Consider the following 57,671-nt stretch of genomic DNA (forward strand, 5'->3'; position numbering starts at 1 on the left):
TCCTGACCAACGCGATCCGCTGGGCGGCGCGCTAGGCGCTCAGCATTCGACGACGTTGACCGCCAGGCCGCCCAGGCTGGTTTCCTTATATTGCGACTTCATGTCCTCGCCGGTCTGGCGCATCGTCTCGATCACCTGATCCAGGCTGACGATGTGCCGCCCGTCGCCGTGGAGCGCCAGATAGGCGGCGTTGATCGCCTTGATCGCCCCCATGGTGTTGCGCTCGATACAGGGGATCTGGACCAGCCCGCCGATCGGGTCGCAGGTCAGGCCCAGATTATGCTCCATGCCGATCTCGGCGGCATTTTCGACCTGCGCCGGATTGCCGCCCAGTGCCGCCGCCAGCCCCGCCGCAGCCATCGAACAGGCCACGCCGACCTCACCCTGACAGCCCATTTCCGCCGCCGAAATGGACGCCCGCTTCTTGTAGAGCATTCCCACCGCCGCCGCCGTCAGCAACAGCGTGCGCACCCCGTCGCGCGTCGCGCCGTGAACGAAGGTTTCGTAATAGCGCAGCACCGCCGGGATCACCCCCGCCGCGCCGTTGGTGGGGGCGGTGACGACACGGCCGCCCGCCGCATTCTCCTCGTTCACCGCCAGCGCCCAGAGGCTGACCCATTCGAACACCAGGCTGGGATCGGATCGCGGCCCCCGTTCGAGCAACTTCTGCTTGATCGCCTGGGCACGACGCTGAACCTTCAGGCCGCCGGGCAATATGCCCGATGCGGCACAGCCCCGCTCGATCGCGCCGCACATCGCATCTCGCACCCGATCGAGAAACGCGTCCGTCTCAGCGTCCGCGCGCCACGCCGCCTCGTTCGTGCGGACGATCTGGGCGATAGACAGGCCGGTTTCCACCGTGCGCTCCAGCAGTTCCGCGCCCGAGGCGAAGGGATGCGCCAGCCGCCGGTTGGACCGCATCGGCTCGGCGCCCTCCATTCGGATCGCCCCGCCACCGATCGAATAGAAACGCCGCACCACCGCGCTGCCGTCAGCCAGAAAGGCGGTGAAGACCATGCCGTTGGGGTGCGCGGGCAGGAAACCCGGGCGGAACAGCAGGTCGGTCTCATAGTCGAAGGCCATGGGATGCCGCCCATCCAGCGCAATCTCCCCCGACCGCGCGATATCCGCCAACAGGCCTTCGATCGCATCGGGGTCGACCGTCTCCGGCGTTTCCCCCGCCAGCCCGAGCAGGACCGCCCGGTCGCTATGATGTCCCCGCCCGGTCAGCGAGAGCGAGCCGAACAGTTCCGCCTGTACGCGGTGCGGGATCAGGCCGGTGTCGAGCATCTCGGCGGCAAAGGCCTTGGCCGCGCGCATCGGTCCCACGGTATGCGAGCTGGACGGGCCGATACCGATGGTGAACAACTCGGTCACGCTGACGGCGGCAACGCTGTCTTCGCCACGCGGCAAGGCGATCACGGGGGTGGCGGACAGGGTCAAGATCGTTCCAATTGTTACGGCTTTACCCGTTGACTAGCCCAACTCCCTGCGGCTGGCCAGCCACGCCTTTGCAATCTCCCAATTCTGCGACGACAGCTGATCCAGCAATTCGGGGGACAGCGGTCGACGGAACCGGCACCGGGCGGAAAAATCGGATGCGGACACGACCCGCGCCATGACCCCACCGGTATCCGGCAGATACAGACGGATGACCGATCCCAGGACAAGCGGAATATAGGTCTGAAGCTGAACGCCTTCGCGCGATAGCTGCAACACCTTGCACAGCGCCCTTGCGAGGCCGTCGGTCGCGGGCTCCGCCGCCGTTGCCGTCGCGTCCATCGAACGACGACGGCGTCTGAAGGTGACGGTCTCGAACTCGGCGGCGAACATCCGGTAAAGGCTATGGATTGCTGGTTAAGGAAGGGTTTAGGATGGCCCTTCCGACCCTTTGCGGCACGCATGAAAAAACCCGGCGCCTCCAGAGGAGGCACCGGGTCCTTTCCGCATTCGCTCCAAAGAGCGACGCGATTACTTGCGGAGCGTGAGACCGCCGCCGAAACGCTTGTTGAAGCGCGCGACCTGACCGCCGGTGTCCAGCAGCGAGCCACGGCCGCCGGTCCACGCCGGATGCGCCAGCGGATCGATGTCCAGTTGCATCGTGTCGCCTTCCTTGCCCCAGGTGGAGCGGGTTTCGAACACGGTGCCGTCGGTCATCTGCACCTTGATCATGTGATAGTCGGGATGCGTATCGGTCTTCATGATATTGCTCCGGAAATGGCTGGTTCCGACCAGCCTGAAAGCGGGAAGCGCGGCCCATAGCGGACCGCGCTCCCTTAGTCAAAGTACGAACCCGTTAGAGCGCGCCGTCAGGCGGCCTTGGGCGGATCGGCGATCATCGCGGTGAAGTTCGCCTCGGCGACGGTCATACCGTCGATCTTGGCGACACCGGCGAACTTGCAGACGCTCGACCGCTTCTGGACGAATTCGACCTCCAGATGGAGCAGGACGCCGGGTTCCACGGGCTTGCGGAACTTGGCGCCGTCGATCGCCATGAAATAGACGAGCTTGCCCGAACCGGCGAGGCCCAGGCTCTCCACCGCCAGGACACCGGCGGCCTGCGCCAGCGCCTCGACGATCAGGACGCCCGGCATGATCGGACGACCGGGAAAATGCCCCTGGAAGAAGCCTTCGTTGATCGTCACCGCCTTCACCGCACGGATCGACGTGTCGAGGACCAGTTCCTCGACACGATCGACCAGCAGCATCGGATAGCGGTGCGGCAGGGCCGCCATGACCCGCCCGATATCGAGCGGGCCCATGGTGGTCTTCTCCGTCTCGCTCACGGACGGATTACCGGCCGCTGTTCTGACGACGCGCGGGCGCCGGAGCGGCGGCGGCCGGAGCGGTGGCGGCGGGGGCCGCACCCTGCTGCTGACCCTGCTGGCCGGGCTGCCAGTTGGCGGGCGGCGTGATGCTGACGGTCGGGACCAGCTTGTCCAGCTCGGCGGTCACTGCCGAGGTGATGTCCGCGGTCGGCTGCATGAACAGTACGGCCTGCGGGCTGACCAGCAGGCTGACATTCTTGGCGCGGACGGCATTCTGCACCGCTTCGCCGAGGCGCGCCTGGATCTGCTCCACCGCATAGGTCTGCGCACGGACGGCGGGCTGGGTCAGGCGCGCCAGTTCCTGCTCGGCGGTCTGCTGCTTGGTCTGGATCGCCTGTGCCTGGGTGCGCAGCGCCGCTTCGTTGGCATTGGGGGCCGAACGTGCGGTCTGGAACGCCTGGACCAGCGGCTCCAGCTCACGGCTGAGCGCGGTGCGGCGGGTTTCGGCCTGATCGAGCTGCGCCTTGTAGGTCGTCTCGATCTGCTGGCGGGCGGCCGTCCAGGCACGCGAACCGGCGATCGCACCCTGCGGGTCGGCGACGGCGACGCCGTTCACCTGGGCCTGGGCGGTGGTCGCAACGGTCGCCGCCGGAGCGACGAGGGCCGCCGCGAGGAAAAGCTTCGTCATGGTCTTCATCAGAACTGCGTCCCTACGTTGAAAGTAATAAGCTTGGGGTCATCCCCGGGTTGCGTGATCAGGGCCTTGGCCAAATCGATGCGCAGCGGTCCGAACGGCGAGTTCCAGTTCACGCCGATACCGATCGACACGCGCGGCTTCCACGTGCCGCCGTAGAATTCCTCGACGGCATAGCTCGTGTTCTGAAGCGCGATGTTGGTCGTGGTGCCCGAGCATGCGCCGCCCGCGGTCGACGAATAGCCGGTGGCGCAGGTGGTTTGCAAATTGGCGATGCTGGCATCGGCGGTGCTGGGCACCTGATAAATCTGCCGCCCCTGCCCGTCGACCAGGGGCGCGGGGGCCAGCGTCGGCGAACCGTCCTTGTTGAACAGCGGATTGCCGTTGGCGTCACGCGCCTGCGGGAAGTTGAGCGACGGCAGCGGACGGGTAACGCCCCACAGGCTGCCCGCCTGGACATAGATGCTGGGACGCAGGCCCATCTCACGGGCGCCCGAACCCAGCGGCAGTTCCAGCTCGGCGCGGGCGAGGTAATAAGCCCGGCCGCCCAGCGAGTCGTCGACGATCTGATCCCGATCGGTCTGCTTCGACTGGCTGCCATCCGCAGCGACGACATAGGGCACGCGCAGCACGCGCGGACCGACGCCGCGAATGTCGAAGCCGCGGAACTGCGGCTCGCCCAGATAGAAGCGGTCGACGATGCGGACCGGATCGATACCAGGCCCACGGCTGCCTTCCAGCGAGTGAATATAACCGCCCTCGCCGAGCAGCGAGAAGACGAAGCCCTTGCCCAGACCCATGAACTTCGCGCCCTCGGCCCGGGTGCGGATATATTTCACGTCGCCGCCCAGACCGGCAAAGTCCTGGCTGAACGAGAAACGATGTCCGGCGGTCGGACGCAGGCGGCTGTTCAGGCTGTCATAGATCAGCGAATAGCCGACCGACGAGGTCCAGCGATTGCCGATCGAGTCGCAGAGATAGCGGCCCGCCGTCTGATAGTTGCAGGTGCCGTCGGCGTTGAAGAAGGACGAATCCAGACCGACCTCGTCATAGGTCAGGCCGTAACGCCCGGACAGCGACCAATATTCGGTCAGCGGCACGCCCGCACGCACCTGGAACCCGGTCGACACCTGGCTGTAGGTCGTCTGGCGCGTCGTGCCCAGATAGTTGAACGAGTTGAAATCGCGGCGGAAAACGTCGACGCCCAGCGCGATATTCTTGTCGAACACATAAGGCTCGGTAAAGCCCAGCTCGATCGACTTGGAATAGGCCGAATAGTTGACGCCCGCGCGCAATTCCTGGCCCTTGCCGCGGAAATTGCGCTGGGTGATGTTTGCCTGGATGATGAAGCGTTCCAGCGAGGAATAACCCGCCGACAACTGGAGCGAGCCGGTCGACTGTTCCTCGACATTGGTTTCCAGGACGATGCGGTCCGGCGTCGAACCCGGATTCTGCTTGATCTCCAGCTTTTCCTGGAAATAGCCGAGCGAGTTGATGCGGTCCTGGCTGCGGCGGACCTGGAAGCTGTTGAAGGCGTCGCCCTCGGCCACGCGGATTTCGCGGCGGACGACCTTGTCCTGCGTCTGCGTGTTGCCGTTGATGTCGATCCGCTCGACATAGGTGCGCTTGGCTTCGGCGATGTTGAAGGTGATCGACATGGTCAGCGCTTCCTTGTCGCGCTGGAAATTCGGTTCCACGTCGGTAAAGGCATAGCCGAACAGGCCCGCCGTCTGGCTGAGGCTGTCGATCGAGTCCTCGATCAGCTTGGCATTGTACCAGTCGCCCTTCTTCATGGGCAGCGACTGGGCGAGCTTGTCATTGTCGAAGTCGCGGATCTGGCTGTCGACCTTGACGTCGCCGAACTTATAGCGCGGCCCTTCCTCCACCACATAGGTGATGATGAAGTCCTTCTTGTCCGGCGTCAGCTCGGCCACCGCGCTGGTCACGCGAAAATCGGCATAGCCGTTGCTGAGATAGAAGGCGCGCAGCTTCTGCTGGTCGGCGGCCAGGCGATCCTGGTCGTAGCTGGTGGCCGAGGATAGGAAGCGGAACCAACGCGACTGCTTGGTGTACATCGCACCGCGCAGCTCGTCGTCGGAGAATTTCTCGTTGCCGATGATGTTGATCTGGCGGACCTTGGACTTGGGGCCCTCGCTGATCTCGAACACCACGTCGACGCGGTTCTGGTCGAGATTGACCATCTTCGGTTCGACCACCGCGCCGAACCGGCCCTGGCGGCGATAGAGTTCGACGATGCGCGCCACGTCCTGGCGAACCGCGGTCCGGGTGAAGATCTGACGCGGAGACAGCTTGATCTCCTTCTTGATCTTGTCTTCCTTCAGGCGCTTGTTGCCCTCCAGAATGACCCGGTTGATGATCGGGTTCTCGCGCACGCGCAGGACGATATCGCCGGATTCGACGCCGGAGATCGAGAAGTCGGCGAACAGCTCCGACGCCTGAAGGTCCTTCAGTGCCTGGTCGAGCGTTTCGGGGGTATAGGGAATGCCGACCCGCAGCTTGGTGTAGGACAACACCGTCTCGGGCTCGATACGCTGGGCCCCTTCGACGCGCAGCGTCTTGATCGTCCGCACCGGTGCGGGCGCGACCGCCGGAGCCGGGGCGGCGGCGGTGCCGGGCGCGGCCGGTGCGGTCTGCGCCCAGACGGGGACGCCGGACAGCATGGTGCCCGCCAGCAATATGGCGCCCGCGCGCACTGTCTTCATACCCGTCATTGCTGTCACCAAACCCACCCCAGAAAAGTCGAACCGACCCCTGTCGTAACCGCGCCCTGCCCCATCGTCGTCAACCGATCAAGCCAGCGATATTCCGCCAAAGCCCCAAATTGCCAAGATCGTTGAATGTAACGAATAGCATCAGGGCCAGAATGGCGATCAAACCGCCGCGAAATGCCCATTCCTGAGCCGCAGGCTCCAGGGGGCGTCGCCGCACCGCTTCGATCGCATAGAAGAGAAGATGCCCGCCATCCAGCATCGGCACTGGCAACAAATTGATGAACCCGAGATTGATGGACACCAGCGCCACGAAGAAAACAAAGGCGTCGACGCCCAGCGACATCTGTTCGCCGGATACCTTGGCGATGGAGACCGGGCCGCCCAGTTCCTTGACCGAGCGGCGGCCGGAAATCACCTGGCCCAGCGTTTCGACCATCATCCGAACGATCTCACCGGTGCGCTGGACCGCGACGACAGGCGCGCGCAGCAGGCCGACCGGACGGAGATCGACCTCGCCCGAGCCGCGAAGCCCCAGGCGTCCGATGCGATACACATTGCCGAATCGGTCGCGCTGCTGCTCGGTGCCGATGACGGCGTCCGTGGTGAAGCGGCGCCCGCCGCGCTCGGCGGTGATCGTCACCCGCTCGCCCGCGCGGATCTGCACATAGCGGGCGATATCGGCGAAATCGGTCACGTTGCGGTCGCCGATCGCCGTCACCCGGTCCCCTGCGCGCAGGGTCGTCGTCGCCGCCGCGCTGCCGGGCATGACCTGACCGACCACCGGGGGGATCACCACTTCGCCATAGGCATAGGCGAAACCGGCAAGGATCAGGATCGCGGCGAAGAAGTTGATCGCCGGGCCCGCCGCGACGATGATCGCGCGCTGCCACACGGGCTTCGCCTGAAAGGTCCGGGCGCGTTCCTCCGGCGGGAGCGAGAGCCAGGCGGCATCGGCCTGGCTGGCTGGGTTCATGTCACCGGCGAACTTGACGTAACCGCCCAGCGGCAGCCAGCCGACCTTCCACCGCGTGTCGCGCCTGTCGGTGAAACCGAAAATCTCCCGGCCGAAACCGATCGAGAACGTCTCCGCCTTCACCCCGAACCAGCGACCGGCGAGGTAATGGCCCATCTCGTGCACGAACACGAGCGGACCGAGAGCGAGAACGAAGGCCAGGATGGTCAACAACAGGCCGGGAGTTTCGATCAAACGACGCAATCCTCAACACGCTCGGCCGCCAGCACCCGCGTTTCCGCATCGATCGCGATCACCGCATCGAGCGTTTCCGGCGGGGCCGGGTCGTAGCGATGGAGAACATGTTCGACGATTGCGGCAATTTCGAGGAAGCCGATGCGTCGCGCGAGAAAAGCCGCGACCGCGATCTCGTTCGCGGCGTTCAGAATGGCCGGTGCCGCTCCCCCCGCCTCCAGCGCGGCACGGGCGAGCCGCAGCGCGGGAAAGCGCACCGGATCGGGTGCGGCGAAGTCCATCCGCCCCAGCGCGACCAGATCGAGCGGCGCCATCGGTGTCGGCATCCGGTCCGGCCAGGCCAGGCAATGCGCGATGGGCACGCGCATGTCGGAAGGGCCAAGCTGCGCCAGCATCGATCCGTCGACGTAATCGACCGCCGAATGGATGACCGATTGCGGATGGAGCACGATCTCGATCCGGTCGGCGGGGATGGGAAAGAGGCGCGCCGCCTCGATCAGTTCCAGCCCTTTGTTCATCATCGTCGCCGAATCGACCGAAATCTTGGCACCCATCGACCAGTTGGGATGCGCCACCGCCTGTTCGGGGGTGACATGGGCCATCTCTTCGGTGGTCGATTCACGGAACGGACCGCCGCTGGCGGTCAGGACGATCCGCCGCACCCGCTCCGGCCGGGCGAAGTCGAAACATTGATAGATGGCGTTATGCTCGCTGTCGGCGGGCAGCAGCGTCGCCCCCGCCCTGGCCGCCGCCGCCAGCACGACCTCGCCCGCCGACACCAGAGGCTCCTTGTTGGCAAGCACGACGGTGCCGCCATTGGTGATCGCCGCCATGGCGGGCTCCAGACCCGCGCAGCCGACGATCGCGCCCATGGTCCAGTCGGCGTGCAGCGCCGCCGCCTCGATCAGCGCCGCGCGACCGCCCGCCACGCGCGTCGCGGTGCCCGCCAGCGCCTCGCGCAAATCGGGGAGGCAGCGTTCGTCGGCGACCACCGCCAATTCCGCCTCGGTCCGCTTCGCCGCCGCCGCCAGCTTGGCGACGTCGCCATTGGCGGTCAGCGCGCGGACACGGTAGCGGTCGGGCTCGCGCTCGATCAGGTCAAGGGTGGAGGTGCCGACCGAGCCGGTCGCTCCCAAGATCGTCACGCTGCGCATCAGAACAGGTCCGGCAGGAAGATCAGGAACGCCGCCACCGGCGCGACGGGCACGATGCCGTCCAGCCGGTCCATCACACCGCCATGGCCCGGCAGGACATTGCCGCTGTCCTTCACGCCCGCCCGACGCTTCAGCCAGCTTTCGAACAAGTCGCCCATCTGCGCCAGCACCGCCAGGAACGGCGTCGCGATCACCAACGGCAGGGGCAGGTCATGGCCCCAGCGCATCAGCATGGCCAGCAGCGTCGCCGCCGCGACACCTCCGATCAGGCCGGACCAGGTCTTGGCCGGACTGATCGTGGGAGCCAGCTTCGGCCCGCCGAATTGCCGCCCGACGAAGAAAGCGCCGCTATCGCAAGCCCAGACGATCGCCATCGCCCAGAGCGACAGCGCCAGCCCGTCTTGATGCAGACGGATCGCCAGCAGCGAAAAGACCGGCAGACCGACATAGAGCGCGCCCGCGCCATAATCGGGGCGACGCGAAATGATGGTCAGGAAGAAGAAGACACCCGCGATCAGCCCCAGCGCGAAGAAGCCCGGCCCCGCCGCCAGTCCCGGCGCCATGATGGCGAGCGGCACCGACAACGCGAATTGCGCCAACCGCTTGCGCGAAGGATCGACTTTCAACAGGTCCGACCACTCGGCCATCATGAACAGCCCGACCACGACCGCCAGCAGCCAGAAGGCCAGGCCGCCCAGCGCCAGGCACAGGCTGGCCACCGCGATCATCACGATACTGGCGAGCACCCGCTTGGTCAGATTCGACATGCTCTTGACCGGGGCCGCTTCGGGCGCCCGGGTCGTCGGGATTTCGGGGTCGGTCACAGGCCGCCGAAACGCCTGTGCCGTCGGCCGAACTCTGCCACCGCATCCGCCAGCGCCGCTTCGTCGAAATCGGGCCAGAGCGTGTCGACGAACAGCAATTCGGCATAGGCGGCCTGCCACAGCAGGAAGTTGGACAGACGCTGCTCGCCCGAGGTGCGGATCACCAGGTCGAGCGGCGGCAGGCCGTTGGTCTGCAACTCGCCCTCGATCGCCTCCGGCGTGATCGCGTCCGCCGTCATCTCGCCGGCGGCGACCTTCGATGCCAGCCGCCGGGTCGCCTCGACCAGCTCGGCCTGCGCGCCGTAATTCAGCGCGATGGCCAGGATGGGACCGGTATTGGCGGACGTCCGCGCGATCGCATCGTCGATCATCGCGACCAGATCGGCGGGAAACCGGCGATAGTCGCCGATCACCCGCAGCCGGACATTGTCCGACACCAGCTCGGCGAGATCCTTGCGCAGGAAGATGCGGAGCAGACCCATCAGGTCGCTGATCTCGGTCTCGGGCCGCCGCCAATTCTCCGAGGAGAAGGCATAGAGCGTCAGCGCCTCGATCCCCAGCGCACGCGCGGCACGGGAGATTCGGCGCACCGCCTCCACCCCGGCCTTGTGACCGGCGAAACGGGGCAGCAGACGGCGCTTGGCCCAGCGGCCATTGCCGTCCATGATGATCGCGACGTGACGCGGGACCGCACCCGTATCGGGCACGGCCACCAGCGACCCCAGAGCCGTCTGGGCCGAGGCGGCCGGAGGACTCACTTGCCCAGGATTTCCTTTTCCTTGGCCGCCGCCGCCGCATCCAGCTCGGCGATGGTGGCGTCGGTCAGCTTCTGAACTTCGGTTTCGTGGCGCTTGCGCTCGTCCTCGCCGAACACGCCCTTCTTCTCGTCGGTCTTCAGGCTATCCATGCCGTCGCGACGGACATTGCGGACCGCGATACGCGCGCTCTCGGCATATTTGTTCGCCAGCTTGGCCAGTTCCTTGCGGCGCTCCTCGGTCAGGTCGGGGATCGGCAGGCGCAGCGTCTGGCCGTCATTGATCGGGTTGAGGCCCAGCCCGGCCGAACGGATCGCCTTTTCGACCGAGGACACGTTCGACTTGTCCCACACCTGCACCGACAACATGCGCGGTTCCGGCGCGGAAACGGTCGCGACCTGGTTCAACGGCATGTGGCTGCCATAGACCTCGACGGTGACCGGATCGAGCAGAGCCGTCGACGCACGGCCGGTACGCAGGCCGTTCAGGTCGTGCTTCAGCGACTCGACCGCGCCCTGCATACGGCGCTCGAGGTCGGACTTGTCATAGGCTGCCATGAATTACGCTCCTTGGTTCTGGACGATCGTCGACACGCCTTCGCCGGCGAGCACGGCACCGAAATTGCCATGTTCGCGGATATTGAAGACGACGATCGGAATATTGTTGTCACGGCACAGCGCGATGGCCGAGGCGTCCATGACCTTCAGGTCGTCGGACAGGACCTTGGAATAGCTGACCGTGTCATAGCGGGTGGCGGTCGGCACCTTCTTGGGGTCGGCGTCGTACACGCCATCGACGCTGGTGCCCTTGAACAGCGCGTCGCACTTCATCTCCGCGGCACGCAGCGCGGCGCCGCTGTCGGTGGTGAAGAAGGGCGAACCCACGCCCGCCGCGAAGATCACCACGCGGCCCTTTTCCAGATGCCGCTCGGCGCGGCGACGGATGAAGGGCTCGCAGACGCTCGCCATCGGGATCGCCGACTGAACCCGCGTGTCGACGCCGATCTGCTCGAGCGCGTTCTGCACCGCCAGCGCGTTCATCACCGTCGCCAACATGCCCATATAGTCGGCGGTCGCCCGCTCGAACCCCTTGGCCGCCGCCGACAGGCCACGGAAGATGTTGCCGCCACCGACCACGATGCACAGCTCATAACCCTGGGCCCGCACATCGGCGATCTCCTGCGCCACGCGCGCGGTGATCTCGGGCGAGATGGCCAGCCCGCCCTCACCCATCAGGACCTCGCCCGAGAGTTTCAGCAGGATTCGTTTAAAGCGCGGGGTCGTCATCGTTTCTCGGATCTTGGTGATGAAAGTGGCGCGGACCTTAGGCGGCGACCGGGCTACGGGCAACCACGCAGCGGCAGGTTGCGGGGATTTTCGTGGGACATGCGTCGGATATCCACCACCCACAGACCACGTCCGGCTTGGCGAATATAGAGAGGAAAGCCTTATTCCCCCAACCGCCGTTCAGGCTGAGCGAAGTCGAAGCCCATGGAGATGCGTTCACCCCTTGCCCTTCGACTTCGCTCAGGGCGAACGGAGTTTGGACGGGCCACCCCACACGCAAAGGGAGCGGCCACCATGCGGCAACCGCTCCCCTATCACCTTGACCGTCCCGTCAAAGGACAGCGCAGGAATTACGCCTTCTGCGGAACGCCCGAAGCCGCAGCCACCTCGGCCGCGAAGTCCGACGCTTCCTTCTCGATGCCCTCGCCCAGCTGGAAGCGGACATAGTCCACCAGCTTGATCTCGGCACCGGCGTCCTTGCCGGCCTTCGCCACGACGTCGCTGATCTTGGTCTTGCCGTCGATCACGAACAGCTGGCTGACCAGCGCGTGCTCCTTGCGGTACTTGGCGATCGAGCCTTCGACCATCTTGGCGATGATGTCGGCGGGCTTGCCCGATTCGGCGGCCTTCTCGGTCGCGATCGCGCGCTCACGCTCGATCTCGGCCTCGTCCAGGTCTTCCTCGTTCAGCGCCTTGGGGAAGGCGGCGGCGATGTGCATCGCGAGCTGACGGCCGAGTGACTGGAGCGTCTCATCGGCGGCTTCCGACTCCAGTGCGACCAGCACGCCGATCTTGCCCATGCCCGGCGCCTGCTGGTTGTGGACATAGGACACGACCGCGCCCTTCGACACTTCGAGGCGCTTGGCGCGACGCAGCGACTGGTTCTCACCGATGGTGGCGACGTTGTTGGTCAGCACTTCGGCGACAGTGCCGCCCTGCGGCATCGCCTGGTTCTTCAGCGCCTCGATATCGTCGCCGGACTTCAGCGCGATCGCGGTCACGTCGCGGACGAACGCCTGGAACTGGTCGTTCTTGGCGACGAAGTCGGTTTCCGAGTTCACTTCGACGGCGGCGCCGACGGTGCCGTTGGTGGCGACGCCGACCAGGCCTTCAGCGGCGGTACGGCTCGACTTCTTCTGCGCGGCCGCGAGGCCCTTCGTGCGCAGCCAGTCCAGCGCGGCGTCCATGTCGCCATTCGCCTCGGCCAGCGCCTTCTTGCAGTCCATCATGCCCGCGCCGCTCTTTTCGCGCAGGTCCTTGACCATCGCTGCGGTGATATCGGCCATTGTCTCAATCCTCTGTCTGAAAAGGGGGATGCGGGTAGGGCCGCCCCATCGGAGGCGGCCCTTAGCACGGCTTGCATGTCAAGCCGATGTCACCGACCGAAGGGTTGCCCCGTCCGGTCGACGATCGCCCCGCCCGCACCGCGGGGCATGTTCCACGCGATTATGCGTCGATCTGGCGCTCGGCCTCGACGGCCTGCTCGGCGACTTCGGTCGGCGCGACGGTCAGCGCTTCCTCGACGGGCGGCTCGGCCATCGCACCGAAGTCGGTGCCGCTGCGGCGCTGCTGCTCGTTATTGCCACGGGTCGCGGCGATCGCCACGGCCTCGCAGTACAGGCGGATCGCGCGGCTGGCGTCGTCATTCGCCGGAACCGGGAAGGCGATGCCGTCGGGCGAGACGTTCGAATCGAGAATCGCGACCACGGGGATGCCCAGCGTGTTGGCTTCCTTGATCGCCAGCTCTTCCTTGTTGGCATCGATCACGAACATGACGTCGGGCACGCCGCCCATGTCGCGGATGCCGCCCAGCGACAGTTCGAGCTTGTCGCGCTCGCGGGTCAGGTTCAGCACTTCCTTCTTGGTCAGGCCGTGCGTGTCGCCCGAAAGCTGCTCTTCGAGAGTCTTGAGGCGCTTGATCGAGTTCGAGATCGTCTTCCAGTTGGTGAGCATGCCGCCCAGCCAGCGATGGTTGACGAAGTGCTGGCCCGCACGGCGAGCGGCCTCGGCGACCGGCTCCTGCGCCTGGCGCTTGGTGCCGACGAACAGGACCTTGCCACCGCCCGCGACGGTCGAGCTGATGAACTCCAGAGCGCGCGCGAAGAGCGGCACGGTCTGCGACAGGTCGAGGATGTGGACGCCGTTGCGGTCGCCGAAGATGTAGGGCTTCATCTTCGGGTTCCAGCGGTGGGTCTGGTGGCCGAAGTGCGCGCCGGTTTCGACCAGCTGCTGCATGGTGACGACGGGTGCCGCCATAAGATAATTCCTTCCGGTTAGTCCTCTGGGAAGCGGATGACGCGGCGGGCGAAGCCCATGCGCACCGAAATATGATGCTTCCCATGCGGTGTTGAGGGGCGCGCCCTTAGCCCAGCCGAAACGCGATAGCAAGCGCCATACGCCGTTCGCATTTGTTCCAACGCCGCTTGACACAGGAACAACAGCGGAACATAAAGAGGCCGCAAGGGAGAACAGACCTTGATTGCGGTGAATCGCTATCGAAACATCGCGAAATTGGCACCGTTCGACCTGCTGTCACGAGGGCAGCGACGGAACTGATCAAAATTTTCAATGGTTACGATCCGGTTAATAGGCCGGACCGTAGCGGACGGCAGGAGGCGGGCATCATGATGATCGTGGTGAGTGTTCTGGTTTTCATGGGCGCGCTGATCGCCGCTATTGGTACCATTGTCATGATGATCGCGCCACAATGGCGTCGCATCCTTCATCTGGCCACCGGCCATGTCGAACCGGCCTTCACGCCGCTCGCGACCCTGGTCGTCGCCGAGCGTCGTATTGCGGTCAGGCGCTGGGCGGCGAGTTCGCCGGTCCCTTCGTCGCTGGCACGCCGCCGCGCTGCCGCTTGAGCCGGGCATAGGCCAGCATCGTGAAGGGTATGCTGATCAGATAGGCGAGGCACAGCGCGGTCAGGGCATGCCACGGTGCTGAGATCAACGCGACGCCGACGAGTACGATGATCGCCAGCGCCTCGAACCGGACATGGCGGCGCAGGCGGAACGAGGTCCAGGATAAGGTCGCCAGGCTCGACACCATGAGCAGTGCCACGAAAGCGACCCAGGGCGCCACGAGATAGGGTGAGGCGAAAATAGGCTCGCCCGTCCAGAACCACAGATAGAGCGGCAACATGGCCAGCCCGGCCCCGGCGGGAGCCGGGACACCGGTGAAGAAGCCCGCCGTCTTGCGTGGCTGGTCGGTCACATCGAGTTGCGAGTTGAACCGCGCCAGTCGCAGCGCGCAGAATACCGCCTGAAGCACCGCGCAAATCCAACCGATCCGCGGCAGATGCTCCAGCGACCAGAGATAGAGGATCAGTGCGGGCGCCACGCCGAAGGAAATGGCGTCGGACAGGGAATCGAGTTCCGCCCCGAACCGGCTTTCCCCGCGCAGCAACCGGGCGATGCGACCATCCAGCCCGTCGAGCACGGCGGCGACCATGATCATCGTCACCGCCGCTTCCCAGGAGCCGGCGATGGCGAACTTCACGCCGGTCAGACCGGAAACCAGCGCCAGCGCCGTCACCGCATTGGGCGCGATCGCGCGCAATGGAAGCCCTCTGGGGGGCAGGCCGTCGGTCGAGGCGCGACGCGCGAAGCGGGGGGAAATGGCCATGCCGCTAAAGGCTTATTGGGCGATGCCGCTCATCGGCTTGCCGCCGACACGGCCCAGCACCGTTTCCCCGGCGACCGAGCGCTGACCCAGGCAAACCTGCGGCGTGACGTCGTCGGGCAGATAGACGTCGACCCGGCTGCCGAAGCGGATCAGGCCGACCCGCTGGCCGGCCGCGACCATGTCCCCAGGCTTCACGAAGCCGACGATGCGCCGCGCGACCAGCCCTGCAATCTGGGTGAAGCCGATCTTGCGACCGTCGCGCCCTTCGACCACGAAATGCTGGCGCTCATTCTCGTCCGACGCCTTGTCGAGATCGGCGTTGAGGAACTTGCCGGAGATATAGACGACCTGACGGATCACGCCCGCCACGGGCGTCCGATTGATATGCACGTCGAACACCGACATGAAGATCGACACGCGCACCAGCGGCGCCTCGCCCAGTTCGCCGACCAGCTCACGCGGGATCGGCACGCGCTGGATCATCGTGACCAGGCCATCGGCGGGCGCGACGATCAGGTCGTCGCCCTGGGGCGTGGTGCGGATCGGATCGCGGAAAAAGGCCGCGATCCAGATGCACAGGCCGACAAAGGGCCAGAACAGCACCTTGGTGACCAGCGTCGCGAGCAGGGTCAGGCCCGCCCCGATCAGCACATATTTGCGCCCTTCGGGATGGACGGCGGGAAAGCGCCACTTGACGGTGGTGGTCGCGATGGGAGGCTTTTCGAGCGAAGGCATTAGGCCTGTCTACCGGTCCGCCGGCCATCGCACAATGATTTCGGTTCACCCCGGCTCCGCCAGCCCGCGCCACAGGTGGTTGATCCGCCGCGCCCCCTCCCCTAGACGCATGCCCAAACCTGCCAATCTGAAGGATGCGCATATGGCGAAGATCAAGGTGAACACGCCCGTCGTGGAGATCGACGGCGACGAAATGACCCGGATCATCTGGGAATGGATTCGCGAACGCCTGATCAAGCCGTATCTCGACATCGAGCTGGCCTATTTCGACCTGTCGGTCCAGAATCGCGACGCCACCAGCGACCAGATCACGATCGACAGCGCCCATGCGACCCAGAAGTACGGCGTCGCGATCAAGTGCGCGACGATCACCCCCGATGAGCAGCGCGTCGAGGAATTCGGCCTGAAGAAGATGTGGAAGTCGCCCAACGGCACGATCCGCAACATCCTGGGCGGCGTGGTGTTCCGCGAGCCGATCGTCATCAAGAACGTCCCCCGCCTCGTTCCGGGCTGGACGCACCCGATCGTCGTCGGCCGCCATGCCTTCGGTGACCAGTATAAGGCGACCGACTTCAAGGTTCCCGGCAAGGGCAAGCTGACCCTGAAGTGGGAAGGCGAGAATGGCGAGTCGATCGAGGAGGAGGTGTTCGACTTCCCCAGCGCCGGTGTTGCCATGGGCATGTACAATCTCGACGACTCGATCCGCGACTTCGCGCGCGCCTCGATGAACTATGGCCTGAATCGCGGCTGGCCGGTGTACCTGTCAACCAAGAACACGATCCTGAAGGCCTATGACGGCCGCTTCAAGGACATCTTCCAGGACGTGTTCGACGCCGAGTTCGCCGAGCAGTTCAAGGCGGCGGGCATCGAATATCAGCATCGCCTGATCGACGACATGGTCGCCTCGGCCCTCAAGTGGCACGGCGAGTTCGTCTGGGCCTGCAAGAATTATGACGGCGACGTCCAGTCGGACACGGTAGCGCAGGGCTTCGGCTCGCTGGGCCTGATGACCTCGGTGCTGATGACCCCGGACGGCAAGACGATCGAGGCGGAAGCGGCGCATGGCACCGTGACCCGTCACTATCGCCAGCACCAGCAGGGCAAGGCGACCTCGACCAACCCGATCGCCTCGATCTTCGCCTGGACGGGCGGCCTGAAGTATCGCGGGAAGTTCGACAACACGCCGGACGTGGTGCGCTTCGCCGAGACGCTGGAAAAGGTCTGTATCCAGACCGTCGAGAACGGCCAGATGACCAAGGATCTCGCCATCCTGATCGGCCCGGACCAGCCCTGGATGACCACCGAGCAGTTCTTCGAGGCGATCCGCGTCAACCTCGAAACCGCGATGGCCGATTGGCAGTAAGGTCCGTTTCGGTCCGGTCACCGATAGGCGACCGATCGCGACGCGCGCAATCTGGACCCGGGGGGCATGCCTCCCGGGTCTTTTTGCGTATCGCTCGATCGGGAGACATCGAATGGATCTGGGAAGTTACAGCTGGCTGACAACCATCGGCACACTGCCGCGCATGGTGTCGGAAACGCTGAAAATCTGGGGCACGGAGGAAGTGCTAGGCGACACAAACAATCCCGAAATTCTGAAATGGGCTCAGGAAGTCGGCGGCGACGTCGGCAAATCCTACAAGGCCGATTCCACCCCTTGGTGTGGCCTGACTATGGCGCTCGTGGCGCGCCGCGCGGGCAAGACGCCGCCCGCCGAGCCCCTATGGGCACTTAATTGGCGCAAATTTGGAGAACCCAGCGGCCAGCCCGACCTTGGCGATATCGTCACCCTCACGCGCAACGGCGGCGGCCATGTCGGACTCTATGTGGGTGAGGACGAAAGCCGCTATCATATACTGGGCGGCAATCAGGGGGACAAAGTATGTATACGTCCCTACGCCAAGGAGCGCTTCGTCGAGGCCCGCAAACCGCTCTATATGACCCCGCCTGCGACAGCGGTTCCCATATTGCTGCACGGCGATGGACAGCGGCCAGCCAATATGGTGGCAACCTTCTAGCGGCGATCGACGTTCACGCTGACTTTGACGCCTATCTGGAGCCGCCCTCGCGCTCCAGATAGGCTATCACATCGGCCCGTGCGAGCGGATCGGGCAATCCCGCGAAGGTCATCCTCGTGCCCGGTGCGAAGCGCTGCGGCGAGGTCAGCCAGCGATCCATCGTCGCCCGGTCCCAATGGCCGCCCGCCCGCATCAAGGCGGCGGTATAGCCGAAGCGATCGCTGCCCCCCGCCACCGGCTTGCCCATGATGGCGTGCAGGTTCGGCCCGGCGCGATCCAGTTCGCCCTTGCCGATCGTGTGGCAGGCCAGGCATTGCCCGAAGGTCCGCGCCCCCGCATCGGCATCCGCGACCCGCATCAGCGTCTCCAGCGACGGATGGGGCCCGGCCTTCTTCAACCGCTCCGCCCGGCCATCGTCCCCGCACCCCGCCAGGAACAGCAGTGACAGCAAAGGCCCGGACAGCGAGAGGCGATAATCGATCATCGCCGCCCCCCTATCCCCGCGGCAGCCGCACCGTCAGTGGACCGATCGTCCCATCCCCGTTACGCGCCATTAACGACCTGACAAGGGCGTCCAAGCCGGGTTAGTGTGTCGCCATGGCATTACGGCTCGACAATCAAGGCTTCTCCGATGCGCTGGTCATCCTGGGCTCTGCCGGGATCGTCATTCCGGCCTTTGCCCGTTTTCGGGTCAGCCCGGTCATCGGGTTCATTCTGGTCGGATTGCTGGTCGGCCCGGCGGGGCTGGGTTCGCTCGTCCCGCATGCGCCATGGCTTTATTATCTGACCATTTCCAGCCCCGAGTCGATCGAACCCTTTGCCGAGTTCGGCATCATATTATTGTTGTTTTCCATCGGTCTGGAGCTGTCTTTTCGCAGGCTTTGGGCAATGCGGCGACTGGTGTTCGGGACCGGCGCGGCGGAGTTGCTCGGCTCGGCCGCATTGATCGGCATCGCGCTGCATCTGATCGGACAGAGTTGGGCCGGGGCGATCGGGCTGGGGCTGGCATTGACCCTGTCCTCGACCGCGCTGGTGCTGCCGCTTGTCGGGACGACCAGCCCGGTCGGGCGGGGCGCCTTCGCGATGCTGTTGTTCGAGGATCTGGCGCTGGTCCCGATCATCTTCGCGCTGGGGGCGATGGCGCCGACCGCGACCGATGAGGGCTGGGTCGGCATCGCGGGCGTCGCCTTGCGCGGTGGCCTGACGGTGGTCGCCATGTATGTGGGCGGCAGGATCGTCCTGCCCCGCCTGTTCGCCCAGGCGGCACGGACCAAGAGCCCGGAATTGTTCCTCGCCGCCTCGCTGCTGGTCGTCATCGTCGCCAGCGTGGCGACCACGGCGGCGGGCCTGTCGCCGATCGTCGGGGCGCTGCTTGCCGGATTGTTGATCGCCGAGACCGAATATCACTCGGAGGTCGAGGTGATGACCGCGCCGTTCAAGGGGCTGGCGCTGGGCGTGTTCCTGATCACGGTTGGCATGAGCCTGGACCTGCGGCTGATAGCGAAGAACTGGGACATGTTGTTGCTGGCGGTGGTCGGCGTGGTCGCGGTGAAGGCGATCGTCACCTATCTGCTGCTGCGCGTCGCCCATGCCCGGCGCGGGGTGGCGGCGGAGACCGGGTTGCTCATGGGCAGCCCGTCCGAGACCACGCTGATCGTGCTGGGCACCGCCGCGCAGGCGCAGTTGATCCTGCCCTCGACCGCCAGTTTCTGGCAGACCGTGACCGCGATCGGCCTGACCATCACGCCGCTGCTCGCCAAGACGGGGCGGGTCATCTCCCGCCGGATCGAGGCGCGGAGCACCGACGGGCCGCCCGCGCCAGAGCCGGAGGCGGATGGCGGGCGCACCGTCATCATCGGCTTCGGGCGCGTCGGCAAGATGATCGCCGACATGCTGACCGTGCATGGCCAGGCCTATGTCGCGGTCGAGGCGGATATCGATTCGGTCAGCGAGGCGCGGCGGGCCGGCTATCCGGTGCTGTTCGGCGATGTTTCGCGCGCGGAACTGGTCGACCGGCTGAACCTGCCCGCCGCGCGCGCGCTGATCCTGACGATGGACGATCCGGTGCTGACCGTGCGGCTGGCACGGCGCATCCGCGAGGCCGCGCCAGACCTGCCGATCATCGCGCGTGCAAGGGATATGGCGCATGCGACCGAGCTATACCGTGCGGGCGTCAGCGAGGCAGTGCCCGAGACGCTGGAAAGCTCGCTGCAATTGTCGGAGGCGGTGCTGGTCGATCTGGGCGTCGCGATGGGGCCGGTGATCGCCTCGATCCACGAGAAGCGCGATGAACTGCGTCAGGTGATCCGGCGCGAGGCGCAGTTGCAGCGGGAGCCGCGAATCCGGCGGCTGCGGCGGTTGGGGGAGCAGGCCTAACATATTCCTCCCCAAGCTATGCTTGGGGAGGGGGACCATCGCGAAGCGATGGTGGAGGGGCTTTTGCCCCTCGCCCCTCCACCCCGCCCTTCGGGCGCGGTCCCCCTCCCCATCTGACGATGGGGAGGAATTGGATTAGCCGAGCCGCCCTAGCGCAGCGTGCAACCGCGCCGCTTCGGCCATCTTGTCGGCATGGTCCGCACGCGCCTTTTCCACCGCTTCCGGTTTTGCGCGCTCAACGAAGCTCGCGTTGCTCAAACGCCCGCCCAGCGCGTCACGCTCCTTCTCCACCGCCGCGATCGCCTTCGTCAGGCGCTGGCGTTCGGCGTCGAGGTCGATCACGCCCTCCAGCGGCAGGACGAAGGTCGCCTCGTCCACCACCACCTGGGCCGCACCGCCCGAGGCTTCGCCCTCGGCCGCATCGACACGGGCGAGCCTCGCCAGTGCAGAGGCCTGGCGAACCAGTCGCGCCTGCGTATCGGCATGGGCATCGCGGACGTGCATCGGCAGGCGCGCGCCCGGCGGTACGTTCAGCTCGGTCCGCGCGGCGCGGATTTCGCTGACCAGACGGATCAACCAGTCGATCTCACGCTCCGCCTCGGGGTCGAGCGCGCGGGCGTCGGCCATCGGCCACTGGGCCACGATCAGGTCGTGATCGCGCGCGCCCATGGCGTGCCACAGTTCCTCGGTGATGAAGGGCATGAACGGGTGCAGCAGGACCAAGATCTGGTCGAGCACCCAGCCCGCCACCGCGCGGGTTTCGTCGCCGCCTTCTTCGCCGCCCTGCAACACCGGCTTGATGAGTTCGAGATACCAGTCGCAGAAGCGGCTCCAGACGAACTGGTAGATCGCATTGGCGGCACCGTCGAACCGGTAATCGGCCAGCGCCAGATCGACCGCCTGCACGGTCTTCACCGTCTCGGCGATGATCCACTTGTTGACCGCGAGCGTCGCGTTCGGAGCCTCCAGCGTCGCCGAAGCGCCGATGCCGTTCGCCTGGGCGAAGCGCGCGGCGTTCCACAGCTTGGTCGCGAAGTTGCGATAGCCTTCGACGCGGCGCTCATCCATCTTGATGTCGCGGCCCTGGCTCTCCATCGCCGCCATGAAGAAGCGCAGCGCGTCGGCGCCGTACTGGTCGATCAGGCCGAGCGGATCGACCGTATTGCCCTTCGACTTCGACATTTTCGAGCCGTCGGCGGCGCGGACAAGACCGTGGAGATACAGCGTCTTGAAGGGCACATCTTCCATGAAGTGCATGCCCTGCATCATCATCCGCGCATCCCAGAAGAACAGGATGTCGAAGCCGGAGATCAGCACATCGTTCGGGTAACGCCCCGCCAGCGTCTTGTCGCCATTGTCCGGCCAGCCCAGCGTCGCGAAGGGCCAAAGCGCCGAGGAAAACCAGGTATCGAGCACGTCCGGGTCGCGGGTCAGGATCACGCCCTCGCCCGCTTGTCCTTGCGCCTGTTCCTCGCTCTCGGCGACGAACACGCGGCCATCCTCGGCGAACCATGCCGGGATCTGGTGCCCCCACCAGAGCTGGCGGCTGACGCACCAGGGCTGGATATTCTCCATCCAGTTGAAGAAAGTCTTCTCCCAAGCCTGCGGCACAATTCTGATCTTGCCCGAGCGCACCGCTTCGATCGCGGGTTGGGCGAGCGTCTTGGCATCGACATACCATTGATCGGTCAGCCAAGGTTCGATCACCACCCCCGAGCGGTCGCCGAACGGCGTCTGGATCGTGCGCGGCTCGGCGTCATGCTCTTCGCCATCCTTGTCGATGTGCGGGATGAGGACGCGCTCGTCCTTCAACCGCGCGACGACGGCCTTGCGCGCGTCGGCCGTCGACAGGCCGAGGAAGGCGTCGGGGATCAGGCCGTCCGAAGTCTGGCAGATATGCGCCTTGGCATCGAGCATGTTGAGCATGTCGCGCGCCTCGATCCCTGCGCGGCGGCCGACCTCGAAATCGTTGAAGTCGTGGCCGGGCGTGATCTTGACCGCGCCCGATCCCAGTTCGGGGTCCGCATGTTCGTCGGCGACAATCGGGATCAGGCGGCCGGTGATCGGCAGCCGCACCTGCTTGCCGATCAGCGCGGTGTAGCGCGCATCGTCCGGGTGGACCGCTACCGCCATGTCGGCGAGCATCGTCTCGGGGCGCGTCGTCGCGACCTCGATAAAGCCCGATCCGTCGGCGAGCGGGTAGCGTAGACGCCAGAAGCTGCCCTTGACCTCGCGGGTTTCGACCTCCAGGTCGCTGATCGCGGTGCCAAGCCCGGAGTCCCAATTGACCAGCCGCTTGTCACGGTAGAGCAAGCCTTGGGCGTGCAGGTCGACGAACACCTTCAGCACCGCCTTGCTGAACCCCTCGTCCATGGTGAAGCGCTCGTTCGCCCAGTCCATCGAGCAGCCGAGGCGACGCAACTGGCCGGTGATCTGGCCACCGCTCTCCGCCTTCCACGTCCAGACCTTCTCGAGGAACTGTTCGCGGGTAAAGTCGGTGCGCTTCTCACCGCGCGCGTTCATCTGTCGCTCGACGACCATCTGGGTCGCGATGCCCGCATGGTCGGTGCCAACGACCCACAACGCATCCTTGCCCTTCAACCGGGCGTGGCGGACCAGGATATCCTGCAACGTGTTGTCGAGCGCATGGCCGATATGCAGGTTCCCGGTGACGTTGGGCGGCGGATTTACGATCGTCCAGGGCTCGGCATTCGGGCGATCGGGGCGGAACAGGCCCTTTTCCTCCCAATGGCCATACCAGCGGGCTTCGATTGCGGCGGGGTCGAACGTCTTGGGCAGCTCAGTCATGCCGCTGCCTTAATCAGCCGCGCCCGCTTGCGCCAGATGCTATCAGGTACGAGCCCCCGGTCGGTCGAGCACCGCGCGAATCCGCTCGTTCAGTTCCGCCCGGCGATAGGGCTTGCGGATCAGTTCGTAGGACCGCGCGCCCTCATCGATCGCCTCGTCGGCGTAACCGGTGGTCAGCAGGACGCCCAGGCGCGGATAATCGCGCCGCACCGCCTGGGCCAGCGCCACGCCGTTCATGCCGCCGGGCATCAGGATATCGGTGAACAAGAGTTGAAAGTCGCTGTCTCGCGACAGATGATCCAGCGCCTCGCGCGCGCTGCGGGTCAGGACGACGTCATAACCCAGATCTTCGAGCATGGACTTGCCCAGATCGCCGACATCGTCCTGATCCTCGACCATCAACACACGCTCGGCCCCGCCGCTGCGGGCGGGCTGTACCGGGACAGAGCGGCGTTCGGACGTGCCCGCCGCCGCACGCGGGAAATAGAGCGACAGCGCCGTCCCCCCCGCCTCGCTCGGCTCGACCGCCGCCAGCCCGCCCGACTGACGCATGAAGCCATAGACCATCGCCAGGCCGAGCCCCGCGCCCTTTCCCATCTCCTTCGTCGTGAAGAACGGGTCGAAGACCTTGTCCGCGATCTGCGCATCGATCCCCGGTCCGTCATCGGCCACGCGCACCACGACATATTCGCCGGCATCCAGATTAGCCGGACCTTCGGGCTGGTCGGCGGACTGGATCATGTTGCGGGTGGTGATGGTGATCTCACCCCTATGATCGGTACGGGCGATGGCTTCGCGGGCGTTGGTGACGATGTTGAGCAGCGCCATCTCCGCCTGGACCGGGTCGATCCGGCAGTTCCAGAGATTTTCCTCCAACCGCTGGCGCAGCACCACCCCGTCCCCCGCCGTGCGGTTCAGGATCGGCCGGAAATCCTCGATCAACTGGTTGAAGTTGAGCAACCGGTCGCGAAGCTCCTGCTTGCGCGCGAAGGCGAGCAGTTGCTGGGTCAGGGTCGCGCCGCGCGCGGCGGCGGCGGCGATCGCCTCGACCGCGCGGCGTCCGCTTCGGTCGCCCTGGTCGACCCGCGCCTCCAATATGTCGGAATAGCCGATGATGACCTGCAACAGATTGTTGAAGTCGTGCGCGATGCCGCCGGTCAGCTTGCCGACCGCCTCCATCTTCTGCGCCTCATGCAGCGCGTCCTCCGCCTCGCGGCGGCGCGAAATGTCGAGCTGGCTGCTGAAGAAATAGACCAGTTCGCCCGCATCGTCATAGACCGGCGAGACGAACAGCGCGTTCCAGAAGGTGGACCCGTTCTTGCGGTAATTGAGCAGCTCGACCGCGATCTCGTCGCGCCGGTCGATGGCGGCGCGGATCTGCGCCACCACGTCGCGGTCGGTCTCGGGACCTTGCAGGAACCGGCAATTGGTGCCGAGGATCTCGTCCTCGGAATAGCCGGTCATGAAGCTGAAGGCTTCGTTGCAGAAGACGATCGGATTGTCAGATTGCCGGGGATCGGTGACGATCATCGGCATCCGCGTGGTCTTCACCGCTGCGAAGAAGATGTCCGACTGGCCGGAATGCGGCTGCTTCGAATCGGATATGGGGGGCGACGACACGGCGGAACGCGTCGACTTCTCGGCATCGGGCGTTTCGGGCGTGAGGGTCATGACCACCGAACCCAGCGGAACGCGCGCGGTTCCGCTCCGCCGGCGATCAATATCCCGAAACCGCGCGTCCCACGGCCCGCGAAAGGCTTAGCGCCCCTCGCGCGTGATCCGGGCGATTTCACGGGCGACCATCGCCTCGACCATCCCCGGCAGATGGGTGTCCAGCCATTCGCGCAGCATCGGGCGGAGCATGTCGCGAACCAATCCTTCCAGGGTTCCGTCGCTGCTCGGTTCGGGCTTGACCATCATCCGGCTGAGCGCCTCCAGGGAACCGCGGCTGGCCTCGGCCGCACGGGGGCTGACGATCGCCTCTTCGCCATCGTCCATGGCTTGTGCCTCTGCCTTGGCCGCCGGGGCCGGAACCGGCGCAGGTGTAGGTGCCTGGGCCACCGGTTCGGAGGCCTGGGCCATCGCGGCCTCTACCGCCGGGCGCAGCGCCGATTCGGCGGCACGAGCGGCGGCGGCCTCGACCTTCATGCGCAGGGGCATGGGATCGCTCAGTTCCAGAACCTCGGGCGAATCATCCTCATCGACCGGCGAAGCTACGGGGCGCGGCTGGCGACGCTGACGCGCGGGCACCTCTCCCTCTTCGGCGATGATCCTTTTGATCGAGGAAAGGATTTCCTCCATCGACGGCTCGGCGCTGATCTCACCCATGACCGCAATCCCCATTGAAGCCCCCCAAGGCCCCCTGCCCGGCGTTATTGCCGGCTCGGTGCCGATGCACCTGTGGTTAATGCGGGGCTCCTGTCAACAGGGGCATTCACATCGGCGTCGAGCGGACGGGTGATCGCCGCCGTCTGGGCCGGGGTTCCGGCGGTGGTGCTGGCCACCGGCGCAGGCTCGCCATCGCCGCCCCAGTCGTTGATCCTGTTGCGGACACGCTGGTAATTGACGACCGGATCGTAGAGCGCGCCGCCGTCCAGCCCCAGATCGCGCGCCTCGGCATTACCCATCACAGCGATCAGCGCGAAGCCCGCGACATAGGCGTCGCGCCGCGCGGTCACCAGCGTCACCTGGCTGTTCAGCAACTCCTGCTCGGCGTTCAGGATGTCGAGCACGGTGCGGGTGCCGACGCTATTCTCGGCCCGCACCCCTTCCAGCGACAGCGAGTTGGCGCGCACCGCCGATTCGGCGGACTGGATGACCTCCTGCGAGGATTGCCATACGGCATAGGCGGAGCGAACCTGCGCCACCACCTGACGCTCGGTCCCGGTCGCGTTCTCCAGCGCCTGTCCACGCAGAGCCTCGGCCTGGCGGACCTGCGCCGCCGGGCGACCGCCCTGGAACAGCGGCATGGTCAACTGCGCACCGACGGTCGCGTTCACACCCGATACCGGCACGCCGGGGACGTTCAGCGACCCCAGATAGTTGAAATAATTGCCGCTCGACACCGCCGCGATACGCGGCAGCCGGTTGGCGCGCGCGACGTTGATGTCATAGCGGGTCGCATCCGCCGACCGACGCGCGGCGATCAACTGGGGGTTCTGGTCCAGCGCCACCGCCACCGCCTGGTTCGGCGATGCGGGCAGCGCGGGCAGCGCGGGCGGCTGTTCCAGCCCGACCGGGGCGACACCCACCACCGCGACGTAATTCTCGCGGCTGGAGATCAGATTGGCCTGGGCCGACTGAAGCTGTGCGCGCGCCTGGGCCAGGCGCGCTTCGGACTGCGCCACGTCGGTGCGGGTCAGGTCGCCGACCTGGAACCGGTCGCGCGAGGCTCGCAGGTTCGTCTCCAGCACATTGACGTTGCGGGTGTTGAGGTTGACGATCGCCTCGTCGCGGATGACGTTCATATATGCCGCCACGACATTGGTGAAGAGGTTCGCCTCCACCCCGCGTAGCTGGGCGCGGCCCGCATCGACCCGCGTCTCGGCCGCGCGCACCGCGTTCCTGACCGCCCCGCCCTGATAGAGCGGCACCGACAGCTGCAACGATCCGGTGCCGGTGCGCTCGGGATTGAGGAAGTTGTTGTTGGCGACGACGATATTGTCGGTGAACTGGGCCGAGCTTTGCAGCGACGGCAGGCCGTTCGACCGTGCGATCGGCACATTCTCATCGGTGGCGCGCTGGGCGGCGCGCTGGCCGGTGATCGTCGGGTTGCTCTGATAGGCACGCACCATGGCTTCCCGCAACGTCTCGGCCGAGGCCGCCCCGCCCATCAACAGGGTCGAGCCGATGAGAATGCGGGAGGTCAGTCGGGAAGTCAGGTGCAGGCGCATGGACCCTCAGAATTGGAAGGCGCGAGGACGGGCAAAGCCCGGCAGGACGGTGCATTCGGCATCGGCGAAGGCGCGGACGCCGTGGCCGCCTTCGGTCCGGCGACCGCTGGCCAGCCGGGTGACGCCGTTCTCGACCAGGCCGGTGACGATGCGGCCGCCGACCTTGACCTGCTCGACCAGAGCGGCGGGCAGTTCCTCCACCGCGCCGTCGATCACCAGCACGTCATAGGGCGCACCGGAGGGTTTGCCCGACGTCAGCGGTGCCTCGACGATCTCGACCTTCGGCTCACCCGCCAGCGCGGTGCGCGCGGCGGCGACCAGCTCGGCCTGTTCCTCCACGGCGACGACACCGGCGACGATCCCGGCCAGCAGCGCAGCGGTATAGCCGGTCGCCGCGCCGATCAGCAGCACGCGGTCGCCCGCCTCCAGATAGGCCTCGGTCAGCAGGCGGCCCGTCGCCATCGGCAGGTTGATCGCCCGGCCATGGCCCAGGTCCAGCGTCCCGTCGCGATAGGCCACCGCCCGCAGAGCCTCGGGCGTGAAGACCTCGCGCGGCACCCGCGCCATCGCGGCCACGACCCGCTGGTCGCTGACCGCCGTGGTGCGCAGCTGGCTCACCACCATGGCGTGGCGCATCGCGGCGAAATTCGAGGAGTCGTTGCTGGTCGTCATCATGGCCCATCCCTGTCGCACAGCCGTTTTAGTTGTGCAATACACTAAATTGGTTCCCGCCGCTTCTATCGCGCAAGGGCTTTTCCGCCAAGCGGACTGCACACCCCCAGCATAAGGATTTGGCCATATTGCGGCATCCGGCGGCATAATCGCTTGGAGCGACCCTCAGGCCGGAAAGACCGGGAGCGAGTTTTTGGCGCGCAATCGCATCCTGCCTGTTGACGCCGCGCGAAAAACCGCACACATGCCCGCCTCCCACGTATCGAGGCGCGATGGCGGAGTGGTGACGCAGAGGACTGCAAATCCTTGCACCCGGGTTCGATTCCCGGTCGCGCCTCCAGATTTTCCTGACATATCACTTGGATAAGACGCCGCCCGGCGAAAGCGACGGCGTTGTGGCCCTGCGATTCGCCGCTGCCCCGAAATAGAGCCCGGCCGCGCGCACAAAGCGGTGGACCCCGTCATTGCTCCGCGCTTAAGTCCGCCCTCAATCGAGTGAAGGGGTTCGGGCATGCGGATATGGGCGATGACGGCGGCATGGGCGCTGGCGAGCACGGCGCTGTCCCCGGTCGCGGCGCAGCAGGCCCGCCCCTCCCCCAAGGCTTCCGCGCCATCGGCGGTGGAATATGACATCGCCTTTCCGCATCCGGACCATCATGAGGCGCAGGTCAGCGTGACCTATCGCGGGCTGGATAGCCAGCCCGTCCGCTTCCAGATGGCCCGCTCCTCGCCCGGTCGCTACGCGCTCCACGAGTTCGCCAAGAACGTCTATTCGGTGTCCGCCGTCGATGGGGCCGGACGCCCGCTGACCATTTCGCGGACCGATCCCTATGGCTGGACGGTGCCCGGTCATGACGGCACGGTCACGGTCCGCTACACGCTGTTCGGCGATCGCGGCGACGGCACCTATGCGCAGATCGACCCGACCCATGCGCATCTGAACATCCCCGCGACCTTCATGTGGGCTGCGGGGCAGGACGACCGGCCGATCCGCGTCCGCTTCCACCCGCTCGCGGGATGGAAGATCGCGACGCAGCTTGCGCCGACCGGCGACCCCGCCGTCTTCACCGCGCGCGACCTGCAATATTTCATGGACAGCCCGGTCGAGATGTCGGCCTGGGACATGCGGAGCTGGACGGTGGGCGACGGCGCCAAGCGCTATACCATCCGCCTGACCGCGCATCATGACGGCAGCCCCGCCGATCTCGACCGGTTCGCCGAGATGGCGAAGAAGGTCGTGGCGCAGCAGATCGCGATCTTCGGCGAGGCGCCGCCTTATGACTATGGCACCTATACCTTCCTGGCCGATTACATGCCGCAAATCAACGGCGACGGGATGGAGCATCGCAACTCGACGGTGATCAGCATGCCGAAATCGCTGGCGGCGGCGAAGTTCGCGCAGATCCAGACGCTGAGCCACGAATTCTTCCATGCCTGGAATGTCGAGCGCATCCGCCCGGCGGAACTGGAGCCGTTCGACTTCACCCGCGCCAATGCCACGCCGTCGCTGTGGCTGGCCGAGGGCTTCACCCAATATTACGGCCCGCTGGCGGTGGTCCGCGCCGAACAGATGCCGCTGGACGACTATATCGCCCAGCTCTCCGCCACGCTGAACGCGCTGCTGATCACGCCGGCGCGCCGTTACGGCGGGCCGCAGGAGATGAGCCTGCGCGCACCCTTCGTCGATGCGGCGCAGTCGATCGACCCGACCAATCCGAATATCTTCAAATCCTATTATGCCTATGGCGCGGTGCTGGCACTGGCGCTCGACTTGGAGTTGCGACAGGCTTTTCCGAAGCTGACGCTGGACGATTATATGCGCCAGCTCTGGCGCAACCACGGCAAGCCGGAGCGCAGCTATCGCCCCGACGACCTCCGCGTCGCCCTGGCGCAGGTGACGGGGGATCAGGGCTTTGCCGACCGCTTCTTCGCGCGCAGCGTAACGGGCAGCGCGCTTCCCGATTTCGCGCCGCTGCTGGCCCAGGCCGGTCTGACGCTGCGTCCTCAGCATCCCGATGCCGCCTGGGTGGGCGGAACCCCGGCAAAGGGCGATGGCGGCCTGACGATCGGCGCATCGACCGCGCCGGGCACGCCGCTCTACGAAGCCGGGCTGGACAAGGGTGACGAGATCGTCAGCGTCGATGGCCGCCCGGTCGCGGATGCGACGGCGTGGAGCGCGTTGCTCGCCGCGCACAAGCCGGGCGACCGGCTGCCCATCGTCTATCGCCAACGGGGGAGCGAACGGCGGGCGACGATGACCCTGATCGCCGATCCCAATATGGAGATCGTGCCCGACGAGCGGATCGGCCGGACGCCGACGCCCGAACAGATTCGCTTCCGCCGATCCTGGCTGGGGCCTCGACCGGTGGCGACCGCATCCTGACGACGCGGCCCCCGGTGGCGACCACCCTGGAACGTGCGCGGCCTTTTCCGGGTTTATCCATGTGAATTTTTCGGGGGCCGCCGGTCGTCTCGGCACTTGCGGAGGGATGGACGCCATGCGAATGCGCGTCAGGGAGCCAGATTGCGTGAACGATATCGATATTCCGACCCATCTGGCCAGCTATTTGGACCAGTCGCCGATCGCCCTGGCCTTGGCCGATGCGTCGGACGACAACCCGCTCATCTTCATCAATCACGGTTTCCGCGAACTGACCGGTTATACCAGTGAGGACATGATCGGCCGCAATTGCCGTATGCTTCAGCGGGACGCCGACAATATCGAAGCGCGCGATCGCATTCGCGAATTCCTGGCCAATGATCGCCAGTTGAACGTTCGCACCATGCTGGTCAATTTCCGCAAGGACGGCTCGCCTTTCATCAATCTGCTCTACATGTCGAAGCTGCGGCAGCTGGGCGGCAAGATGCCCTATATCTTCGCCTCCCAATTCGACGTCAGCCGGTCCCAGCCGGAGCGGCTGGCCGCCTATGACGCCGAACTGGGCAAGACGCTGGGTCGCCTGACCCCCATCCTGGCCGAAAGCGGCATCGTGCTGGAGGGATCGCTGACCGCGATCGCCAACACCGCGGCCACCATCGCCCAGGCCAAGCTGACGCTATCGGATCTCGACCGAGCGGCCTTTCCGTGAGTGACGCCTCGGCCCGGACCGGGACGACATCGACGGACGGACGCGGCGGCATGACGGTGCCGATCGTCGGCATCGGCGCATCCGCCGGCGGGCTGGAGGCACTGCGCGAGATGCTGACGCCCGCCCATGCGCCGACCGGCATGGCGTTCGTGGTGGTCCAGCATCTCGACCCCAATCACGAAAGCATGTTGGCCCAGTTGCTCGACCGGCACACCAACCTCGAAGTGCGCCAGTGCGAGGGGTCGGAGCGGATCGAGGCCGACCATGTCTATATCATCCCGCCAGGCCGGGGGCTGGCCATTCGCGGCGGCGTGCTGGAGCTGACCGACTTCGTCCAGCCGCGCGGGCTTCGCCGTCCGATCGACGATTTCTTCCTGTCGCTGGCCAGCGACCAGCAGGCCAATGCCGCCTGCGTCATCCTGTCGGGCACCGGTGCGGACGGCACCACGGGCCTGCGCGCGATCAAGGAGAATGGCGGCGTCGGCGTCGTCCAGAAGCCGGAGAGCGCACGCTATGACGGCATGCCGTTGTCGGCGGTGGGCACCGGGCTGGTGGATTTCATCAAGCCCGCGGGCGAGATCGTCGCATGTCTCCAGGCCTTTTTCGCGCGCCGCTCGGGCGATCCCAAGGAGCATGAGGCGGAGGTCGTCGCCGATCATATCGACGATCTGTGCCGCGTGCTGCGCAACGCCATCGGCCATGACTTTTCGGGTTACAAGCGCACGACGCTGGTGCGCCGGGTCGAGCGGCGGATGCATGTGCTGGGGATCGGCACCGGCTCGGCCTATCTGGCGCGGGTCAAGAGCGACGCCGACGAATGCGAGGCGCTGTTCCGCGACCTGCTAATCAACGTCACCCGCTTCTTCCGCGATGCCGAGCTGTTCGAGACGCTGCGGACCAAGGCGATCCTGCCGCTGATCCGCGCGCGCGACCCGGACGAGGACATCCGCATCTGGGTACCCGGCTGCTCCAGCGGCGAGGAAGCCTATAGCATCGCGATGATGTTCGCCGAGGCCACGCGCGAGGCGGGACAGCCGCTGGCGGTGCAGATCTTTGCGACCGACATCGACGAACAGATGCTCCAGATCGCGCGCGACGGCACCTATCCCGCCGCCGCGCTGGCCGACATTCCGGCGCCTTTGCGCGAACGCTACACCATTCCCCATGCGGAGCGGTTCACCATCGCGGGTTCGATCCGGGACATGATCCGCTTCTCGAACCATAGCCTGGTCAAGGACCCGCCCTTTTCGCGGATCGACCTGGTGTCGTGCCGCAACCTGCTGATCTATTTCGACGATCGGTTGCAGCAATCGGTGCTGCCGCTGCTCCATTACGCGTTGCGGCCGGGCGGCTATCTGTTCCTGGGGCCGTCGGAGAGCGTGGGGCGGTTCGACCATCTCTTCCCCGCGATCGACAGCCATGCCCGGCTGTTCGAGCGGTCCGCCGCCTCCCCCTCCTACCCCATCGACCTGCCCGGCGCGATGAGCCGCACCACCCGGCGACGCGGCGAGCGGGGCGAGCGTGACGGCGGCCATGTCAGCAGCGACGAGGGCGTGGCGCTGCGTCGGATCGTCGATCGCTATGCCCCGCCGAGCATGGTGGTGGATCAGGATGGCGGCATCCTGGCCGCGTTCGGCAAGCTGAGCCGCTATTTCACCTTCCCCGTGACCCGTGCGGGCGGGTCCAGCGCGACCACGCTGGCGCGCCCCGGTCTGCGCGAAGTGATGGGCCCGATGCTGCGCCAGGCGCGCGACGCCCGCAAGCGGATCGCCGCGCGCGACGTGGCGGTGACGACCGAGTTCGGCATCCAGAAGATCGAGGTGATCTGCGATCCGCTGACCGACGGATCGCTGCTCTTCCTGTTCCGCGATACCGAGCCGTTCAGCCCGGTCGAGATGAGCGACCTGGCCGATCTGGAACCTGGCGACGATCATATCGAGGCGCTGGAGGACGAACTGCGCCTGACCCGCCACCGGCTGCGCTCGACCGTCGAGGAGCTGGAGACGGCGAATGAGGAGTTGAAGAGCTCCAACGAAGAAATGATGTCGATGAACGAGGAGCTTCAATCGACCAACGAGGAACTGTCGACCGTCAACGATGAGTTGAAGACCAAGGTCGATCAACTCACCCTCGCCAATTCCGACCTGCGCAATTTCTTCGAATCGACCGATCTGGCGGTCGTCGTGCTCGACCGGCATCTGCGGGTGCGCAGCTATACCGAGGCGGCGCGCTCGATCTTCCCGCTCCAGCCAAGCGACCGGGGCCGGTTGCTGGCCGATGTATCGACGCGGCTCGCCAACACGGATTATCTGGGCGGCGCGGAGGCGGTGGCCGCAGGGGGCCCGCCGTCGCAGCAGCGCGTGACCACGCGGGACGGCGAACGGACGCTGTCGCTGCGCATCCTGCCCTATCGGACGCAGGGCGACGGCATCGACGGCGCGACGCTGGTCCTGACCGACATCACCGAGGCACTGAGCCTGGAGCGCGAACTGGCGGCGGAGCGCGAGCGGCTGGACCTCGCCATCAAGGCGGGCGGCATCGGCGTCTGGGAATATCGCGCGGGCACCGGCGAGATGATCCTGGACGACACCGGACGCCATCTGTTCGGCTTCGACGGCCCCGACAAGGCCGATCGCGTCGCGCAGGTGTTCGACCGGATCGTGCCCGAGGATCGGCCCGGCGTCGAACTCGCCTTGGCCGAGGCGATGGCGGGTCGCAGCGATTTCGAAATGACCTTCCGCCTCGACCTGGACGGCAAGGAACGCTGGATCAAGGGCTTCGGTCGGGTCGTCACCACGGCCGCGCCGCATCGCATGGTCGGCGTGTCGATCGACGTCACCGCCGAATATGCGATCGCCGAGACGCGCGAGCTGATGCTGCGCGAGATGAACCACCGGGTAAAGAACCTGTTCGCCATCATCTCCGGCATCGTCTCCGCCGCCGCGCGGTCGCATGGCGACGTGACCGAGATGGCCGAGGATGTGCGCGAGCGGATCGCGACGCTGGGCCGCGCCCATTCGCTGGCATCCCCGGCGGGCGAGCAACAGGCGATCGAACTCGGTTCGTTGGTCGACGCGACCATCGCCCCCTATAAGGGTCAGTCGAAGATCGAGATCGACGGTCCCCGCCTGCTGGTCGACCGCCGCTGCCTGTCGCCGCTGGCGCTGATCCTGCACGAATGGGCGACCAACTCGGTCAAATATGGCGCACTGGCGCTGCGCGAGGGGGAATTGTCGGTCGGCTGGATCGTCGCCGATGGCAAGCTGACGCTGCAGTGGAGCGAAACGGGCGGCGAGAGCGCGACCGAGGACAATGCCAAGGGCTTCGGAACATTGCTTGTTCAGACGTCTTCGCGACAATTGGGCGCGCAGTTGGAGCGGAAAAGCATCGGCGGACGTTTCATGCTGACCCTGACACTGCCGGAGACGGTGCTCTCGAATGACTAAGACGGTTTTGCTGGTCGAGGACGAGTTTTTCGTCGCCTTGGATCTTCAGTCGATTATCGAGGATGGCGGCTATGAGGTCGACGGCCCCTATGTCAGCGTCGAAGAAGTGCTGGCGCATCTTGACGGCGATCGGCCTCAACTGGCCTGCGCCATCCTCGACGTGCGCTTGCGCGACGGGGAGGTCTTCCCCGCGGCGGAGCGGCTGAGCCAGGCGGGCGTGCCGCTGATCTTCCATTCCGGCCATGCGGATGAACAGGCGCTGCAATCGCGCTATCCGGGTGCGGCGGTGTGCGGCAAGCCCTGCTCCCCCTCCCTGCTCCGCCGCACCCTGTCGATGGCGGTATCCGGCCCCGACCAGGACGACCGCGAGGCAGGCTGACCCCCTTGCTCCTCCCCGCCGGGGGGAGGAGCATCCCCGCCGCTCAGTCGAACGCCCCCCGCCCCATCCGGCCCGTCGCCCGCAGAAGTGCGGCCTGCGCGGTCAACACATCGACCTGAGCCCGCGCCACTGCGAGTTGAGCGGAGCGATAGCTTTGGTCCGCGACCAGAATGTCGATGGTCGAGCGCAGGCCGAAGCCATATTCCGCCCGCACGCCCTTGAGCGCCAGGTCCGCCGCCTTCAACCCGTCCGCACTGGCCTTCAGCCGCCCCTCGGCGGCGGTCAGCGAGGCCCAGGCGGTATCCGCCGCGCGCACGACCGCGCGCGAGGCGGTATCGACATCGAACCGCTCGGCCCGGCGCAGCGCCTCGGCCTGACGCACCCGCGACGCGACCAGCCCCCCGGTCAGCAGCGGCACCCGCAGCGACAGCCCGGCATTGGCCGCACTGTCGAAGCCGGTGGCATTGCCCCCCACCCATTGCACGCCGCGTCCATAGCTGCCCGCCAGATCGAGCGCGGGGGCGCGTTCCGCCCGCGCCTGATCGATCCGCGCGGTCGCCGCATCGACACGGCGTTGCTGCGCCAGCAGAACCGGATTGCTGGTTTCCGCCGCCTCCCGCGCATCGGCCAGGCTGCGCGGCAGGGCGGAGGGCGGCGCGATGCTGGCCTCCAGCGTCCCCGCATCCCGACCGACCACCGCCCGATAGGCCGCCGCCGCCGTCGCGGCTTCACCCTCCGCATCGACCAGGTTCGACACGACGCTCGCCCGCTGTGCCTCCAGCTGGGCGACGTCGGTCTTGGTCGCCTGACCCAGGCCGTAACGCGAGCGGGCCTCGGCCACCTGGCTGTCGAGCCGCTCGATCCCGACCCGCGCCACCTCGACCGCCTGCTGGGTGTAGAGCAGATCGGCATAGGCCGCGACGACGCGCTCCAGCACATCGGCCTCGGCATCGCGCAGGGCCTCCCCGCCCGCCGCGACATCGCCGTTCGCCGCCCGCACCGCCGAGGAAACGCGCCCGCCGGTCCAGATCGGCAGCGTCGCCGATAGGCCGCCCAGCGCGCTGCTCGCGCCGGTGCGCACGCCCGTCTGATCGTAGCCGAGCCGGTCATAGCCCGCATTGCCAGTCGCCTCTGCGGTCAGCCGACCCGCCGCCCGGGCCTGGCTGGGGGTTTCGGCCAGCGCATCCTGCCGGGCACGGGCGGCGGCGAGTTCGGGATTGCCGTCCCACGCCGCCGCGATCGCGTCGCGCAACGTCTCCGCTGAGGCCGGGGTGACCGCGATCAACGCCACCCCGATCAGCAACCATCTACCCCGCTTAATCATGACGCAACGCCCAGGCGGGAGCGGCACGACTGGCCTTGAGCGACTGGCCCAGCACGGTCAGCACTGCGACGGTCAGCGCCACCGCCGTGGCCGCCGCGAAGTAGAAGGGCGACAGGGTAATGCGATCCTCGAACCCCGCCAGCCACGTCCGCATCGCCACGAAGGCGAGCGGCCAGGCGACCAGATTGGCGATCAGCACGGGCCGCAGGAACTGTCCGACCAGCAGCTTGACGATGTCCGTCGCGGACGCCCCGAGGGTCTTGCGGATGCCGATCTCCTTGGTCCGCCGCGCCGTGTTGAAGGAGGCCAGGCCCCAGAGCCCGACACAGCCGATCAGAACGGCGAGCCCCGCCCCGATACCGAACAGGCGCGTTGCCCGGTCATCGGCTTCGTAGAACTCCTCCAGCTTCTTCTCCGCCGTGGCGGCGTCGAAGGGCACGTTCGGGACCATCTGCTGCCACAGATGGCGCACCGCCGCCGTCATCGCCCGTGGATCGCCCTGGAAGCGGATCGTCGCCGCCGAGCCGCCGAGATTGTCCTCGGGCTTGCCATAATAGGTGTAGTAGGTCGCATCATTGGGCGCACGCGGCGAAAAGAAGCGCATATCGTCCACCACGCCGATGATCGTGCGCGGCCTGTCCCCGCCTACCGTCTTGCCGACCGCGTCCTCCGGCGTGGTGAAGCGCAGGGTCGAAAGGGCGCGGCGGTTGATGATGATATTGTTGGGCTGGCCCTTCGCCGACTGCAACACATCGTCGCCGCGATGCTGGTCGTCAAAGAAGCGTCCTGCGATCAGCCGCGTTCCATATGTCTTGAAGAAGTCCGGTCCGGTTCCGATCCGACGCAATGATGGACCATCTCCGGGGACGCCGGGCAGCGGTACGTTGTCGGCATTGTTCTGCCCACTGCCACCGACCGCACTATCGCCCAAGGTGGCACTGGTCACGCCCGGCAGCCGTCGAATGGCCTCCAGCACGGCCCGCCGACGGGGCGCATCCACCATGGAGTCGCCGATGGATTGCACGACGAGCAACCCGTCTCGACGGAAGCCGAGGTCCGTCGACCGGACATGGCGGGTCTGTGCGACCAATATCAGCGTTCCGATCATGAAGGCGATGGCAAGGCCGAATTGAAAGACGACCAGCGCCTCGCGCACGCGAGTGCCCGCACGACCACCGCCGGGCGCGCGCGCCGACGCCAGCACGCTGGCCGCCGGAAAGCGGGACAGCAGGACCGCCGGATAGACACCCGCCAAGCATCCCACGATCAGGGCCAGCACGGTCAGGGCTGGGACGACGACGAGATAGGGGATGGCAAGACGCAATCCTCCAGCCGAATTGACCAGCGGCAAAGCGATCTCGGCCAGGATCAAGCCGCCCAGCGCCGCGATCGCGACGGTCAGGATCGCTTCGCCCAGGAATTGCGCGATCAGGGCGGAGCGGCTGGCACCCAGCACCTTGCGCATCGCGACTTCACGCGCCCGCAGACCGGATCGGGCGGTGGCCAGGTTCACATAGTTCACGATCGCGATGACCAGTGTCAGGATACCGACCAGCCCCAAGGTCACCATGGTCAGCTTGCGGCTGGCGCTTGCCTGCCCCTCGGGTTCGAGGTGCATCTTCTCGATCGGCATGACACCGATGCTCACCGATTTGGAGGCATCCTTGCCCATGTCGGCCAGGGCCCGACGATCGGTGAACCCCGGCATCTTTCCGGTAAAGGCGCTCGCCGCTTGCGGCGTGTCGAACCGCAGGAAGGTCTGGAGGGACGTACTGCCCCAGTGATTCCACCACTTCGCGGCATAGGCGGGTGGCGTGCGGGGCAGCGGTAGAAGGATCGTGATCTTGAGTTCGCTATTGTCGGGCAGATCCTTGAAGACGCCCGCGACCCGGTAGCTGGCAACATCATCCATGGCGATCGTGATGGACCGTCCGACAGGATCGGCCCCTCCGAAATATTTCCGCGCCATCTTCTCGCTGATCAGCACATTGGTCGGCGCGCGCAAGGCGTCCCGAGAACCGCGAACCAGCGGGAGATCGAACACGCGAAAGAAGTCGGGATCGACGCGGACGACGTCCTCACTCGTCGCGACACGCCCCTGGACCACCGTTCCGCCGGTTCGGATACGCGTGCCCACCACGCCGGGGAAATCTTCTCGCAACTGATCGAGCAGACCGCCCATCGTCCAATTGCTGGGCCCGTTGAACGGGCTTTCCGGCATGTTCCATATCGTCTGGACGACATAGATCTTCCGATACTCCGGCAGCCATTTCTCATAGCTGGTTTCGAACCGGACATAGAGGCCCAGCACCAGGAAGACGGCGATGCCCACCGCCAGCCCCCCGATATTGAGCGCGGCGAACAGCTTGTGGCGCACAAGCGAGCGATAGAGCGACAGAAGCGCGAAGCGGTTCATGGTTGCGTTCCCCCGGACGAAGCGGTCATTGGCCGCAGGCGATGCGGGCGAGCCCGCTCTTGGAGACGGTGCACTGCGGATCGCCCGCGACGGAGACGTTCGCCATGCCACTTGCGCCGACCTGCGCCCGTTGCGCGCTTCCGGTGCGGACCTTGGCCGTTCCGCTCGCACCGATCGTCACGTCGGGCGCGGACAAGCCGCGGGCATCCACATCGCTGGCCCCGCTGCTGTCGATGGTAAGCCGACGTACGGAGCCTTCGACGCGGAGGACGCTGGCCCCCGAGGTGCCGAGGCTCGCCCGCTCGGCCTGGAGGCTGCGGACCGTCACCACGCTCGCCCCCGACAGACCGAAGCTGGCCGCATCGCTTCGCAGGGCGGGCAGGCGGACCACGCCCGCCCCGCTCGCATTGAGCGCGAAGACGGGGTGGTCGAGCGCGGGCAGGTTCATTTCCGCCGCGCCGCTCACGTCCACGGCCTTCAGCGCCGGAAGGGTGACCGCGATCGCCACGCGCCGGTCATGGCCGTTGCAGCTATCATTCCGGCGACGGATACGCAGGGTCGAGCCATTGGTATCGATGCGCAGATTGTCGATATTGGCGGCACGCCCCCGCGCCGTCACGGCATAGGCCGATCCCAGCGCCACGGTGACGATATCGCACCCGCCCAGTTCGATGCGGTCGAAGCCGCGCATGTCGAAACCCCGCGAGACCTGCGTGCCTTCCTGCGCCGACGCCGCGACGGCGGCGAGCGACAGAAGGGCGATGGCGGACATCATCTTCATCACGAATTCCCCTTGTCAGATCGCGCGCATGGCGCTGGCGACGATGCGGCCGTCGAGCATGTCGATGCGCCGCTTGGCGAGGTCGGCATGGCTGGGCGAGTGGGTCACCATTACGATGGTCGCGCCCGCTTCGTTCAGGCCGGTCAGGATGTTCATCACCTGCTCGCCATTGGCAGTGTCGAGGTTGCCGGTCGGCTCGTCCGCCAGGATCAGCTTGGGATCGCCGACGATGGCGCGGGCGATGGCGGCGCGCTGCTGCTGACCGCCCGAAAGCTGGTGCGGGAAGTGACGGGCGCGGTGGGCGATGCCGACCTTGTCCATCGCCGCCGCCACCCGGCCGCGTCGGTCACCGACATCGCGGCGATAGGCCAAGCCCAGCGCCACATTCTCCTCGATGGTCAGTTCGTCGATCAGGTTGAAGCTCTGGAAGACAAAGCCCAGCGTCTCGGCACGGAACTTGGCCAGTTCCTTCTCGTCCATCGCTGCCAGGTCGCGGTCGCCGAACATGTACCGCCCGCCGGTCGGCCGATCGACCGTGCCCAGGGTGTTGAGCAAGGTCGACTTGCCGCAGCCCGAGGGGCCCATGATGGCCAGGAATTCTCCTTGCGCGACATGCAGGTCGATATCGTGGAGCGCGGTCGTCTCGACCTCGTCGGAGACGTAGCGGCGCTGAATATTTTCCAGTCGGATCATGATGCAGGTCCCCCTTATCGGATGTTCAATATGTCGCCCTTCACGGACGAGGTGTTGCTGATGACGATGCGTTCGCCGGGATTGAGGCCGGACAGGATCTCGACCTGTTCGGGGTTGCGGCGCCCGATGCGGACGGCCCGGCGGCGGGCATGGGCCCCGTCGGCATCGAGCACGAAGGCCGAACTGCCGCCTGCTTCCAGCCAGCCGCCGACCGGCGCCACCACCGCACGGCTCGCAGCGCCCAGGGTGATGCGGATATCGATGGTCTGCCCGCGATTGAGGCCCTGAGGCGCACGGTCGAAGGTCAGCTCCACCTGGAACCGCCCGTCCTTCACGGCGGGCAGCACCTTCGACACGGTCAGCTTCGCGCCGTCCGAGGTCGTCGCCCTCTGCCCCACCGCGACGCGGCCCAGATAATATTCGTCGACCTGCGCGACCAGCTTCCACGAGCCTTCGCTGTCGACCTGTCCCGCCGGATCGCCGGGCTTCAGCGTCTGCCCCGGCTGGATGACGAAGTTGGTCAGCCGACCGCCGGACGGCGCGCGAATGGTCAGCCCTTCGAGCCCCGCGCGCACCGCCGCCATATTGCCCGACAACCGCGTCTGGGTGTCGGACAGGCGGGCGGCCTGGGTCGCGGTGATCCGCGCCTCGGTCGCGCGGCCCGACTTCAACTGGGCGAGGCGCTTCTCCTGATAAGCCGCCTCTTCCTCGAAACTCTTCACGCCCGCATCCGACAGGAATCCCTGGTCGTGAAGCTGACGGCGAATGCCCAGGTCGCGGCGCGCCTTGATGAGATCATATTCGGCCTGCGCGACCTGGCCCGCCCGGTCGAGCTTGTTGCGCTCGATCCCCAGCCCTTCGCTCGCCACGCCGCCCAGCTGGCTGGCGATCTGCGCCTCACGGGTCAGCACGTCGAGCTTGAGTTGCGGGTTGGCCAGGGTGGCGAGCGGCTGTCCCTCGGTCACCATCTGGCCGTCCTGCGCCAGCAGCTTCTCGACCTGCCCGCCCGACAGCACGCCGACCAGCGTCGTCACGCGCGGGGTGACGGTGGCGCGCACCGGCAGGTAATCGTCGAAGGCGGCGCGCGTGACCTCCCCCGTCTCGATATTGGCGGAGGCGATGTCGGTGGAACCGGCGGCCGGCAGGAAGCGCCAGATCAGCGCTGCCGCCACGATCACCAGCGCCGCGATCATCACCGGCTTGCGCCGCCACCAGGGCGTCGCCTTGCGCGCGATACGGCGATCCATCGCCGCCCCCGGAGCCGGTCCGCCGTCCCCGGCAGCGGAAGTGTTTGCGCCTGTGCTGTGTTCGGTCATCATGGGATCAATGTCACCCAGGACGGCCGAAAAACCTAAAGCACTATGAAACCGCCACTTTCCTCCACCGCCGCCGAATCGGACCGTTCGGGACCGAACGCACCGTCCACAAATGGACGGTCAGAAGACGGGTCAAGCCCGCTTTCGATCCTGCTCATCGACGACAATCCGCGCATCGCCGAATCGCTGGCCATCGCGATCGATCTGGCCGGGCACAGGCTGGACGTGGCGAACGGGCCGGAAGAGGGTTTCTCGCGGCTGGCGGCGCGCCGATACGATGCGATCCTGCTCGACCTGAACTATGCCGCCGGTCGCACCGATGGCGGCGAAGGGCTGACCATGCTTGCCCGGCTGCTGGCGGACGATCCCGCCGCCTGCATCATCGTCATCACGGCGCATAGCGGCATCCGGCTGGCCGTCACCGCGATGCAGGCGGGCGCGCGCGACTTCGTGATGAAGCCGTGGCGCAATGCCGAACTGATCGCCAAGATCGAGGTCGCGGTCCGGCGACGCCCGGCGCCAGCGGACCAGGCCCATATCGCCGACGCCCCGTCCCCCGCCGCCGATCCCGTCCGCCTGCTGGGCGACAGTGCCGCGATCGAGCATGTCCGCACGATGATCCGCCGGATCGCCCCGACCATGGCCGGGGTGGTCGTTACCGGGCCATCGGGCGCGGGACGCAGCCTGATCGCCGCCGCGATCCACGCCGCATCGGCGGGGGCGGATCGACCCATGACGCGGATCGACCTGCGCGACCCGCTGGCCTGGGAACGGCTGGACGGGAGCGGCAATGGCGCGACTTGGCTGCTGCGCCACCCGGATCAACTCGATGCGATCGGACAGGCGCGGCTGCTCGACCGGCTGTCGGCGGCGGATCGCTTCATCGCCATCGCCGACGATGCCCGCGCCATCACCCCCGGGCTCGCCCGGCGGATCGCGACGGTGGAGATCGCCGCCCCCTCGCTCGACCAGCGACGCGCCGACATCCCCGTCCTCGCCCGCCATTTCGCGCGGGTCGCGGCGGAGCGGCATGGCCGCCCCCTGCCCCGCTTCACCCCCGCCGCCGAGGCGCTGTTCGCCACCGCGCATTGGCCCGACGAAGCCCGAGGGCTGGCCGCCGCGATCGAGCGGGCGTTGCTGCTCGGCGATGACGGCGTGATCGAGGCGGCGCTGCTCGCCCCCGCCGCGCCCATCGCTTCGGCCGCCGCTCCGGGCCGGGTGAGCTTCGACCTGGATGAAACCGAGCGGACGATGATCGAGGCCGCGCTGGTCGAGCATCATCACAATGTCACCCAGGCGGCGCATGCGCTGGGGCTCAGCCGGGGTGCGCTGTATCGACGGATGGCACGACATGGGCTTTGATCGGGCCCATGCCCGGATGATCGCGACCGCGCTCACCGCGCTGGCGCTGACCGGCAGCGGGGCGCTGCTGGTGCTGGCATGGCAGAACGGCATGTTCGCGTCGGTGCTGGGGCTGAGCCTGTGCTCCGTCTGGGCGATCCTGGCGGCGTGCTGGACGATCGCGCGGCGGCCCGCTTCGCCCGGATCGTCCGAAGCCGTGCGGACCACCGACGATCGCCCGCCGCTGGCCGCGCTGGTCGACCAGATCCCCCTGCCCCTGCTGCGCATCGATCGCGGGCGGGCGCGGGCGATCAACCGGGCCAGCCGCACCCTGTTCGCGACCGACGATCGGCTGACCCCGACCCCGCCCGCGCTGCTCGATCCCCGGGAGAGCCGGTTGCGCCACGAAGGGCGAAGCTGGCGCATCGAGCGGGTCGCGAGCAGCGAGCAGGCGCTGGTGATCCTGATCGATATCGAGGTGGAGCGGCGCGCGGCGGAGGCCCATGCGGATAACGAGATGATCGATATCCTCGGCCACGAACTGCTCAACGGATTGTCACCGATCGTCTCGCTGGCGGACAGCGCCCTGGTCGCGGCGGAGCGGTCCGACCGACGGCTGCCAGGCATATTGGCGACGCTGGCGCGGCGGATCGAGGGGCTGGAGCGCTTCACCCGCGCCTATCGGACGCTCGCCCGCCTGCCGATGCCGGTGCGCACGCCGCTGCTTCCCGTCATATTGGCGGAGGATTTGGGACGCCTGTTCGCCGAACGCTTCGAGGGGCGCGTCGCCCTGTCGATCCGCGTGCCACCGGGCATCATCGGCACTTGCGACCGGGATCAGATGACCCAGGCGGTCTGGGCCCTGCTCCAGAACGCGGCGGAGGCCGCGCTGGAGGGGGCGGTCGCGCCCAGGGTCACCCTCTCCTTCCAGGGGGATGGCAAAAGCTTCCGGGTCAGCGTGGCCGATAGCGGGGGCGGTGTCGCAGCGCCCGAACGAGCCCGCATCTTCCGCCCCTTCCACACCACCAAGCCCGAGGGATCGGGCATCGGCCTGACCCTCGCCCGCCGGATCGCCAGGGCGCATGGCGGCGACCTGACGCTGCTGCCCATCGCCGAGACGACCTTCGAGATGACGATCCCGGCGGCCTGACGGGCCGGGGCCGGTTCACACAGCAGGGGCGAGCGTCCGCGCCACCGCATCGCGCCATCCCGCCACCAAGGGCGCGCGCGCCTGCTCGGTCATTGCGGGCTCGAAACATCGCTCGCGCGACCAGAGCCGCTCCAATTCGCCCAGCCCCGACCACAGCCCGATCGCCAGCCCGGCGTGAAAGGCCGCCCCACGCGCGGTCGTCTCCAGATCGGCGGGGCGCTCCACCGGCGTGTCGATCATGTTGGCGAGGAAACCGCAGAGCCAGTCGTTCGCGGCCATCCCGCCATCGACGCGCAGGATCGCGGGGCCCTCGCCCGCATCGGCCTTCATCGCCGCGACCAGGTCCATCGTCTGATAAGCGACGGACTCCAGCGCCGCACGCGCCAGATGCGCCGCGCTGGCCCCCAGCGTCAGGCCATAGATCGCACCGCGCGCATCCGGCTGCCAATAGGGCGCTCCCATGCCGACGAATGCGGGGACCATATAGACGCCGTGGCTGTCGGGCACCTGGGTCGCCAGATCGTCGGTCTGGCTGGCATGGGTGATGACGCCCAGCCCGTCGCGCAGCCACTTCACCGCCGCGCCCGCGACGAAGATCGATCCCTCCAGCGCATAGGTCGTCACGCCGTTCAGCCGATAGGCGGGCGTGGTCAGCAGCCGGTGGCGCGAGGCGACCGCCGTCTCGCCCGTATTGAGCAGCAGGAAACAGCCGGTGCCGTAGGTGGACTTGGCCATGCCATGCCGGAAACAGGCCTGTCCGAACAACGCCGCCTGCTGATCCCCCGCCATCCCCGCAATCGGGATCGCCGCATCCAGCAGGTCGGGCACGGTGGTGCCATGGACATGCGCATTGTCATGGACCTGCGGCAGCATCGCCATGGGCACGCGCAACAGGCGGCAGAGGTCTGCGTCCCATTCGCCGCGATGAATGTCGAACAGCATCGTCCGGCTGGCATTGGTCGCGTCGGTCGCGTGCACCGCCCCGCCGGTCAGCCGCCAGAGCAGGAAGCTGTCGATCGTCCCAAAGGCCAGTTCGCCCCGCTCCGCTCGTTCGCGCGCGCCATCGACATGGTCGAGCAGCCAGGCGAGCTTGGTCGCGGAGAAATAGGGATCGATCAGCAACCCGGTCCGCTCGCGCACCAGTTCCTCCGCCCCATCGGCCTTGAGGGTCTGGCAAAGAGCGGTGCCGCGCCGATCCTGCCAGACGATCGCCCGGTGGATCGGCGCGCCCGTGGCCCGGTCCCAGACCAGGACCGTCTCCCGCTGGTTGGTGATGCCGATCGCGGCTATCCCGGCGGCCCCGACGCCGCTTTCGGCGATGGCCCGGCGCGCGGTGGCGAGCACGTCGCGCCATATGTCCTCCGGGTCATGCTCGACCCAGCCGCGTTCGGGATAATGCTGCGCGAATTCGGTCTGGGCGATGGCGACGCGACGTGCCGTGCGGTCGAAGACGATGCTGCGGGTGGAGGTCGTCCCCTGATCGATAACCAGAATATGCGACGCCATCGCTGACCCCTCCTGTCGTTTTCGCTTATGCCCGGCATGGTGTAGCCTTGCCGCCGTAAAGGATAGGGACAGGCGGCATGGCGGACCAGAGCGAAGAGACGGTCGATCTGCTGATCGTCGGCGGCGGGATCAACGGGTCCGGGATCGCCCGCGATGCCGCCGGGCGCGGCCTGTCCGTCCTGCTGGTCGAGCAGGAGGATCTGGCCAGCCACACCTCCTCCGCCTCGACCAAGCTGATCCATGGCGGGCTGCGCTATCTGGAATATGGTGAGTTCCGCCTGGTGCGAGAGGCGCTGATCGAGCGCGAAAGGCTGTTGGCGATCGCCCCGCACATCATCTGGCCGCTGTCCTTCGTCCTGCCGCAGAACCGCTCGCCGCGCCCTGCCTGGATGGTCCGCCTGGGGCTGTTCCTCTACGATCATCTGGGCGGCCGGGTTCGTCTGCCGGGAACACGGACGATCCGGCTCGACCGGTCGCCGCTGGGCACCGGACTTTCCGCGCGGACCGGCAAGGCGTTCGTCTATTCGGACTGCTGGGTCGAGGACAGCCGCCTGGTCGTCCTCAACGCGCTCGACGCGGCGGAGCATGGCGCAAGGATCGAGACCCGAACCCGCCTGATCGAGGCACGGCGAGAGGGTGGCGGCTGGATCGCGACGATCGAGGGAGAAGGCGGCCTCCGCACGGTTCGGGCCCGCATCCTGGTCAACGCATCGGGCCCCTGGGTCGTCGATGTGATCGGGCGGACGCACGGTACGCGAAGGGATCGCGGCGTGCGGCTGGTCAAAGGCAGCCATATCGTCGTGCCGCGCCTCTATGACGGCGAACATGCCTTCATGCTCCAGAATGACGATCGGCGGATCGTCTTCGCCATCCCCTATGAGGGCCGCTTCACGCTGGTCGGCACCACCGACCAGCCCTGGACCGAGGCTCCGGCCAAGGCATCGATCAGCGCGGGCGAAACCACCTATCTGCTCGACACCATCAACCGCTATTTCACCGTGAAGACCGGCGAGGCGGACATCGTGTGGAGCTATGCCGGTATCCGCCCGCTCTACGACGATCACGCCGCCGACGCCTCGGCCGTGACGCGCGACTATGTCCTCGACCTCGATATCGGTCCGGCGGGTGAGGATCATGCGCCGATGCTCAACATATTCGGCGGCAAGATCACTACCTATCGCAAGCTGGCCGAACATGCGCTGTCCGAACTCGCCCCCTTCCTGCGCCAAGCGGGCGGCGACTGGACGGCGGGGGCGGCCCTGCCCGGCGGCGACATGGCGGATGCGGATTTCGAGCATTTCCTCAGTGAGCTACAGGCTAAATGTCCCGTCCTGCCGCCCGGCCTTTTGCGACGGCTGGCGCGCGCCTATGGGACGCGGGTCGCCGACCTGCTGGGTACGGCGCAGACCGTGGCGGACCTGGGGCCCGATCTGGGCGGCGGCCTATATGGCGCAGAAGTCGATTATCTGGTCCGCGTCGAATGGGCGCGGACGGCGGAGGACATTCTCTATCGCCGAAGCAAGCTGGGCCTGCATGTTCCACATGGCACGGTCGAGTGCCTGACGGAGTATCTCACCGCCGGATAGGCTCGCTCTGTCCGACGCAAATGCTTGACCGATATGCGTCGACGCCGCCAATAATGGTCGTGATGGACAATACACCCACGACGCAGGACCGCCTCTACCGGGAACTGGCCCGCACGCTGATCGCCGAACTGGTCGAAGGCCGCTATCCGGTCGGGACGCGCATGCCCGCCGAGCGCGAGCTGGCGGCGCGCTTCGACGTCAGCCGTCCGGTCATCCGGGAAGCGCTGATCGCGTTGGAGGTACAGGGTTTTATCGAAGTCCGCATCGGTTCCGGCGCGCATGTCGTCGCCCTGCCCGGCCAAGGCGAAACCCCCGATTTTGACGTGTCCGCCATGGAAGTCGCCGAGGCGCGCCTGTTGTTCGAACCCGAATCGGCAGCACTCGCCGCGTCGCAGATCACCGATGCCGAACTGGACGAACTTGCCGCGCTGGTCGACGCGATCGAGAAGGAGAATAACGAGGTCGGTGGCGCTTTTCGGGCCGACCGCGCCTTCCACACGCTGATCGCGCGGGTCACCCGGAACAGCGCCATTCTGGAAACGATCGACCGGCTGTGGGAACAGCGGGAACGATCGGCGGAAAGCGCTTTGCTCGATGCCAAGGTGCGCGCCATCGACGTGCGTCCCATCGTCGAGCATCACGCCGCCATTCTGGAAGCGCTGCGGGCGCGGAACTCGCTGGCCGCGCGTGCTGCGATGCAACGGCATCTGACGGCGGCGCTCGAAGGCCTGCTGATCGCCAGCGAAGCCCGCGCGGTCGCCGAAGTGAGACAGGCGCTCGCGGCGAAGCGCGATCGAACCGCGCATCTGAAAATCTGATCCGCCGGCTTGACCGAAGCCGAAGGACACGCACCCTCCATCGATCCGGCTTGTTGGGGCGAGCGGGTGTCGCCCCATGGCGTGGCGATTCGCTCGCGACGTCGGACGCCCGCGAGCCGCCATATCGCCACGACGACGCGATCAGCCGCACAGCCCAATTGGCCGAACCAATAGTAGCAATACCAATTGAGACTCAGCATTGGTCGTGGTTCCGATAGGATGGCAAACAATTACGTGGGATGGGTCATCATCAGGACTTTCGGGCGTATAGCGCTACCATGAAAAAATCTTCACATTCATCATCCCATTGAACAAAAACGATAAAATCGGGGTGCGCATTGTCCCGACCAATTTTGTGGCGAAACCGATTGTCGCCCCGTTGACATGCATGACCATTCCATGTCACCGATAAGACCATAAGATAACAACACCGTGATGCAGGAAGAAACTTTCGGTCTTTCGACCGCGATCGGCGCACATGACCCATAGGTCGGGCGGCGGGCGCAGCGATGGACTTCGGAAGGGTTCCGCGTCCTGACGCAGCAGAAGTGACGGCCCATCCCGATCCGCGAACGCCACCGCGTTCCGGTCGATGACGGCCCCTGCCTGCCCGACGGTCACGCACGCCCTATCCACAAAAGTCTCGGGGAAGCCCGGCGCGATCTGCTTCGCGTCGGGATCAGAGGGAGGGAATGAGCATGACGATCTCACCGCGCAAGGACGTGTCGCGTCTCCGGCGCAAGCGGTTGCTTCAGACGACGGCGTTTACGGCGGCCTGGATGGCCTCGGCGATGATCGCGACGCCAGCCCTGGCGCAGACTGCCGCCGCCACGACCGCCGCCACCGTTACCGCCGATACCGGACAGGCGACGCCGCAGGTCGATACGGCGGGCGACGCCAGCCAGAGCGAGATTACCGTCACCGGCTATCGCCAGAGCATCGCCTCCGCGCTGGCCGCCAAGCGCAACGACATCCGCATCACCGACGGCATCTCGTCGGAGGATATCGGCAAGTTTCCCGCCCAGAACGTGACCGAGGCGATCCAGCGGATCGCGGGTGTCCAGATGTCCAACATCAACGGGCGCGGCTCGACGATCAGCATCCGTGGCCTGGGCCCGCAATATGCGCGCACCACGATCAACGGCCAGACCTTCGCCAGCGCCGACTTCAAGGACGGCTTCCGCTACGACATCATCCAGACCGATCTGGCGAGCGCGATCCAAGTCATCAAGTCGCCGACCGCCGACATGGACACGGGCGGCCTGGCGGGCACCGTCAACATCGATACGGTCAAGCCGCTCGCCTATAAGGGCCCCAGCTTCATCGCGGGGGTGAAGGCCTATCATTCCGACTATCGCGGCGGCGTCACGCCCAAGGTCAATGCCGCCTATATCAAGCGCTTCGCCAACGACACGATCGGCGTCATGCTGGATGTCGGCTATCAGAAGCTGAAGGATCGCGGCGACTATCTGTTCATCAAGAACTGGTATCAGCCGGGCGCGGTGGCGGGCGCCCCCGATGCGCAGGTGCCCGGCAATCTCCGCTACCGCCGGATCGACCGCGATACCGAGCAACTGATGGGCAGCGGCGCGATCCAGTGGAAGCCGCAGGACAATTTCGAGGTCCTGCTGCAAGGTGAATATTCGCGTGACCACACCCGTTACGATACGCGCCAGATGGTCTTCGGCCGCTGGGCGGCCTCGGCGGTGACGGTCAACAGCACCGCCAACGGCGTCGCCGACAAGATTTCGATCAGCAACTTCAACGTCGACAACAACGACCAGCCCGAACTGCGCAAACTCCAGACCCAGGCCTATACCGGCACCGTCAACTGGAGCCCGACCGATACCACGCATATCAAGGCGATCGGCCATTATACCCAGGGTGACGCCAAGCTGTACGAATGGGCGACGATCGACGAGGTCCGCTTCGCGAACGGCGGCACGCTCGACATTTCCGATCCGTTCAACGTCAAGTGGAACACCGCCAGCCTGACCGACGGATCGATCTACAATATGGCGAACCGCACCTGGTACGCCTTTGTCGACGGCGCGACGCATATCCAGTCGGCGCGTGACCGCGCGATCCAGACCGACCTGACCCAGGATCTCGACTTCCACGGGATCAAGGCGCTGGTCTTCGGCGCGAAATATCACCATGAGAGCTTCGACACCAAGGCCTATCGCCACGACCGCGACGCCGATGTCAGCGATCCCGTGACCTATCCCGAATTCGCCTGGATTCCCGACCTGTCGAAGACCGGCGTGCTGGTGAACGACTTCCTGGGCGGATCGATGGCGATCCCGGGCAGCTTCCTGTCGGTCAATGCGCCGCTGTGGCAGCAGATCCTGCGCGACAAGGGGATCAGTGTGCCCGACACGCCCGACTGGCCCAACACCTATCGCGTCGACCGTTACATTCCGGCGGTCTATGCGATGGCGAATATCGACGGCACGCTCTTCAACCTGCCGGTGCGCGGCAATGTCGGCGTCCGCTACGAGCACACCCACCAGAACGTCACCAGCAGCCTGACCAACGGCACCGACAGCAACGCGACGCTGCTCGGCCAGCAGCATGTCGTGCAGGATTATGGCAACGTCCTGCCCAGCGCCAGCTTCGCACTGGACCTGACGCCGCGCCTGGTCGCCCGCATCGCCGCCGCCAAGGTGCTGGTCCGCCCGCTGCTCAACAGCCAGACGCAGATGGCCGACACCATCACCCGCGTCACCACCAGCCTGCGCCCCAGCGTCTCCGTCGCGCAAGGCGAGAGCCGCCTGAAGCCGCTGACCGCCAACCAGTTGGATCTCAGCCTGGAATTCTACCACGGCAAGGGCAATTCGATCAGCGTCGCGGGCTTCTACAAGGCGGTGAAGAACGGCACCTTCACGCAATTCTACTGCCCCGGCTCGTTCGACGGGGTGGCGCTGAACGGCGTGGTCAGCGATTGCCAGTCGGCGGACCTGAAGACCGATTACAGCTTCAGCCGGGTGCTCAACGACGACCGGGTCATCCATATCAAGGGCGTGGAATTCTCGGCCTCGCAGAATTTCGATGCCATCCTGCCGGTCAAGGGCTTCGGCGCGGTCGGCAACGTCACCGTGGTCGATACCGATGCCAGCGCGATCGGCACCGGCTTCAACCTGCGCGACCTGTCCAAGCTGACCTGGAACCTGACGCCCTATTGGGAAAACGAGATGTTCAGCGTGCGGCTGTCGGTCAATCACCGCAGCTCCTATGTCCAGGACGCGGCGTCGAGCTTCTTCGTCAATGGCGGCCTGACCCATGTGGTCCGTCCGCGCACCCAGATGGACCTGGCGCTGGGCTTCAATCCACTGAGCTATCTCAGCTTCACGGCGGGCATCATCAACCTCAACAACACCCATGAGGATGCCTATCAGACCAATGCCGACACCTTCCAGTTGGCCAGCCGGACGGGTCGCACCTTCTACCTCTCGGCCTCGACGAGGTTCTGACCTCCCCACTGAAGGGCGGACCGCCGTGCGGGCCGGTCCGCCCTTCCCTTTTCGACATTTGCCGGGGACAATGCTGTCCGTGATGACCTCTTCCAAAGCGCTGGGCCTGATCGGCACCCTGTTTCTCACCGCGTCCGTCGCCCATGCGCAGGCGGATGGCGGTCAGGCCGCCCGGGCGGCGCTGCAAAGGCTGGGCGTGCCGGAACGGCAGGTGGCGGTGACGATCCAGTCCTCCCCTACCCCCCGTTACCGGGTGCGGGTGGATCATGATCGCCTGACCGTCCAGGCCTCCTCGCCTGTGGCCGCCATACGCGGGGTCGCCGCGACCTTGCAGGCGGAGGGGCGGCTGTCGATCAGTTGGGAGGGCCGGCGCGTCGGCCCGATGACCGGGCTGGCCGCGCGGGACAGCGGCTGGGTCTCCTCGCCCTTCGGCTTTCGCGCCTATCTGAACACCTGCACCTATGGCTATACCACGCCCTGGTGGGGCTGGCCCCGCTGGGTGCGGGAGATCGATGACATGGCGGTGCACGGCGTCGACATGCCGCTCGCCATGGAGGGGCAGGATTATGTCTGGCGCAAGCTATGGCGCGAACAGGGCCTGAGCGAAGCGCAGATCGCGCGGCATTTCTCCGGTCCCGCCTTCCTGCCGTGGCAGCGCATGGGCAATATCGAGGGGTATCGGGCGCCCCTGCCGACCGGGTGGATCGACAAGAAGCACGACCTGCAAAAGCATATCCTCGCCCGGATGCGCGATCTGGGCATGACCCCGATCCTGCCCGCCTTCGCCGGTTACGTGCCCAAGGCCTTTGCCGAGGCGCATCCGAAAGCACGCATCTACAAGATGCGGTCCTGGGAGGGGTTCGAGGGGACCTATTGGCTCGACCCGTCCGATCCGCTCTTCGCGCCGCTCGCCCGGCGGTTCCTGGAACTCTACACCGCCGAGTACGGGCCGGGGCGATATTATCTGGCCGATGCCTTCAACGAGATGGTGCCGCCGATTGCCGAGGACGGCAGTGATACCGCCCATGCCTCTTACGGCGATGCGACCGCCAACACCCCCGCACTCGACGCCGCGACCAAGGCGGCGGCACTGCCCCGCGAGGTTCGCGACGCCCGGCTGGCCGCCTATGGCCAGCGTCTTTATGCCGCGATCGCCGCCGCCGCGCCGGGGGCGACCTGGGTCATGCAGGGCTGGCTGTTCGGCGCGGACAAGAAATTCTGGACGCCCGACGCCATCGCCGCTTTCCTCAAAGACGTGCCCGACGAGAAGATGCTGATCCTCGACATCGGCAATGACCGCTATCCCGGCATCTGGAAAACCACCAAGGGCTTCGACGGCAAGAATTGGGTCTATGGCTATGTCCATAATTATGGCGGCAGCAACCCGGTCTATGGCGCGCCCGATTTCTACCGCCGCGACGTGGCGGCGCTGTTCACCGACCCGGCGCGCGGGAATGTGCGCGGGTTCGGCATGTTCCCGGAAGGGCTGCACAGCAACAGCCTGGTCTATGACTATGCCTATGACGTCGCATGGCCGGGCGGCGACATGGCGCTTGGCCCCTGGCTGAGCCGTTACGCCGCCGCGCGCTATGGCCGCAGCGACCCGGCGATGGTCGCGGCGTGGCAGGATGTGGTCGCGGGCGCCTATGACGTGCGCTACTGGACCCCGCGCTGGTGGAACGAACGGGCGGGCGCGTACCTCTTCTTCAAGCGCCCCGCCGCCGACGCACCGACCTATCCCGCCGAACCGGGCGACCGCGCGAAACTGCGTGCCGGGATCGAGGCGATGCTGAAACTCGCGCCCGCTTATAGTCAGAGCCCACTCTACCGCTACGATCTGGTCGACCTGACCCGCCATGCCGCCAGCCTGTCGCTGGACGACAGCGTCAAGGCCGCCGTCGCCGCCTATCAAAAGGGAGACGTCGCCGCCGGGGACCGGGCGACGGTGCGGATCAAGGCGCTGGCACTCGCCATCGACCATCTGATCGGCGGGCAACAGGAAAGCCTGGCCAGTTGGATCGCCGATGCGCGAGCCTATGGCGACACCCCTGCTGAAAAGACTGCCTATGAACAGAACGCCAAGGCGCAGGTGACGATCTGGGGCGGGCGCGGCCATCTGGGCGATTATGCGTCCAAGGCCTGGACGGGCATGTATGCGCACTATTACCTGCCGCGCTGGACCCGCTATCTGACCGAGGCCCGCGCCGCCGCCCTGGCCAGGCGGCCCGTCGACGATGCCGCCTTCACCGCGAAGCTGCTCGACTGGGAAAAGGCGTGGGTCGCCGATCCCCGCCCCTATAAGGCCAGCGCGCCTGCCGATCCGGTGGCCGAAGCCCGCGCCCTGATGACGGAGACCGACCGGTGACGACGACCATGCCCAAGCCGGAGCGCTTCGCCTCGCTCGACATGTTTCGCGGCGCGACCATCTTCCTGATGATCGTCGTCAACACGGCGGGCGCGGGCGGCGCCTTCACCCAGTTGCAGCATGCGCCATGGTTCGGTTTCACACTGGCCGACCTGATCTTTCCGACCTTCCTGTTCGCGGTCGGCAACGCGATGAGCTTCGCGCTCACCCGCCCGATGCCGGAGCACGTCTTCCTGCGCCGGGTGTCTAAGCGGGCCGCGCTGATCTTCCTGCTCGGCGTGCTGATGTACTGGTTTCCCTTCGTCACCCATCAGGCGGACGGAAGCTGGGTCGCCAAGCCCTTCGCCGACACGCGCCTGACGGGCGTGCTGCAACGCATCGCGCTTTGCTATCTGCTGGGGTCGCTCTGCGCGCGCTATCTGCGGCCGAGCCATTTGCTGTGGGTCGCGATCGGGCTCGTCCTCGCGCACTGGGCGATCCTGGTCAGGCTCAGCCCGGCGGGCGAGGCGTTCGGGCGATACCGGAACGCGGGCACCTTGTTCGATCTGTGGCTGATCGGCCCGGCGCATCTCTATACCAAGGATCACGGCTTCGATCCCGAGGGACTGCTCGGTACCCTGCCCGCCACCGCCAATGTGATCGCGGGCTATCTGACCGGCCTCGCCATCCAGCGTTGGGGCAAGCACATGGCCACGGTCGGGCGGCTGGCGGCGATCGGGGCGGGGCTGGTCATCGTCGCGCTGCTGCTGTCGCCCGTGCTGCCGATCGGCAAGAAGCTGTGGACCGGGTCGTTCGTCGCGCTGACGGTCGGGATCGACCTGATCCTGCTGGGCGTGGCGCTATGGCTGGTCGAGGTGCGCGGCGTCCGTTTCGGGCGCTCCTTCCTGCAGATGCTGGGGCGCAATCCGCTGGCCATCTATCTCTTCTCCGAACTGCTGGTCGTCGCGCTGGAACTGATCCATGTCCGGCCCGATACGGGCCTGTACACCTGGGTCGGCGAGACGGTGTTTCAGGGATTCACGACGGGGCCGGTCGGGTCGCTGCTCTGCGCGCTCGCCTATACGTTGATCTGCTGCGCATTCGGCTGGGCGCTCGACCGGCGCGGGATCATCCTCAAGGTCTGAACGACCGGCGGGCGGAACGGACCAGGAAGAAGGTTCGCTCCCCCCGTGCCGGCCCCTCGCCCGTTTCACGACCGGCGGAGGATCAAATCGACCAGCAGGACTTTATCGTCGGCGAGGGACCGTCGAACGAGAGGCAAAGCCGATGAATGCCGCAGATGTCTTCACGAAACTGGACGTCGAACTCAAACCCGATCCCTCGCGCACGGTGCTTCGGCCGTTCAGCTTCGGCTATCCGGCCGCCTTCGATCGCAAACCGACCCGTGCGCAGGATGTGGCGCGGCGCGTCATGGCGCTGGACGCGGAGACGCGCGACCGGATGCTGGAACTGCTGCAAGCCGCGATGGAGAAAAGGCATCGCAACGTCGACGGCGTCTTTCTCCGCCGCTTCGACGAGGTGAAGGACGATCTGGGCGATATCGCCATCGGGGAAAAGCGCGACCGGCTGCTGCTCGGCGCCTATTTCAGCCAGGAATATGCGTTCGAATCCGCCGCCCTGTTCAACCCCAGCATCGTGACCGTGCCCGACCAGAACCCCGATGACGACGATATCCGCTTCCTCCTGTCGCTGCGCGGCGTCGGTGAGGGGCATATCTCCTCGGTCACCTTTCGCACCGGCAGTTGGGATGGCGGCACCGGCCTCGTCGTCGATCCGCCGAGCCCGCAAGGCGTGCCGCCCCGGATCGAGAGCAAAGAGGGCGGCTGGGTCCGGATGCTCGCCGACGACAGCGCGGACGTGTCCGAGACGGTGATCTTCCCCATCCTGCCCAGCCAGCGCCAGGGTGTCGAGGATTTGCGGCTGGTGCGTTTCACCGACCATGACGGGGTGGAAAGCCTGATCGGCACCTATACGGCATTCGACGGCAATATCGCCCGTTCGGAGATGTTGCGCGGGATCAACCAGCAGCGCTTCGAAATGCGCGCCCTGGCCGGGGCCTTGGCGGAATATAAGGGCATGGCGCTGTTCCCCCGCCGGATCGGCGACCGCTTCGCGATGATCGGGCGGCAGGACAATGTGAACCTGTGGCTGCTCTATTCCGACGACCTGCACATATGGGACGAAGGGATGCGCATCATGGGTCCCAAATATCCGTGGGAGTTCGTGCAGATCGGCAATTGCGGCTCACCGATCGAGATCGATGAGGGCTGGCTGGTCTTCACCCACGGCGTCGGCATGATCCGGGGCTATTGCGTCGGTGCCTGCCTGCTCGACAAGGACAACCCGGCCAAGGTGCTGGGCCGGACCCACTCGCCCCTGCTCTTACCCTCCGCCGAGCAGCGGGGCGGCTATGTCCCCAACGTCACCTATAGCTGCGGCGCGCTGCTCCACAAACGTCGCATCCTGCTGCCCTATGCGATCGGGGACCAATATACCGCCTTCGCGACCGGCAGCGTCGACGACCTGTTGTCGGTCATGGAGTGAATCCCCCACCCCTTTCGGCGGACGATCCGGCGGATCGCGCATAGTCCCGGAATCGGTCATCTGGGCCCCGGTCGTTGCGACCGAACCGGGTCCAAGCCCTTGCGCATCCGGCTTTCAGCGGCGACAAGGCGGCCATTCGTCGCAAATGCGGTTTACGGCATAGGACGAGAGGCCAAGAGGCTCCGGGGTTTCACGTTGGACACCGCATCGTCCGAAATCCGCACGCCCGTTCATCATCTGCTGAAGACCAAGCCATCAACCATAAGGGGCCGATATGAAGCTGGAATATTCACGACCCGGATCGCACGGCAACTTCGGCGACGATCTGAACGAGTGGTTCTGGGACGAGGTGGCGCCGGGTCTGCTCGACGATGACGATTCGACGATCCTGCTGGGCATGGGCACGATATTCAGCCGCTGGTTCACCGACCAGTTGCCCGCCGACAGCCAGAAGATCGTGATCGGCAGCGGCGGCGGCAAGGCCGGCGGTCCGCCTCATCTCGATGACAAGTGGCATATCTATGGCGTCCGGGGGCCGCTGACCGCCGCCTATTCGGGGCTGGGCCAGGAAACCGTCCTGACCGACCCGGCGATGCTGCTGCGCGACTTTCCCGAATTCTCCGATCTGGGGCCCCGGCGGGGCATCGGCTTCATGCCGCATATCTGGAGCCTGGATCACTGGGACTGGGAAAAGACGACCAGGGAGCTCGGACTGGAGTTCATCAATCCGCGCGACGAGGCGAAGGGAACGGTGCGGCGCATCGGCCGCCTGGAGGGCCTGATTACCGAGGCCATGCACGGTGCGATCGTCGCCGACGCATTCCGCACGCCCTGGATCGCGGTGGGGATCGCACCCGGCTTCGAAACCTCCAAATGGTGCGATTGGGCGGCGTCGCTGGGCATGGCGATGACGTTCCATTCGGTGCGCGACGTCTATGCGCCGAAACGCTCCACCTCGCTCCGCATCATCAAGGGCGCGATCAAGGAAGGCCTGCACCGTGTCGGCATCAAGGCGGGCAAGCGGGCCCGTCCCCGCAGCGGGGAATGGGATGTGGCGGACATGAAGGGCCGACTGCGCTCGCTCATCGAACAGAAGCCGTACCAGTTGAGCGACGAAGCCAAGCTGGACGCCGCACTCGAACGGACCAGGCAGGCGATCGCCCGGCTGAGGCAGGATGCGGCGTCGGGCAAGTTCGCCCGGAAATAGGATCGACCGGTTCCCGCAGGTGCGGCCATGGCCGCACTTGCGGATGGGAATCGGCTATCCCCGCCCGTCCAGCCGATGGTCGGGTCCTGCGGGATAGGCCACGCGAAACCCGATATGCGATGTCGGCAGGTCACGCTCCTGCGCCTGATAGGCGGCGGGTCGGAAATTGGCGCAATAGTTCATCGCGCACAGATAGCTCCCGCCCTTGACCAGCCCGACCTGCCCGTCGCCCGCCACCCATTCCCAGACATTGCCGACCATGTCGTACACCCCCAGGTCGTTCGCCTCGAAACAGCCGACCGGCGCGATCCCCGCATAGCCGTCATCACCGGTGTCGCGGATCGGAAACACCCCTTCCCAGACATTGGCGCGGGGTTTGCCGTGGTCGAAGGCCCATTCGACCGGATCGCGAGCGGCGTTCTGGTTGCCGCGCGCCGCCCGCTCCCATTGCTCGGTACTGGGCAGCGCACCTCCCGCCCAGCGCGCATAGGCGGCGGCATCGTCGCGGTCGACATGGACGACCGGCTCGTCCGCCCGCCCCGTCAGGTCGCTACCCGGCCCCTTAGGATGCCGCCAGTCCGCTCCCTTGGTCCAGCGCCACCAGCGCGACGCATCGTCGAGCGACACCGGCTGGGTCGGCGCGACGAACAGCGCCGAGGCCCCTTCCCGCTCGGCGCGGGTGCGATGG

47 protein-coding genes and 1 tRNA gene (2 of these 48 running past the window's edge) are annotated in these 57,671 nt (G+C 66.4%); 19 read left to right on the plus strand and 29 right to left on the minus strand.

Features of this window, described 5'->3' with window-relative positions:
* Window positions 1–35, plus strand: the final stretch of a protein-coding gene (locus tag QE379_RS13680) for a ThuA domain-containing protein (protein WP_307001262.1). 760 nt of this gene lie to the left of the window's left edge; only the last 35 of its 795 coding nucleotides appear in the window; its start codon lies off the left edge, out of view; the stop codon is at window positions 33–35.
* 4 nt (window positions 36–39) lie between these two features.
* Here QE379_RS13680 and QE379_RS13685 read toward each other — a convergent pair whose 3' ends face one another.
* The 14 genes from QE379_RS13685 to rpsB all read right to left on the minus strand — a co-directional run bounded on the left by QE379_RS13685 (window position 40) and on the right by rpsB (window position 13,676).
* Window positions 40–1,443 carry an L-serine ammonia-lyase gene (locus QE379_RS13685; protein WP_307001264.1) on the minus strand — a complete coding sequence of 468 codons (1,404 nt, stop codon included), beginning with the start codon at window positions 1,441–1,443 and terminating at the stop codon, window positions 40–42.
* Between the two features lie 33 nt (window positions 1,444–1,476).
* Window positions 1,477–1,833 carry a PilZ domain-containing protein gene (locus QE379_RS13690; RefSeq protein ID WP_307001266.1) on the minus strand — a complete coding sequence of 119 codons (357 nt, stop codon included), beginning with the start codon at window positions 1,831–1,833 and terminating at the stop codon, window positions 1,477–1,479.
* A 138-nt stretch (window positions 1,834–1,971) separates the two neighbouring features.
* Window positions 1,972–2,202 (minus strand): 50S ribosomal protein L31, encoded by a 231-nt coding sequence (rpmE, locus tag QE379_RS13695; RefSeq protein ID WP_058717894.1) that lies wholly within the window; start codon window positions 2,200–2,202, stop codon window positions 1,972–1,974.
* Between the two features lie 107 nt (window positions 2,203–2,309).
* Complete coding sequence (gene fabZ, locus QE379_RS13700; protein ID WP_307003226.1) at window positions 2,310–2,762, minus strand: 3-hydroxyacyl-ACP dehydratase FabZ; 453 nt, start codon at window positions 2,760–2,762, stop codon at window positions 2,310–2,312.
* Window positions 2,763–2,793: 31 nt separating this feature from the next.
* On the minus strand, window positions 2,794–3,456 hold the full coding sequence (locus tag QE379_RS13705) for an OmpH family outer membrane protein (protein WP_307001268.1): 663 nt from the start codon (window positions 3,454–3,456) through the stop codon (window positions 2,794–2,796).
* A gap of 8 nt (window positions 3,457–3,464) precedes the next feature.
* Entirely contained in the window at window positions 3,465–6,194 is a 2,730-nt protein-coding gene (gene bamA, locus QE379_RS13710; RefSeq protein WP_373461789.1) for an outer membrane protein assembly factor BamA, read from the minus strand.
* 70 nt (window positions 6,195–6,264) lie between these two features.
* Window positions 6,265–7,401: an RIP metalloprotease RseP gene (rseP, locus tag QE379_RS13715; RefSeq protein ID WP_307001272.1), complete on the minus strand. Its 1,137-nt coding sequence runs from the start codon at window positions 7,399–7,401 to the stop codon at window positions 6,265–6,267.
* A complete protein-coding gene (gene dxr, locus QE379_RS13720) occupies window positions 7,398–8,555 on the minus strand; it encodes a 1-deoxy-D-xylulose-5-phosphate reductoisomerase (protein ID WP_307001273.1) in 1,158 nt (385 codons plus the stop codon). The genes rseP and dxr overlap by 4 nt, the downstream gene beginning before the upstream one ends.
* Window positions 8,555–9,322: a phosphatidate cytidylyltransferase gene (locus QE379_RS13725; RefSeq protein WP_307003228.1), complete on the minus strand. Its 768-nt coding sequence runs from the start codon at window positions 9,320–9,322 to the stop codon at window positions 8,555–8,557. The genes dxr and QE379_RS13725 overlap by 1 nt, the downstream gene beginning before the upstream one ends.
* 53 nt (window positions 9,323–9,375) lie before the next feature.
* Entirely contained in the window at window positions 9,376–10,092 is a 717-nt protein-coding gene (locus QE379_RS13730; RefSeq protein ID WP_307003230.1) for an isoprenyl transferase, read from the minus strand.
* Window positions 10,093–10,133: 41 nt separating this feature from the next.
* Window positions 10,134–10,691: a ribosome recycling factor gene (frr, locus tag QE379_RS13735; protein WP_007404456.1), complete on the minus strand. Its 558-nt coding sequence runs from the start codon at window positions 10,689–10,691 to the stop codon at window positions 10,134–10,136.
* A 3-nt stretch (window positions 10,692–10,694) separates the two neighbouring features.
* Window positions 10,695–11,420 carry a UMP kinase gene (gene pyrH / locus QE379_RS13740; protein WP_307001275.1) on the minus strand — a complete coding sequence of 242 codons (726 nt, stop codon included), beginning with the start codon at window positions 11,418–11,420 and terminating at the stop codon, window positions 10,695–10,697.
* A 350-nt stretch (window positions 11,421–11,770) separates the two neighbouring features.
* Entirely contained in the window at window positions 11,771–12,706 is a 936-nt protein-coding gene (gene tsf, locus QE379_RS13745) for a translation elongation factor Ts (protein ID WP_307001277.1), read from the minus strand.
* A gap of 160 nt (window positions 12,707–12,866) precedes the next feature.
* On the minus strand, window positions 12,867–13,676 hold the full coding sequence (rpsB, locus tag QE379_RS13750; protein WP_307001279.1) for a 30S ribosomal protein S2: 810 nt from the start codon (window positions 13,674–13,676) through the stop codon (window positions 12,867–12,869).
* Window positions 13,677–14,044: 368 nt separating this feature from the next.
* Between rpsB and QE379_RS13755 the strand changes: the two genes are divergently transcribed.
* A complete protein-coding gene (locus QE379_RS13755; RefSeq protein WP_307001282.1) occupies window positions 14,045–14,284 on the plus strand; it encodes a hypothetical protein in 240 nt (79 codons plus the stop codon).
* Here QE379_RS13755 and pssA read toward each other — a convergent pair.
* Together pssA and QE379_RS13765 are read right to left on the minus strand one after the other, a co-directional pair.
* Window positions 14,220–15,047 (minus strand): CDP-diacylglycerol--serine O-phosphatidyltransferase, encoded by an 828-nt coding sequence (gene pssA, locus QE379_RS13760; RefSeq protein ID WP_307001283.1) that lies wholly within the window; start codon window positions 15,045–15,047, stop codon window positions 14,220–14,222. The genes QE379_RS13755 and pssA overlap by 65 nt on opposite strands.
* Before the next feature lie 12 nt (window positions 15,048–15,059).
* Window positions 15,060–15,782: a phosphatidylserine decarboxylase gene (locus QE379_RS13765; protein ID WP_307001284.1), complete on the minus strand. Its 723-nt coding sequence runs from the start codon at window positions 15,780–15,782 to the stop codon at window positions 15,060–15,062.
* Window positions 15,783–15,924: 142 nt separating this feature from the next.
* On the opposite strand from QE379_RS13765, the gene QE379_RS13770 reads away from it, so the two are divergent.
* Window positions 15,925–17,145 carry an NADP-dependent isocitrate dehydrogenase gene (locus tag QE379_RS13770; protein WP_307001285.1) on the plus strand — a complete coding sequence of 407 codons (1,221 nt, stop codon included), beginning with the start codon at window positions 15,925–15,927 and terminating at the stop codon, window positions 17,143–17,145.
* 112 nt (window positions 17,146–17,257) lie between these two features.
* Window positions 17,258–17,800, plus strand: a complete 543-nt coding sequence (locus QE379_RS13775) for a TIGR02594 family protein (RefSeq protein WP_307001287.1) — start codon at window positions 17,258–17,260, stop codon at window positions 17,798–17,800.
* A 31-nt stretch (window positions 17,801–17,831) separates the two neighbouring features.
* On the opposite strand, the gene QE379_RS13780 is transcribed toward QE379_RS13775, so the two are convergent.
* A complete protein-coding gene (locus QE379_RS13780; protein WP_307001289.1) occupies window positions 17,832–18,284 on the minus strand; it encodes a cytochrome c family protein in 453 nt (150 codons plus the stop codon).
* A 113-nt stretch (window positions 18,285–18,397) separates the two neighbouring features.
* Between QE379_RS13780 and QE379_RS13785 the strand changes: the two genes are divergently transcribed.
* Window positions 18,398–20,176 (plus strand): cation:proton antiporter, encoded by a 1,779-nt coding sequence (locus tag QE379_RS13785; protein ID WP_307001291.1) that lies wholly within the window; start codon window positions 18,398–18,400, stop codon window positions 20,174–20,176.
* Window positions 20,177–20,311: 135 nt separating this feature from the next.
* Here the strand turns inward: QE379_RS13785 and QE379_RS13790 are convergent, their stop codons facing one another.
* The 5 genes from QE379_RS13790 to QE379_RS13810 all read right to left on the minus strand — a co-directional run bounded on the left by QE379_RS13790 (window position 20,312) and on the right by QE379_RS13810 (window position 27,552).
* Window positions 20,312–22,984, minus strand: a complete 2,673-nt coding sequence (locus QE379_RS13790; protein WP_307001294.1) for a valine--tRNA ligase — start codon at window positions 22,982–22,984, stop codon at window positions 20,312–20,314.
* A 42-nt stretch (window positions 22,985–23,026) separates the two neighbouring features.
* A complete protein-coding gene (locus QE379_RS13795; protein WP_307001298.1) occupies window positions 23,027–24,655 on the minus strand; it encodes a histidine kinase famiy protein in 1,629 nt (542 codons plus the stop codon).
* Between the two features lie 87 nt (window positions 24,656–24,742).
* On the minus strand, window positions 24,743–25,312 hold the full coding sequence (locus QE379_RS13800) for a DUF2497 domain-containing protein (RefSeq protein WP_307001300.1): 570 nt from the start codon (window positions 25,310–25,312) through the stop codon (window positions 24,743–24,745).
* A 44-nt stretch (window positions 25,313–25,356) separates the two neighbouring features.
* The gene (locus QE379_RS13805) at window positions 25,357–26,877 is read right to left on the minus strand and encodes a TolC family outer membrane protein (protein WP_373461790.1); all 1,521 of its coding nucleotides are present in this window, start codon (window positions 26,875–26,877) and stop codon (window positions 25,357–25,359) included.
* A 6-nt stretch (window positions 26,878–26,883) separates the two neighbouring features.
* Window positions 26,884–27,552: a protein-L-isoaspartate O-methyltransferase gene (locus QE379_RS13810; protein WP_307001302.1), complete on the minus strand. Its 669-nt coding sequence runs from the start codon at window positions 27,550–27,552 to the stop codon at window positions 26,884–26,886.
* A gap of 263 nt (window positions 27,553–27,815) precedes the next feature.
* Between QE379_RS13810 and QE379_RS13815 the strand changes: the two genes are divergently transcribed.
* The 5 genes from QE379_RS13815 to QE379_RS13835 all read left to right on the plus strand — a co-directional run bounded on the left by QE379_RS13815 (window position 27,816) and on the right by QE379_RS13835 (window position 34,463).
* Window positions 27,816–27,889 (plus strand) — tRNA-Cys (locus QE379_RS13815).
* Between the two features lie 171 nt (window positions 27,890–28,060).
* Complete coding sequence (locus QE379_RS13820; RefSeq protein ID WP_307001304.1) at window positions 28,061–29,932, plus strand: M61 family metallopeptidase; 1,872 nt, start codon at window positions 28,061–28,063, stop codon at window positions 29,930–29,932.
* Between the two features lie 145 nt (window positions 29,933–30,077).
* Window positions 30,078–30,638: a PAS domain-containing protein gene (locus tag QE379_RS13825; RefSeq protein WP_307001307.1), complete on the plus strand. Its 561-nt coding sequence runs from the start codon at window positions 30,078–30,080 to the stop codon at window positions 30,636–30,638.
* A complete protein-coding gene (locus QE379_RS13830) occupies window positions 30,635–34,084 on the plus strand; it encodes a chemotaxis protein CheB (protein ID WP_307001309.1) in 3,450 nt (1,149 codons plus the stop codon). Before QE379_RS13825 ends, QE379_RS13830 begins: the two co-directional genes overlap by 4 nt.
* Window positions 34,077–34,463, plus strand: a complete 387-nt coding sequence (locus QE379_RS13835) for a response regulator (RefSeq protein ID WP_307001311.1) — start codon at window positions 34,077–34,079, stop codon at window positions 34,461–34,463. Before QE379_RS13830 ends, QE379_RS13835 begins: the two co-directional genes overlap by 8 nt.
* 43 nt (window positions 34,464–34,506) lie before the next feature.
* Here QE379_RS13835 and QE379_RS13840 read toward each other — a convergent pair whose 3' ends face one another.
* Genes QE379_RS13840 through QE379_RS13860 form a run of 5 tightly spaced genes read right to left on the minus strand, consistent with a single transcriptional unit; the run spans window position 34,507 to window position 40,924 of the window.
* Complete coding sequence (locus QE379_RS13840) at window positions 34,507–35,787, minus strand: TolC family outer membrane protein (protein WP_307001313.1); 1,281 nt, start codon at window positions 35,785–35,787, stop codon at window positions 34,507–34,509.
* The gene (locus QE379_RS13845; RefSeq protein ID WP_307001315.1) at window positions 35,780–38,203 is read right to left on the minus strand and encodes an ABC transporter permease; all 2,424 of its coding nucleotides are present in this window, start codon (window positions 38,201–38,203) and stop codon (window positions 35,780–35,782) included. Before QE379_RS13845 ends, QE379_RS13840 begins: the two co-directional genes overlap by 8 nt.
* Window positions 38,204–38,228: 25 nt before the next feature.
* A complete protein-coding gene (locus QE379_RS13850; RefSeq protein WP_307001320.1) occupies window positions 38,229–38,984 on the minus strand; it encodes a GIN domain-containing protein in 756 nt (251 codons plus the stop codon).
* A gap of 15 nt (window positions 38,985–38,999) precedes the next feature.
* Window positions 39,000–39,677 (minus strand): ABC transporter ATP-binding protein, encoded by a 678-nt coding sequence (locus QE379_RS13855; RefSeq protein WP_307001322.1) that lies wholly within the window; start codon window positions 39,675–39,677, stop codon window positions 39,000–39,002.
* A 14-nt stretch (window positions 39,678–39,691) separates the two neighbouring features.
* Window positions 39,692–40,924, minus strand: a complete 1,233-nt coding sequence (locus QE379_RS13860; protein WP_307001324.1) for an efflux RND transporter periplasmic adaptor subunit — start codon at window positions 40,922–40,924, stop codon at window positions 39,692–39,694.
* Between the two features lie 114 nt (window positions 40,925–41,038).
* Here QE379_RS13860 and QE379_RS13865 point away from each other — a divergent pair, with 114 nt between their 5' ends.
* On the plus strand, window positions 41,039–42,355 hold the full coding sequence (locus tag QE379_RS13865) for a sigma-54 dependent transcriptional regulator (protein ID WP_307001326.1): 1,317 nt from the start codon (window positions 41,039–41,041) through the stop codon (window positions 42,353–42,355).
* The gene (locus tag QE379_RS13870; RefSeq protein WP_307001328.1) at window positions 42,345–43,484 is read left to right on the plus strand and encodes a PAS domain-containing sensor histidine kinase; all 1,140 of its coding nucleotides are present in this window, start codon (window positions 42,345–42,347) and stop codon (window positions 43,482–43,484) included. The genes QE379_RS13865 and QE379_RS13870 overlap by 11 nt, the downstream gene beginning before the upstream one ends.
* Before the next feature lie 15 nt (window positions 43,485–43,499).
* Here QE379_RS13870 and glpK read toward each other — a convergent pair whose 3' ends face one another.
* Complete coding sequence (gene glpK / locus QE379_RS13875) at window positions 43,500–44,990, minus strand: glycerol kinase GlpK (protein ID WP_307001329.1); 1,491 nt, start codon at window positions 44,988–44,990, stop codon at window positions 43,500–43,502.
* 77 nt (window positions 44,991–45,067) lie between these two features.
* On the opposite strand from glpK, the gene QE379_RS13880 reads away from it, so the two are divergent.
* The 7 genes from QE379_RS13880 (at window position 45,068) to QE379_RS13910 (ending at window position 56,983) form a co-directional block, all read left to right on the plus strand.
* Window positions 45,068–46,576, plus strand: coding sequence for a glycerol-3-phosphate dehydrogenase (locus QE379_RS13880; RefSeq protein ID WP_307001331.1), 1,509 nt, complete (start codon window positions 45,068–45,070; stop codon window positions 46,574–46,576).
* A gap of 62 nt (window positions 46,577–46,638) precedes the next feature.
* Window positions 46,639–47,394, plus strand: a complete 756-nt coding sequence (locus QE379_RS13885; RefSeq protein ID WP_307001333.1) for a FadR/GntR family transcriptional regulator — start codon at window positions 46,639–46,641, stop codon at window positions 47,392–47,394.
* 698 nt (window positions 47,395–48,092) lie between these two features.
* Window positions 48,093–50,867, plus strand: coding sequence for a TonB-dependent receptor (locus QE379_RS13890; RefSeq protein WP_307001335.1), 2,775 nt, complete (start codon window positions 48,093–48,095; stop codon window positions 50,865–50,867).
* A gap of 82 nt (window positions 50,868–50,949) precedes the next feature.
* Complete coding sequence (locus QE379_RS13895) at window positions 50,950–53,232, plus strand: alpha-N-acetylglucosaminidase (protein ID WP_307001337.1); 2,283 nt, start codon at window positions 50,950–50,952, stop codon at window positions 53,230–53,232.
* Window positions 53,229–54,356, plus strand: a complete 1,128-nt coding sequence (locus tag QE379_RS13900) for an acyltransferase family protein (protein WP_307001339.1) — start codon at window positions 53,229–53,231, stop codon at window positions 54,354–54,356. The genes QE379_RS13895 and QE379_RS13900 overlap by 4 nt, the downstream gene beginning before the upstream one ends.
* 142 nt (window positions 54,357–54,498) lie before the next feature.
* Complete coding sequence (locus QE379_RS13905) at window positions 54,499–55,776, plus strand: glycoside hydrolase family 130 protein (RefSeq protein WP_307001341.1); 1,278 nt, start codon at window positions 54,499–54,501, stop codon at window positions 55,774–55,776.
* A 274-nt stretch (window positions 55,777–56,050) separates the two neighbouring features.
* Window positions 56,051–56,983 (plus strand): hypothetical protein, encoded by a 933-nt coding sequence (locus QE379_RS13910; protein WP_307001343.1) that lies wholly within the window; start codon window positions 56,051–56,053, stop codon window positions 56,981–56,983.
* 54 nt (window positions 56,984–57,037) lie between these two features.
* Here the strand turns inward: QE379_RS13910 and QE379_RS13915 are convergent, their stop codons facing one another.
* Window positions 57,038–57,671, minus strand: the 3' portion of a protein-coding gene (locus tag QE379_RS13915; protein WP_307001345.1) for an SUMF1/EgtB/PvdO family nonheme iron enzyme. 242 nt of this gene lie beyond the right edge of the window; the window shows 634 of its 876 coding nt (coding positions 243–876); the start codon falls outside the window, past its right edge; the stop codon is at window positions 57,038–57,040.

The sequence above is a fragment of the Sphingomonas sp. SORGH_AS_0879 genome (genome assembly GCF_030819175.1).
Taxonomy (GTDB): domain Bacteria; phylum Pseudomonadota; class Alphaproteobacteria; order Sphingomonadales; family Sphingomonadaceae; genus Sphingomonas.

Coding starts and splice junctions, on each gene's coding strand:
- QE379_RS13690 (WP_307001266.1), bottom strand. CDS start 1,833: ATGTTCGCCGCCGAGTTCGAGACCGTCACCTTCAGACGCCGTCGTCGT.
- rpmE (WP_058717894.1), bottom strand. CDS start 2,202: ATGAAGACCGATACGCATCCCGACTATCACATGATCAAGGTGCAGATG.
- fabZ (WP_307003226.1), bottom strand. CDS start 2,762: ATGGGCCCGCTCGATATCGGGCGGGTCATGGCGGCCCTGCCGCACCGC.
- QE379_RS13705 (WP_307001268.1), bottom strand. CDS start 3,456: ATGACGAAGCTTTTCCTCGCGGCGGCCCTCGTCGCTCCGGCGGCGACC.
- bamA (WP_373461789.1), bottom strand. CDS start 6,194: ATGACGGGTATGAAGACAGTGCGCGCGGGCGCCATATTGCTGGCGGGC.
- dxr (WP_307001273.1), bottom strand. CDS start 8,555: ATGCGCAGCGTGACGATCTTGGGAGCGACCGGCTCGGTCGGCACCTCC.
- QE379_RS13725 (WP_307003228.1), bottom strand. CDS start 9,322: ATGTCGAATCTGACCAAGCGGGTGCTCGCCAGTATCGTGATGATCGCG.
- frr (WP_007404456.1), bottom strand. CDS start 10,691: ATGGCAGCCTATGACAAGTCCGACCTCGAGCGCCGTATGCAGGGCGCG.
- pyrH (WP_307001275.1), bottom strand. CDS start 11,420: ATGACGACCCCGCGCTTTAAACGAATCCTGCTGAAACTCTCGGGCGAG.
- tsf (WP_307001277.1), bottom strand. CDS start 12,706: ATGGCCGATATCACCGCAGCGATGGTCAAGGACCTGCGCGAAAAGAGC.
- rpsB (WP_307001279.1), bottom strand. CDS start 13,676: ATGGCGGCACCCGTCGTCACCATGCAGCAGCTGGTCGAAACCGGCGCG.
- QE379_RS13755 (WP_307001282.1), top strand. CDS start 14,045: ATGATGATCGTGGTGAGTGTTCTGGTTTTCATGGGCGCGCTGATCGCC.
- pssA (WP_307001283.1), bottom strand. CDS start 15,047: ATGGCCATTTCCCCCCGCTTCGCGCGTCGCGCCTCGACCGACGGCCTG.
- QE379_RS13765 (WP_307001284.1), bottom strand. CDS start 15,782: ATGCCTTCGCTCGAAAAGCCTCCCATCGCGACCACCACCGTCAAGTGG.
- QE379_RS13770 (WP_307001285.1), top strand. CDS start 15,925: ATGGCGAAGATCAAGGTGAACACGCCCGTCGTGGAGATCGACGGCGAC.
- QE379_RS13775 (WP_307001287.1), top strand. CDS start 17,258: ATGGATCTGGGAAGTTACAGCTGGCTGACAACCATCGGCACACTGCCG.
- QE379_RS13780 (WP_307001289.1), bottom strand. CDS start 18,284: ATGATCGATTATCGCCTCTCGCTGTCCGGGCCTTTGCTGTCACTGCTG.
- QE379_RS13785 (WP_307001291.1), top strand. CDS start 18,398: ATGGCATTACGGCTCGACAATCAAGGCTTCTCCGATGCGCTGGTCATC.
- QE379_RS13790 (WP_307001294.1), bottom strand. CDS start 22,984: ATGACTGAGCTGCCCAAGACGTTCGACCCCGCCGCAATCGAAGCCCGC.
- QE379_RS13795 (WP_307001298.1), bottom strand. CDS start 24,655: ATGACCCTCACGCCCGAAACGCCCGATGCCGAGAAGTCGACGCGTTCC.
- QE379_RS13800 (WP_307001300.1), bottom strand. CDS start 25,312: ATGGGTGAGATCAGCGCCGAGCCGTCGATGGAGGAAATCCTTTCCTCG.
- QE379_RS13805 (WP_373461790.1), bottom strand. CDS start 26,877: ATGCGCCTGCACCTGACTTCCCGACTGACCTCCCGCATTCTCATCGGC.
- QE379_RS13810 (WP_307001302.1), bottom strand. CDS start 27,552: ATGATGACGACCAGCAACGACTCCTCGAATTTCGCCGCGATGCGCCAC.
- QE379_RS13820 (WP_307001304.1), top strand. CDS start 28,061: ATGCGGATATGGGCGATGACGGCGGCATGGGCGCTGGCGAGCACGGCG.
- QE379_RS13835 (WP_307001311.1), top strand. CDS start 34,077: ATGACTAAGACGGTTTTGCTGGTCGAGGACGAGTTTTTCGTCGCCTTG.
- QE379_RS13840 (WP_307001313.1), bottom strand. CDS start 35,787: ATGATTAAGCGGGGTAGATGGTTGCTGATCGGGGTGGCGTTGATCGCG.
- QE379_RS13845 (WP_307001315.1), bottom strand. CDS start 38,203: ATGAACCGCTTCGCGCTTCTGTCGCTCTATCGCTCGCTTGTGCGCCAC.
- QE379_RS13850 (WP_307001320.1), bottom strand. CDS start 38,984: ATGAAGATGATGTCCGCCATCGCCCTTCTGTCGCTCGCCGCCGTCGCG.
- QE379_RS13855 (WP_307001322.1), bottom strand. CDS start 39,677: ATGATCCGACTGGAAAATATTCAGCGCCGCTACGTCTCCGACGAGGTC.
- QE379_RS13860 (WP_307001324.1), bottom strand. CDS start 40,924: ATGGATCGCCGTATCGCGCGCAAGGCGACGCCCTGGTGGCGGCGCAAG.
- QE379_RS13865 (WP_307001326.1), top strand. CDS start 41,039: ATGAAACCGCCACTTTCCTCCACCGCCGCCGAATCGGACCGTTCGGGA.
- QE379_RS13870 (WP_307001328.1), top strand. CDS start 42,345: ATGGGCTTTGATCGGGCCCATGCCCGGATGATCGCGACCGCGCTCACC.
- glpK (WP_307001329.1), bottom strand. CDS start 44,990: ATGGCGTCGCATATTCTGGTTATCGATCAGGGGACGACCTCCACCCGC.
- QE379_RS13880 (WP_307001331.1), top strand. CDS start 45,068: ATGGCGGACCAGAGCGAAGAGACGGTCGATCTGCTGATCGTCGGCGGC.
- QE379_RS13885 (WP_307001333.1), top strand. CDS start 46,639: ATGGACAATACACCCACGACGCAGGACCGCCTCTACCGGGAACTGGCC.
- QE379_RS13890 (WP_307001335.1), top strand. CDS start 48,093: ATGACGATCTCACCGCGCAAGGACGTGTCGCGTCTCCGGCGCAAGCGG.
- QE379_RS13895 (WP_307001337.1), top strand. CDS start 50,950: ATGACCTCTTCCAAAGCGCTGGGCCTGATCGGCACCCTGTTTCTCACC.
- QE379_RS13905 (WP_307001341.1), top strand. CDS start 54,499: ATGAATGCCGCAGATGTCTTCACGAAACTGGACGTCGAACTCAAACCC.
- QE379_RS13910 (WP_307001343.1), top strand. CDS start 56,051: ATGAAGCTGGAATATTCACGACCCGGATCGCACGGCAACTTCGGCGAC.